A 57,671-nucleotide genomic window follows, 5' to 3' on the forward strand; every position below is an offset into this window, starting at 1 on the left:
CCTCATTCACCATCGACTTGCAGGCGGGCATACCCCTTACGAGCGATGGCCGTTGGAGTCTCGAGCTGCTGGGCACGGTGGATATCGTGGACCGTAGCCTTCCGGGAAATTCGCAGGACAGCATCCTTGTCAGCCGTGATTTTTCCATCGACGACCGCGGCCTTTACCAGTCGTTCCTGATGTTCCCTGTCGGGCTCTCGGTCTTGTTCGACAATCTCGATTTTCCCTTCGCGCCTTCGCGGGGGAGCCGCATGCAGCTGCTGGCCCGTTACTTTTTTGTTGGAAAATACAGCGGGATATCCTTCGATAATGCGGAGGAGCCGGGAAATCGGCCGACAAGGTTTGATTTCGATGATAACGGCATGAACCACGACTTCGTGCGGACGGAATTCGTGTTCCAGCATTATTTCTATTTTGGCAAAGCGCAAAAGTTCCACCTGACAAAAAAAGAGGCGCGACAGAATCGGCGCTTTTACATGGACTTCAACTGGAATGACGCCCTTCGCATGTGGCGGCCCGACAATGTCCGTGAAACCCTGTTCGAAAGGAGGGTGATAGCGCTTCAGTTCAGGATGATAGACAGTTGGGAAATAGAGGAGGGGGGAGCCCCGTTCAAGCTGTATTCTCTCGTCGGGCCGAGGTTTCCGCTGCGAGGGTTCCAGGATTACTATGCGGCCCAGCATGTCATGAGCCTGAGCATGGAATACCGCTGGCCTATCGATTATTATGTGGACGGCGTCCTGTTCAACGAGTATGCGATGTTTTCGCCGACATTCAAGGACTGGTCGGTTCACCGTCTCAACAATTCCTGGGGGTTCGGCGTCCGCGTCCGCAAGCCGGACATGTACTGGTTCCGCGTGCAGCTTGGTTTTCACGGGCTCCATGGCGTGAACCTGGTGCTGACCATCGCGCCCGAATTCAAGTAGGGGCATGGCCCCCGCGTCGCCTAGAAAAGTTCAATCTGGTCGCTTGGTACTTGTTTCTGCGGAATATCGCGGTGGAGCATGGCGTAGGCGTTGCGCGTGGCGATTCTCCCTCGCTGGGTTCGGGAAAGGAGACCTTTCTGGATGAGGTACGGCTCGTAGACTTCTTCTAGCGTGTCGGGCTCTTCGCCCATCGCGGCCCCGATGGTTGTTATGCCGACTGGCCCGCCGTCGAACTTGTCGATAATGAGTCCGAGGATCTTCCGGTCGGTAGGGTCGAGCCCCTCGGTGTCGATTCCGAGCATCTGCAGTGTGCGCTGGGCGGCTTCGAGGTCGATCGTCCCGTTCCCGCGTACCTGGGCCACGTCGCGGCAACGGCGCAGCACCCTGTTCGCGATGCGGGGCGTCCCGCGGCAACGTCCGCCGAGCAGCCTTGCGGCGTCCTCCTCGAGCCCGACACCCAGGATCCGCGCGCTCCGGATAAGGATTTTGACGATGTCGTCCTCGTTGTAGAGTTCCAGCCGGTACTGGAGGCCGAATCGGTCGCGGAGAGGACCCGTGAGCATGCCGCTGCGAGTGGTTGCTCCGACGAGGGTGAAGTGCTTGAGCGGGAGGTTGACGCTACGCGCCGTCGGTCCCGAATCGAGCATGATGTCGAGCCTGTAGTCTTCCATGGCGGGGTAGAGGTATTCCTCGACCACGCGGTTCAGCCGGTGGATCTCGTCGATAAAGAGGACGTCGTTCTCCTGCAGGCTTGTCAGGAGGCCGGCCAGGTCGCTAGCCTTGTCGAGGACGGGGCCGCTCGTGATGTGGATGTTGACGCCCATTTCCTTCGCGATGATTCCTGCGAGGGTCGTTTTGCCGAGACCCGGAGGGCCGGCGAAAAGGCAGTGGTCGAGCGAATCGCCGCGGTGTTTCGCCGCTTCGATGGCGATGGAAAGACTTTCCTTGATGTCTCCTTGTCCCGTGAATTCCGCGAGGCTGGGTGGCCTGAGCGTACGATCCACGTCGTCGCCTTCACCGATTCTTTTTTCGGGCGAAATAATCCGCTGGTCGTCCATGAAAAAACATTCCTCGTTTGTGGTTTGCGATCAAAGATACTTCAAAGCTTCGGGTATGAGGGTCGCCGCATCGGCGGAATCCCCGAGAATTTCGGCCGCCTTGACAACGGCTCTCTCTGCCGCAGGGTCTTTTACGCCGAGAGTGTGAAGGGCGAGGACCGCCTCCATCTTCGCTCCGGTAAGGACGCCCATGCCGGTAATGCCCGAGCCTTCGACATCGCCGAGCGCCTGTAGCATCGCCCCCGCCTTGTCCTTGAGGGTGAGGACCATCTGCTCGCAGGTCTTTTTGCCGAGACCCTTGATTTTGCCGAGGGCGCTTTTGTTGTCGCTTGCCACCATGTTCAGGAGGTCGGCTGGCGAGACTCCGCTCAGGATGCGCTGTGCAAGCTTTGGCCCCACGCCGTTCACGTCGATGAGCATCAGGAACGTGTCCTTTTCGATTCTGTCCGCAAAGCCGAAGAGCGTCATGGAGTCTTCGCGGACCACGAGATTCGTGTGGAGAGTCACCTCGGAGCCTTCTTCGGGCAACTTGCCGGCCGTGTAGGCTGAAATGTTTACTCCGTAACCGACACCGTTCACGTCAACGACGACGAAGGTGGGGGATTTTTCGATAAGGATTCCGCGAATGCGCTCAATCATAAAAACTCCGAATATGCACTTTTGTGCTACTGCACAAATATATACTAATTCGTTGGCTCTGTCAAGTCAAATCGTATTTTTTTTTACAAAATTGCACGGTCACTGCATTCCGACTGCGGTTCTGCTGCGGTTTCAGTGATGGTCACATTTGTGCTGAAACAATGCGCTTTATTGATGTTTTTTACAGAAAATACTTTGCGCACTATTGAAATGGAGGTGCCTGTGGAAATCCAGAGAAAAGTGGTGTATTTAGAGCAATCTAGCCTTCGGAGGTTCTACCTCCGCTCATAAAGAGCCCTTATAAGACATCATCAGCCACTCTTACTGGTTCTGAAACTCGTAAAGTGACTATAAGCCCTTATGGTATTACATTCTATAAAATCAACAGCAATCAAGATGGATGGGAACAATTAAATAGCATTGTTCCAAATGGTTAAAAAATCGCCTTTCATTTTGTCTCATGAAAGGCGATTTTTTGTCTCACAGCAACCGCGCCGTTATATTCGCGCTTTAAACTGCTCCGGCTAAACCGGGGCTTTATTTTTTACGGAATACCGCTCGCAATATGCTTGCAAAAAGCCCGTTACGGGCTTTTTCCCAATAAACAGTTATTGCAATAATTTAACCACTTGAACCGCAAGATGAATTACATCATAATAAAAGGAGCGCAGGTACAAAAAAGCAAATATAATAAAGACTATTGGCATCCACTGACTTTTAGTATATATAATATTTCCCGTCTTATCCGTATAATTTCCTCTACTGATTTTATAAGTATCAATCAAATTACATATTATCTGAATAAACATCAGAGAATACGCAATAAAATAAAACCACACTGGGCCCGACTTATTCATCAACCCATTAAGACATGCAAAGGGCGTTCCACCCATAAGAAAATACACACACGCCCTGCGGTATCGACGGGCAATAACACAATGCAGGCCAAGCCATCCGCCAACTATCGATGCAAAGAAAATCACATACCCCGAAATCTTTATTTTTGACACCTCTTCCATCTCATTTTTTTTGATCCTTCATATTTTCACTATTCCAATTCGTTAAAAAAATACATTTTTACAATATAACAAAAACACAAATATCAATTAAACACAAAGGTTATTTAAACGGACTAGACGGAAACAAATTCGAATTCGTCGGTGAAGATATGTTCGTCATGTTTTAGCTCGGCTCATAAAGAGCCCCTATAAGATAGGAAATACATGTTTCCCGCCTTGCTAGCCTTAATATACGGAAAAAGGCCGCCGATGAGCGGCCTTAAAGAAGGTTTTCTTTTTTAGACTAAACTACAAAATAGTTATCGAATAAAAGCACCATATAAAAGCAGCCCTACTATAATAAGAATAAAAAAGACAAATTGTTTTCGGCCACCCATCATGTAGTAAGCAATCTCAACAACAAACATCACTATTCCGAAAATTATGTCTTTTGTTTCCATTGTATTCCCTTAATGCTGGCTGAACTTTTTGTTTTATCTCCGCTCATAAAGAGTCCCTATAAGATGAACATCTTTTAAGCGACAAAATTCTGAAGAGGTCTAGCATATCTCACAGAATCTGCAAAAATGCACACAATCGCATAAACGACAGATACAGGAATATTAATCGCCAAAATCATGCACGGACCATAGTAAATAGCCCCTGTATCGCCAAGAAAAAACGCACCAATTACAGAAACAACCGTCGTAACAACTATTCCTGCAACCCACATTCTCGAAGCATAAAGGCCGCGTTTAGTCCCAAACAAAGAGCCTCCATCAACAAACACGCTTTCGACAATGTACGTATATACATAAAACGGAAGCAGGCTAAAGACATAAACAACAAAGCTGTCCGTCCAAACAGGCGAAAGAACTCCGAACACAAAAAGAACAAGCGGCAAAACAGCGCAAACAAAATTTATTTTGCACTTAGACGGCATTTTGCTCGTTTTAATTATGTTCATCGTCATTTTCATGGTAAACCCCGTCTCACACCATTAATATATATAAAAAAGTGTCAAAATTCAACAAAATACGCAAAAATCGGCTTTTCCTTATTCCAATCAGGGATAAAAAAAGCGACCCAATACAGGTCACTTTTTCGGTTTTATCAATTCGGCATATTTTTTCGCCATTTCGAGGCTATACTTAAGTTTTACCTCGGCTCATAAAGAGTCCCTATAAGATAATAAATCTCATTTCTTCTTGGAAATTAGTGTATCAAAGTCTTCCTCCTCTTTAGGCTCCTCTTTGCCAGAAAGAATTTCATCAAATGTTAGTTCCCGTTTCTTTTTCTCTATTAAATTCATGGGAATTATCGTGATTTCAGGAGATATTGCAATAGCAGAACAAAACATCCAAAATAAAAAAGCCATTCCCCAACGACAATGCGTAAATCTTTCTCCGTAAACGTAAGGAACCAACAACGCAAAAATAATCGCACACAACAAAGCTATCAAAAGTCTTATTATGATTTTTTTCTTCTTCATTTATTTTCATTCCTCTATATCTTTCAAAATTTCATTTGCAAAAGCTTCGGCCACCTCACGAGAATCGGACGAGTTGTAAGTTTCACCTCGGCTCATAAAGAGCCCCTATAAGACTATCGCCAACTTTTAATGCTGAGGGATAATACAATCTTCCAATAGTCTAGTAAATCCGGCGAATCCATCTTTCTGTTGACTTAAAACCCCATTGCACGTGCCATTGTCTTCCATCAACTTTGTTCAAAAGTATAAACTGATACATGTTTTGAGTTGGATAAAGTTCAAATGAACCACATCCATAGTCATTCCATTCATTAACCAAACTTTTTTCATTTAAAGTATAAGTTCCCTCTTTACCATCTTCAAGACCCCACTGAACCATGTGCATGATTCCCGTTCTTGTATCCAGCTTTATAAAATTGTACATGTTTGTTGTTGAATATAATTTGTAACGGTCATAACAACGATTATTCTGAACTTGATTGTCTATTGTTTCCTTTAGTTCTTGTAAAGATTGTGCTACTGTTTTTTTGGGGGGAACATAATCTTCTGTCCCATTGTTAGTTTCGTTATCTGGTGCACCCAAAGCTACAACAGATAAAAGCATTAAAAATGACACTATTTTCTTCATGATTTCGCCCTTGTCAAAAAAGCTAAGTTTTCCCTCGGCTCATAAAGAGCCCCTAAAAGATTTTTTTTGAATATACCTTATTTTATGCGGGTTCGCAAGCGGTTGGACTCTGAAAAAAAGTAAAACAGGGTGATTACCTAGATGCAAAGGCGCTTTCCATAAAGGACTGCTCGTTTCGGGAAATCCCGTTCTTTGTTGCGATTTTACGCCAGTTTGCGCTGACGATTTTTTGCATTTCAGTAATGGCTGCTTTTGCCTTTGCCGCAGGTAATCCGTAAAGTTCGCAAACATCCTGGGCGAGTTCCAATGATAGTGTGGAATCGTTGTCAGAAATATTCAGCGAAAGGAATTCTCCGTACGGATTCGGGTTTACATCGAACAGGGGCGAAAGCATCCACCCTTTTTCGGACAAGAGAAAACCATGGTTGCGCAAGTGGTCGTCGGTATTGGACACGAGGATGTTGAACACAATCCGTTTCCAGAGTTCAAGAAGGTCCTTTTTGGGCGCTGCTCCGGCAGACTTGATGAAGGAGGCGATTTCGGTGTATCCGCAGTCATCGTCCCCGTCTGTGTGGCCGAGCAGGGCCATAGCCGACGTGAAGTGGATTCTCCGACCGGACTCTCGGTCAAATCTTTTTACGAGAAAAGTGGAACCGTATCGCGAAAATTTTTCAAGGCGGCTTTCTGAAACGTTCAATCCGCACATTTCCGCAAGTTCATAGACCGTTTTTTCCCAAGCGCCGCAGTTTATCTTGTCGTTCTTGGAAGGAAACTTTGCTATCCAAAGGCTGCCATCCGGTGCAATGACGTTTGCTTTTGGGCGTGCGCCCCCTAACGAGGAACCCGGCGCAATTAGCATCTGTAGCCATTTGTCCGAGTGCGTGGTGTCGCTTTCGAATGCGGCTACGGCGTCGTTTAGTTTGCGGAGGGCGACCCACGGAGGGGCTGCCATGTCGGAATCGTCCGAAAGGAAGGGGCCGTCCTCGTTCGCTTTGAACCGCAAAGCTCCCATGCGTGACATGTCGTGGACGCCGAGCAGGTAGTCGCTTTCCATGAGTTTTCGGGGCTTTCTCGATTCGGAACGGGCGATTATGGATTCCCGCCGGTCCATGAGCGTGCGTCCCCACCGGTCGGGGCACGAGTCTTCGAATATGCCGAAAAGTTCCTTGCCGACAGGAGCGAACTGCCGACCCTTGAAAAGGGACAGGTCCGGGTCCAGCATAAAGCTACCGGAGTGCTTTAGCCATTCGTTGTCGTACTCGAATGAACAGACTTCTTTGCCTCTTGCGCCTTCCACAAAGAGCGTGCCGATGCGCGTGGGGGCTGCGCGCAGCCAGTTCTCGTAAACCAAAATCTGCTTCACTTGCCCTCCGGGTGATATTTCTTCAGGAGTTCGATGTCGTGGAGTTTTTGTCCGAGTTCGTCGTCTGCGGCGACCTTGAGAAGGTCGGTGTCCATGCCGCTTATGGCGTGGAGTACTGCTGCGTAAATGCCGATGGCCACTGCCGCGGAACCTTTTTCCACCGCCCATACCGATGCTCGGCTGACGCCCGCCCTTTCGGCAGCAAGTGCGACAGAAATTTTACGACGCATGCGAGCCAGACGGATCTGTTCTCCCATCTGTTCAAGGATTTTACCGGTTTTCGGCAGTAGAGTTACGCTTTTTTTGCCCATGATGTCAATAAATATATATTGTTTTGATTAAATTGTCAATAAATATTGACAAAATGGAACGGTTTTGAAGAATGGAGGGGATGAAATTTGAACTTTGAATGAGTTTTACCTCGGCTCATAAAGAGCCCCTATAAGATCTACTTTCTAAATGTGCCTTATTTTATGAGGGTTCGCAAGCGGTTGGACGCTGAAAAACGCTGTTTCTTGTTGCGAAAAAATCAATGGTATTGGATTGTTGGGTGGTTGACGAATGTCTTAAGGGAGTATAAATTTAGAGTGTAATGTGTGGAAAGCGAGGACCTATGAAAAAATTCATAACAATTCTTGCCTGTGCCTTGTGCCTCACCGCCTGCGGTGACGACGACAGCAGTTTTGCCCCGCGCCCGGACGATGATTCTTCGATTGAGTCGTCTTCGTCCAGCGTCACACCGAAGTCGAACGATAGTGAGACAAGTGTGTCCAGTAGCAGTACTAAGTCCAGCAGTAGTGTAAATTCGAGTAGCAGTTCAGCCGAATTATCATCTAGTTCGGTGACTTTGGCGACACCGTGCAAGACAAAAACCGAAGACAACTGCGAGTATGGCGAGCTGGTTGATGACCGTGATGGTCAAGTTTATAAGACGGTGAAAATCGGTGATCAATGGTGGATGGCGCAGAACCTGAACTACGAGACAGATAACAGTTTCTGCTATAATGATAGTGCTAGTTATTGCGAAAAAATAGGAAGGCTTTATCTGTGGAGCGCAGCCATGGACAGCGTGGGCGAGTGGAGTGCAAATGGCAAGGATTGCGGTGCTGATAAGACTTGTTCGTCGTTCTACCCTGTTCGCGGCGTTTGCCCTGAAGATTGGCATCTGCCGACTCAAACGGAATGGAGAGCCCTGTTCATGGCGGTGGGCGGAGAAACGACTGCTGGCAAGGTTCTCAAATCCACGTCTGGGTGGAATCGTAATGGCAACGGCACGGATGCGTTCTCGTTCTCGGCGTTGCCTGCTGGCAACAGGTCCGACTATGGGAGTTTCATCAAAGGGGGCGGCAGCGGCGCAGAATTCTGGAGTTCTACAGAGTACAATAGCTACGGCGCGTACGACATACACATGAACTACAACGACGGCATTGCGTACGGGGGCAACAGCAAGGGCTATGGGTACTCCGTTCGTTGCCTCAAGGACTAGAAGCTTCAAAACAAACGGAAAAACAATTCAAGTCCTTGCAGAGGCAAATAAAATTTGTTCGGGTACAGATGAAATTTGCAGCGACCCATAAAATACCGAAAGCAATCAACGAATTGGACATTATCGACCTAGAATATTCAGGATAAGGCTGACCGTTAACATTTTTTAGTGTATTTTTAAAGCTGGATGTGTGGAAAGCGAGGCGTTATGAAAAGAAACGACGTGGTTTTTGCACTTTCTGCACTGCTGGCGGGGCAGGCCCTTGCGGCCGACTGGTACGCGAAGGAGACGCGCTGGGCGGGGCATGACCCGGACATCATCCGTTACGAGGACGGCTACGCGCTTGCGACAACGGATAACCACATGCTCATGCAGTTCTCCGAGGACGCGCTGAACTGGAAGAACGGCGAGCCCGCCATGCCGGAATTTTCGAAGTGGCTTTACGACTACGCCCCGAACATGATCGACATCTGGGCGCCGGACATTCATTACATTGGCGGGGAATACCGCATGTACTATTGCGGTTCCGAGATGGGCATCCGCTCGTCGGGCATGGGGTTCATGTCGAGCAAGGAAATCGACCCGACAAAGCCCGGCTACGGCTGGACGGACCAGGGCGAAGTGATTCACACGGTCAAGAGCGACGCCTACAACGCGATTGACGCGGCAGTGCTGAAGGACAACGATGGCAAGGTCTGGATGGCGTTCGGTTCGTGGGGCACGGGCATCCACATTTTGGAACTGAACGAAGAAACAGGCAAGGTGAAAGACGGTGCGAAGATGATCAACATCGCGAACCGTGGCGGCTCGGGAATCGAGGGCGCAAGCCTCATCGAGCACGACGGCTACTACTACCTGTTTACGGCGTGGGATAACTGCTGCAAGAAGGGCGCGGACCTCGAGAACAATTCCTACAAGACGACGGTGGGGCGCTCCAACCGCATTGACGGTGGGTACGTGGACCGCAGCGGCAAGAAGTTGCTGGATGGCGGCGGCACGATTCTGTTGAGCCGTTACGGACGCTACTACGGGCCTGCGGGCGGCGAGGCGTTCCAGGACGTGAACCGTCAGCGCTTCGTGAACCATTACTACGACAAGAACGACGGCGGTAACTCTTACATACAAGTTCGCGACATCGTCTATACCGACGACGGTTGGCCGGAACTGGGACAGCCGTTCCTCGGGCGTTACCTGAGCGCAGAGGCGGAACATGGCGCCTTGACGCACGTGGATATTTCGAGCAGCTCCGATGCTTCGAACGGAGAATTTTGCGCCTACATCAACTACGAAGACAGCAAGATTCGCCTGCCGATGATTATCCCGCAGGCGGGCGATTACCTGATTCGTTACCGCTACGACAACAACTGGACCGAAGACGGTGCAAACGGTAGCTCGCATTTTGTGAGCGTCAACGGCAAAAATCAGGAAGTGGAGCTGCCGTTGACAGGCGCATGGAGCGCTTTCCCCGAGAAGTCGGTGGTGTACATCCCCGCGAAACTCAAGCGCGGCTCGAACTTTATCGAGATTACGAAGGGCAAGCACTATGCGGAACTTGACCGCCTCGACTTCTTGCGCATTATCCGCGACACGATTCCGGCGAACGGCTTTGACAACGGCATCCGCGTGCGTCTGACTGCGGACGACGAGTTCGCCATCAAGGACGGCGGCTACGCGATTTTCGAGAACGTGATTACGGATTCCATCGTGGGCCCGGGCGTGCTTGTGCAGGTGAAGAACGGAGCCGGCGGTACGCTGAACATCCGCAAGGATAGCAAGAAGGGCGACGTGATTTCGAAGTGCGAGTTGCCTTCGGCGGGTAACGCGAGCAAGTGGATTGACGTGCGCTGCACCAACCTGCCGGAACTCAAGGGCGTGCAGGACTTCTACCTGACAGCGGAAGGCCTCGGCGGCGAAACGCTCGTAGGCAACATCAAGTTCGACGAGGGCGTGAAGGATTCGACGGATGCAATCCGCCGGATCGATACCCGCGATAATCGTGTTCTCCGTGCTGGAGAAATGCGCCCCCGCAATGGCTACCGCGACCTCAAGGGCCGCCATTTCGACAGACGAATCCGCTATCGCGTGATGTTCTAGGAACGGGGCTTAGCAGTAGTACGAAATCGTCCCAAAGAATTCTTTCCATTTGTTGATGACATCTTCGTTCCTTGCTTCAATAATCCGAAGAATGTTTTGAAGAACTTTCGGATTGATGTGAGAATTGTTGTGTGCAAGAAGGCATTTGCCTGCTTTTGTAATCCAGATTTTGGTGGCGTTAGCAGTGGGAGAGCCTTAGGATACGTGAACGTGAACTGGTTCCAACGGATCGTTTTCGTTGGACCAAAAGTAAACCCAGAAAGAGCCTATTTTAAAGATTTGCGGCATTGCTAAACCCACCTTTCTGAGAGAATTCCATTATCAGATGAGCCGTTGACTCGATCACCTTCTTGTAGCGGTCGAGTTCCTCATCTGAAAAACCGAATATATCTTCCCATGTGTAGGAGGGTAAATAGCATGTCGCCCGATGAAAACCGTCTTTTGCATCGGGTTTTTCGATGTAAACCTTGACTCGGCCGTCGTTGCCCATTTCGGAATGGACAATTTCTGCGTTGTCGTCTAATGTCATGAAGGGGTACATCTATTGCTAAATGGCAATATAACTTTTTCTTGCCTGGTTTGGCTAGTATTCATCTTTTGCTCCTTCCGCCTGCATGCAAGAAAAGGCGGGGGTTCGTCTGGTTGTTTAGTAAGTACTCCTACTCACTCGTGCACTAAGTATAGATTTGAGAAATTAAATTGTCAAGAGATAAAAAGGTCTTTTTGTAATTTCCATATTGGAATAATTCTCGCGTATTTCTTTTTTGTGGCATAATATATATTTTAATGAATAGACTATTTTGAGGCTTTTATGCGCTACTCTTTGTTTGGTTTTATTGGAATTGCGGCATTGCTTGTTGCTTGCTCGCAAACGGTCTCTGCGCCTAAAAATGACGATGATTCGTCTGAAATCAGCAGTTCCAGCAAAAAGGGTACAAGTTCCGAGAGTAAAAACGGTGACAAGAAATCTTCTAGTAGTACAGAGGACCTAGATGAAGATTGTGTCGGGGAGGCAGGGGAGCCTTGGGACGGAACCACTGCGAAGGATTTTGCTTGCGGCGCGGGAACCAAGTTGAGCCCGTACATTATTTTGACTGCGGAACAGCTGGCTCATCTCTCATTTGTTGTGAATTCGAGCGACAAGGCGTACCAGGGCAAGTTCTTTAAGCTCGGAGCTGATATCAAGCTGAACAAAGGCGATGTCATCGACGAAAAGGGCGCCTTGGTTGGTGATTCAACCAAGCTCCACAAGTGGACTCCTATTGGCAATTCGAGCGTTGTCTTTGATGGCGTTTTCGATGGCGATGGACACTCCGTTAGCGGCATGTTCATCAATACCACAAGTACACACAATGGATTGTTTGGAAATTCTAGTGGAACGATACAGAATTTGACTGTTGAGAATTCTTGGGTGTATGGAGGAGAATATTCTGCGGGTATTGTTGGACGTAGTACAGGTTCCGTATTAAGTACGAAAAATTTGGCCAGCGTGTCTGGAAAAGAAGAGTGTATTGGAGGTGTAATTGGTAGTTCTTATCAAAAAGATTATAAGACAAATTCAGTGATAAAAAAAGCTGTAAATATGGGCTTTATTGCTGGTGAAAAAAATGTTGGCGGAGTTGCTGGGTGTGCTACTTATGTTACGGTAGAAGACGCGGAAAATATAGGTGCTATTGAGGGGTTTGGTTATGTTGGAGGAGTATTTGGTGGTGTTGGTAGTTCTTCTAAAAATGAAACGAAAAATTTAAGGAATAGCGGGAATGTTGTTGGAAAACATTTTGTTGGCGGAATCATCGGACATTGCGGAGGCTCTGTTACCTTAAATGATTTGGCCTTAAACAAAACATCAAGTTATTCGTGTTATGATTTTTATCCCTGTGGGGTGATTCAAAAGGCGTATAATGATGGTGATGTGACTGGCTTGCGCTATGTTGGAGGCATTGCTGGTGAAGTGTGCTATGGAACTATTGATAATTTAGTGAATAAGGGTAATATTACTGGAGAAGGGGGTACAGGAGGGATTGTTAGTTCGATGTCCTACACAAAATCAAAATTGCTCTATAATGTTGGGAATATTTCTGGTTTAACCTATGTTGGGGGAATTGTTGGATATAATCAAGAAGGCGTCACCAGTTCCGCTTATTCCACTGGCAAAGTCGATGGTGATTCGCTTATCGGCTTGATGATTGGCTACAACTACAACACTACAATGGCGGACTACTATTATCTGGAGCAAGGCGACCAAGAACCTTTCGGTCTCAATAATGGTGGCGGCGTTGCAAAGCCCAAAACCGCTGATGAAATGAAATCTAACGACTTTGCCGAACTCCTCGGTGACGAATTCGCTTATGATTCCGAACTCAATGATGGGTACCCCGTATTGAAATGGGAGATGGAATAGTTCTTATGAATCGCAAACAGCATTTCAGACCCCATGTGCAAGGTGAATCTCTAGAGAATAAAATCAATCAATTGGGTGATGAATCGTTTGAAACGTTGCTGCTACCGATGGTGACGTTTGTTGCGTCTATATTTATTTGGATGATTTACCTAGGTTTTTTGCCAGTAAGTCTTCTTTCTGCTGTGTTTATGACAATCCTTTTGGTCGTCTTTTCTGTAAGGGCGTTTGTCAAAGTAAGAAAAATTAATAGGCAAATAAGAAATCATCGCAAAGGTCTTGATGGCGAACGTTATGTAGGCACAAAGTTGGAAAGGCTTTCTTCTAACAGTACATTTTTTTTCATGATGTTGTATGCGGAAAATTTAACATAGACCATGTTATAATTAGTACGAAAGGAATATTTACCATTGATACAAAGAATTGGGCATTGCCGGATAGGGATTATAACCAAGCGGACTTTATATTTAAAGATGGTGAACTCATTGATAGCACAGGTGTCTTGCAAAGTGACCTGATGCATAAAATAGAGTCGCAGGGGAGATGGCTAGAAGGGAAGATTAATGAGTGGACGAAAAACCGTTATCCTGTGTATAGAGTTGGTATTATGATAGGGGCGTATGTGGATAATATCAATAAGGATTTCTCCAAATATTGGATAATTAATGATGGCGCCTTTGCCGGGTTGTTTGATAAGGAACGGGAAAAATTTCCTTTAAATGATGTATTAAGAATCGCCGATTCTTTGCAACGTTTTATAGAAAAGCCGATAGCCTGAAAACTTTTCCTATATTTGTTCACATGCTTACGATTAATGGACAGAGTGTCGATGCGGCTGGCAAGACCGTTGCCGAATACCTTGCGGAAGCGGGGTACAATACCGTGCGCATCGCTGTGGAACGGAACGAGGAAATTGTTCCGAAGGCAAAGTATGCCGAGACGGTGCTTGCCGATGGCGATGTCGTCGAGGTTGTGAACTTTGTGGGCGGCGGGTGATGCAATCCGAAATTTCGCAGATGTGCGATTTCCGCGTGCCGACTCGCGAAGAGATGCTTGCCGCGCTAGAAAAGCGGCAAGGTGCAGATGCCGTACGCAAGTTGCAGGCTGCCACGGTTGCCGTTTGCGGCTTGGGCGGGCTTGGTTCAAATATCGCGATTTCCCTGGCGCGTGCCGGAATAGGCAAGCTGGTCCTGATTGATTTCGATTGCGTCGATGTGACGAATTTGCATCGCCAGCAGTACAGGGCGAGCCAGGTTGGCATGCCGAAGCCGGATGCTCTGCTTTCGAACTTGAAAGAGATCGCGCCGTATACGGAATATGAAACTCACTTTGAAAAGGTGACTGCCGAAAATGCGGTCCCGCTCCTGGCCAAGGCCGACGTGGTTTGCGAGGCTTTTGATAATGCCGAGGCGAAGGCGATGCTTGTGAATACGGTGCTCGAAAATATGCCTGAAAAGTACCTAGTCGCGGCTTCTGGAATGGCGGGCTACGATAGCGGAAATTCAATTACGACCCGCAAGGTGACCAAACGCTTTTATGTTTGTGGTGACGGCAAAAGCGATGTGAACGACGGAATCGGGCTCGTTGCTCCCCGTGTGATGCTTTGCGCTGCCCACCAGGCCCTGACGGTGGTGCGGATTATTCTTGACCTAGCGTAAAAAAGGTGCCGCCCAATATCCCGTTGACAATCCATCCATAGAAAAATGATAAAAAAGTGAAAATATCCCCTAAAAAGGGGTATTTTTTTATTGGTGAATTATGGAGATGTTTATGAAAAAGATAAACAGCTTTGTTGCTATTTTGTCCATGGCCGCCTTTTCGGACGCGGCCGTCAATCTGAACGTGAGCCTGGGGGACAGCATCAAGCCGGTGACCCACGTGGCCACGGGCTCGCTTTACGGGCTTACCGAGACGCTTCCCGCCAATATCGAGAAAGATGTCGCCCCGCTCAAGCCGAACGTGTTCCTTTCGCCTGCGCGTAGCGGTAGCGGCCGCCAGCAGGGTATAGGCGGAGCCTTCCTCGTGGCACCGCGTGTGGAAAGCATCGGTGCCAAGATCCAGATCCGCTTGGCCGACGTCTTGCCCGGTTGGCCTTACAAGTTCCAGAACATGGACCACTGGAAAAACGAGGTGAAATCCGTCATCAACGACAAGCTTGCTTCCAAAAACAAGAACTTTGACGGCTACGAAATCTGGAACGAGCCCAATGACACCTGGAAGGTCTCTGGCATCGACTTCAATTCCGGTCTTTGGAAACAGACCTATGATTTGATTCGCCAGATGGACCCGGGGGCAAAAATTATCGGTCCGTCGTATTCTTTTTACCATGCTTCCAAGATGGAAGAATTCGTGAAGTACTGCTCGCAGAACAACTGCATGCCCGACGTTGTAAGCTGGCACCAGTGGGGAAGTGGCGGCTTTGTGGGCGCTGTCGAGACCTACCGCGCTCTCGAAAAGAAGTATAATGTCAAGCCGCGTCCTCTCAGCATCAACGAGTATTCCTCCGAGGAACATTCCGAGGAAGGATGCCCTGGCCTGTCCGTACCGTTTATCGCCAAGTTCGAACGTCACGGTGTCGAAAGCGCCATGATTTCTTGGTGGTTCGTACCGCTTCCGGGCCGTCTGGGGAGTCTCCTTACCTCCAATAACGAACGCGGTGGTGGCTGGTGGCTCTATAAGTGGTATGGCGACATGAGCGGCTACATGGCCAAGGTTACGCCTCCCAACGACAAAAGCGACGGCGTGGACGGCTTTGCCGCCCTCGATAAAAAGAAGGGCTTTGCGAGCATCGTGCTTGGCGGAAACACCAAGGGCGATATCAATGTGAACATCTCGGGCATTCCCTCTGCATTTGGCAACAAGGTGAATGTGACGGTGGAATACGTGGTCTGGGAAAACAAGGACAAGGCCGTTCCTTCGACGAACCTGGTGTCCGACAAGGAATACGACGTGAATGACGGCAAGATTACGGTGCCGGTGAACATCTCGAATACCAAGTACGGCTACCGCGTCTACATCACCCCGATTATCCCGCAGGCTCCTTATAAAGATGTCGCCGCTGCAATCCCGGGCAAGGTCGAAGTCGAAAATTACGATGTCGGCGGTTCGGGCAAGGCTTACCTCGACAAGGACGACGACAACAAGGGCGGCGAGTATCGTGAAGACGCTGTCGATATCGTGAAGGGCGGCTCGGGTTACGCCATCGGCTACACGCAGGAAGGCGAATGGCTCGAATACACCGTGAAGGTGGCCGAGGCGGGCGAGTATGGCCTGTCCGCGAGCTATGCGACTTCTTCGGAAAATGCGGGCTTCAAGCTTTATCTCGACGACAAGGCCGTTACGGACGACGTGATATTCCCGCAGGGTAGCGACTGGGAGACTTATTCCACGTTAGATGCGGGAAAGGTGAACCTCACGGCGGGCGAGCATGTGCTCAGGCTCGAAATCGTTGGCAATTACGTAAACATTGACTGGCTTGATTTTTGTGCGGCGGCTCAGTGCGGAACAGCCGATACCTCGTCGACAGTTGATACTACGACTTCGGTCGCAGCACGCATCATGCGGTTCGGTTCGTCGGGTGTTTCCTGCTACAGCGTGTTCGACATGCAGGGAAAATTTATTGCGCGCTTCATGGGCGAGGGCTCCGAAAATCTGCAGGCGAAGACTGCCTCTCTGGTCAAGCGTCCCGGATCCTACCTGGTCAAGTCGCAAGAGGGCGGACGTATCTTCCGCGTTATAGTCAAGTAGCCTTTACATCGTAAAATTTCTAAATTTCCCGCCATGAAAACGATAGAAGTCGTGGCGGGTATTATTTGTGATGGCGATCCGCGGTTGGCGGGGACTAGGATGCTCGCTACCCAGCGCGGTTATGGCGACTATAAGGATTACTGGGAATTCCCCGGCGGAAAGATGGAACCCGGCGAGACTCCCGAGCAGGCGCTTGTTCGCGAACTTAGGGAAGAACTGGCCGTCGATGTCCTTGTCGGTGATTTTGTATGCACCGTGGAATACGATTATCCCGCTTTTCACTTGACCATGCACTGCTATCTTTGCACGGTTGCGGGCGGAAAGTCTCCCGAACTGCTGGAACACGAAGCTGCAAGGTGGCTCTCTCCTGCGGAGTTGCATTCTGTGGATTGGCTCCCCGCCGATTTGCTGGTGGTGGAGGCGTTAGAAAAACGTTAAGAAATTCTATATTTTACTCCGAAAAAGCGGAAAAAGGTAAAGTAAAATGGAAGAAAAAAAAGATACTCTCGTTATTGGAAATCATGAATTTACATCGCGGTTTATCTTGGGGTCTGGCAAGTATTCGCTGAAGCTGATTGAGGCTGCGGTGCGCGATGCGGGTGCACAGATTGTGACACTCGCGGTGCGCCGGGCGAACACGAAGGACCATGAAAATATTCTGGACTATATCCCGAAAGGAGTGACCTTGCTCCCCAATACCTCCGGCGCCCGCACCGCCGACGAGGCGGTCCGCATCGCGCGCCTTTCCCGCGAGCTCGGCTGCGGCGATTTCGTGAAGATTGAAATCATGCGTGATACGAAGTATCTCTTGCCGGACAACTACGAGACGGTGAAGGCGACCGAGACGCTTGCGAAGGAGGGCTTCGTGGTGATGCCCTACATGTATCCGGATTTGAACGTGGCGCGCGACCTCGTGAACGCGGGGGCCGCCGCCGTGATGCCGCTTGCTGCCCCGATCGGGAGCAACAAGGGCCTTTCCACTCGTGAGTTTATTCAAATTCTGATTGACGAAATTGAACTTCCGGTTATCGTGGATGCAGGAATCGGGAAACCCTCCGAGGCCTGTGCCGCAATGGAGATGGGGGCCGCCGCGATCATGGCGAATACGGCGCTTGCCACGGCTGGCGATTTGCCTATGATGGCGCAGAGCTTCAAGCTTGCAATCGAGGCGGGTCGCAAGGCCTACCTTGCAGGCCTTGGGCGCGTCCTTACGCGCGGCGCTTCCGCGTCCGACCCGCTCACGGGATTCCTGCGGGACTAGTCCGCTCTGTCGCAGAAAAATTTTTTGCTAAATTAAAGGCGTTAAATTCAAATACAGGAACCGTTATGGAAAACATTACCCAGATTTGGAAAAAGATTCAGTCCCCCGAATTCAACCCGGCAACCGACATGGGCCTGGTCGAACAGGTAAAGCAGGTAGCGCTGACCTCCCAGGAGCCCGCCAAGGTGAGCTTCGGTACGTCCGGCTGGCGCGGTGAAATCGGTTCCGAATTTACGCTCCGCAACCTCCAGGTGGTGGGTGCCGCCATCGTTCGCCTCTACAAGGAAGCGACTCCTGAACTTTTCGAAGCTCTCGGCGTGAAGGATTTTGCCGAACTCCAGAAGCGCGGCGTGGTCGTTGGCCACGACAACCGCCTCCTCGGTCACGAATTCTGCGAGGCCGTTGCCGACCAGTTCGCGAAGGCCGGCGTGAAGGTCTACTACGGTGGCGAAATGCCGACTCCGGAATTCAGCGCCGCAATCGAGATGCTCGGTGCCGCCTGCTCCATCAACATGACCCCGAGCCACAACCCGAGCCACTACAACGGCATCAAGTTCAACCCGGCCGACGGCGGTCCTGCCGGTCCGGAAATCACGAACGTCATCACCAAGCTCAGCAACGAAATGATGGCCACCTGGAAGTTTGAACCGGTGGGCAAGGTTGACTGGGAACTCATCGACTCTCTCAAGATTTACAAGGAATTCCTCGTGAAGCAGGGAACCATCAAGTTCGACCGCATCAAGGAATTCATCAAGAAGGGCCGTCTGACCCTCGTGTGCGACCACGTGCACGGCTCTACCCGCCGCCGCCCGGCTGCGCTGCTCGACAATCCGGAATGCCTCATCACGCTCCGCAACGAGGATGACTCCCTGTTCGGCGGCATCGCCCCGGAACCGTCCAGCAAGAACCTCGAGAAGGTCCGCAAGGTGCTCGACGAAAGCAAGAGCGAATTCCGCCTCGGTGCAATTTTTGACCCGGATGGCGACCGCATCCGCTTCTACGACGGCACGCGCGAAATCGACATGAACCAGTTCGGTGCCATCGCGTTCCACTACATGGCAACCTGGCGCAAGGAACAGGGCTGCGTCGCGAAGTCCGTCGCGACCTCCAACTTCGTGAACATCATTGCCGAAAAGCTTGGCGTGCCCGTGATGGAAACTCCGGTGGGCTTCAAGAACTTCCGCCCGTGGCTCAGCCGCAATGCGAAGCAGAAGGCTCTCGTCGCATTCGAAGAATCCGACGGTATCTCGGGCCTCAACAACACGCTCGAGAAGGATGCCCAGTTCGGCCTCCTCATCGCTCTTGAAATCATGGCGGTGACCGGCAAGAACCTCGGTGAATACCTCGACGCCCTTTACGAAGAATATGGCCGCTTCTACCCGACCCGTTCGGGCTTCGAAGTCGACAAGTCCCTCGTGGGTGCTCCCTTGAAGGCCAAGGTCGACGCCATCGCCGAAATCGCGAAGCCGGGGGCAAAGGTCTTGGTCGGCAAGAATGAAAAGACCGTGAAGCAGCTCCTCACGCTCGACGGCGTGAAGGTCATCTTCGAAGACGACTCCTGGATGCTCGTGCGTCCGTCGGGTACCGAACCGAAGGTGCGCATCTACACCGAATGCCGTGAACCGGACGAAAAGGACCCGATGTTCGAGGCGGCGAAGGCGCTGTTCTTCAAGAATTAAGTGTTTTATTTGGGGAAAAGGAAAGCATATATGAAAAAAATACTGATATTACTTGTGCTGGCGCTTTCCATGGTGGGCTATGCACAGGAAGGTTCTATAAGGCCTAAGTTCCAGGCCTTCTCCGGTGCGTTGCTCAAGCTCAAGGATTCGGAGAAGGGTTTTTTGAAGTTCTCGCTGAAGGTGGATGTCGCCCCCTGGGCGTTCCAGGCCATCGGTGAGGTTCGAGCTCCCAACGGCGATCCCGAGCTTCTGCGCGAAGCCCTTTTCGAAGGCGAAGTCTATGCGGTTCTTGCCTATATTGACAATTCCCCCGTGGAAGTCAATGGCGAACAGTATAACGTGGGCCTCTTCGACATCATGCTCTACTATGATGAAGAACCGACCACGATCCGTAACCTGAAGTTCAGGCTGTTGCCTCCGGCTGATGACGATTGGTCGAAGGGAATCCTCAACGACGCTCTTGCTTCGGGCTCGCTTCTTGGCCAGATCTGGAAGGGCAAGTACGAAAGGGCTATCACGAAGGCTTCCGCCGATCCGATTGACAAGCGCAAGCTTCAGTCCATGAAGAAGAAAAAGATGGAAGCGGAGGATTCCGAAATGTCTGTTGCCGAGAAGAGGAAACAGCGCATGAAGGATATGGCTGACGACGATCAGCCGAAGAAGAAAAAGAAAAAAATGTCCAACAGGGATGAATGCGACGACCCGAACCTTTCTCCGAGAGAAAAGAAGCGTTGCCGCATGAAGAAAAAGTAAAAGTTTCACTAAATCGAAAACCTGAATTATTCGAGGTAATCTATGTCCGGTCACTCCAAATGGGCCACCACCAAACGCAAGAAAGCCAAGACTGACGTCGCTCGTGCGAAGGCTTGGAACAAGCTTATCAAGGAAATCTCCATTGCTGCTAAGCTCGGCGGCGGAAACCCTGACGCAAACCCGCGCCTGCGTGCGGCAATTCTCAAGTCCAAGAGCCAGAGCTTGCCGACCAAGAACATCGAAAGCGCCATCGCCAAGGGTACGGGTGCAAACTCCGGTACCGAAATGACGGAACCGCTCTACGAAGGACGCGGCCCGGCCGGCATTGCCATCATGGTGCAGTGCCTGACCGACAACAAGGTTCGTACGGTTGCCGAAATCCGCAACATCTTCAACAAGAACAACGGTTCCATGGGTGAATCGGGCTCCGTTTCCTGGGCCTTCACCTACAAGGGCGTGATCATTGTCGACGCAGAAAAGTATCCTGAAGACCAGGTGATGGACCTCGTGCTCGAAGCAGGTGCCGAAGACATGTCCACCGAAGACGGCGTGCATGAAATCTCCACCTCTCCGGAAGCTTTCGACGCCGTTTCCAAGGCTCTCGAAGCCGCCGGAATCGAGATGATGAGCGCTGAAATCACCTACGTCGCGAATGACCCGGTCAAGCTCGGTCACGACGATGCCGTGAAGCTCCTCAAGCTCATCGACAAGTTCGAAGACCACGACGACGTCCAGGATGTTTACCACAACGCCGAAATCGACGAAGCCGATATGGACGCTGCTGAGTAAGCTCTATTCGTTCCAAAAATTGAAAAACCGATTGCCTGGAGCAGTCGGTTTTTTTGTGCTTGAGGAGTGATGCGGCTTATCGCCCGAGAGTCTCGCGGTAGCTGTGCACTGCCGCCTTGTAGGTGCTCACGGCCTTCGCTATTCGGTCGGCGATATCTTCCTGGCCGGCCTTGCTCATCATGTAGGCCTCGTCGTCGAGGTTGCTGATGAATCCGATTTCGAATAGCACTGCGGGCATGAGCGCACCCACGAGCACCATGAACCCGGCACCTCCGACGCCTCCCGCCTGCCTGCGGATTTTTCCGCCGTCCATCGCCTTGAGCATTTCCTCGGTGAACATGTAGCTGTTCTGTTTATACTTTTCGAGACGGGCTTCCAGCTTGAACCATTCGATGGGGGAGAGTTCCTCTTTCGCGTTCTTTTCGCCGTAGAGGGTCGCCACCTTGTTTTCGCGGCGGGCTATCGCCTTGTCTTCTTCGCTTTCGGGGGCACGGAGCACGTACACATGGTAACCCCTGATTTGCTTCTTGCGTTCGGGAGTCGCATCGACGGCGTTGCAGTGGAGGCTGATGAACAGGTCTCCATCCCACTGGTTCGCGAGGTTGGCGCGCTGCCCGAGTTCGATAAACACGTCCTTGTCGCGGGTCATTTTTATGTTGAACCCTTCTTTCGCGAGCGCCTTTTTCAGGAGCTTGCCGATGGCGAGAACGAGGTCCTTCTCCTGCGAATTCTTGCCGAGAGCGCCAGAATCCTTGCCGCCGTGGCCGGGGTCAATTACGATGGTCTTGACTTCTCGGGTGCCCGCGGTCTCGTTCTTCGGCTTGGTTGCAGAAACCGCCTTCTGGTCTGCCTTTGCGGGCGCTGCCGCGGGTTCGGCCTTCGCGGAACTTGCCGAACCGGTCGAAGAGCTCGAATCCTTTGCTGCGGCTGAACTGCTGCTGGCAGGAACTTTCTTGAAAATCTGCTTCGCGTCCTCTTCTGCAATCCACAGGTGCCCGTCTTCGAGGACGGGGCTTGCGGATAAATCGATGGTTCCGCCGTTCACCGAAGCGAAGGGAATGCCGACTGCAAACTTGGCTGTGTCTTCCTCGGTGACGAGGATGAACGATTTCTGGATGGGGAACCAGTGGAAAGAGGCGCCGTTCTGTTTGGCGAAAGCTTCAGCATCGACGGCACTGACGTCGGCGAAGGACATTGCCCAGCCGATTATCAGCAACAGGGCGAAAACTAGCGGTGTGCCTTTGCGGCGCGGTCCATTTCCAGCTTCGCTTCGCGGTTGATTATATCCTGTCGCTTGTCGCGTTGATCCTTGCCTCTGCATATTCCAATTTCGAGTTTTGCCCGTCGGTTCTTAAAGTATAGTTTCAGCGGGACGATGGTGCAACCCTTAAGTTCCTTCGCCTTGCGCATTTTCTGGATTTCGTGCGCGTGGGCGAGGAGCTTGCGCTTGCGGGCGGGGAAGTGGTTGAACCTGTTCGCGAAAAGGTATTCGTCGATGCGGGCGCCAATGAGCCAGAGTTCGTCTTTCTTGTCGTCGACGTCGACCCAGGCTTCACCGATGGTGCACTTGCCGTCGCGGATGGACTTGACCTCGGAGCCGATGAGCATGATGCCCACCTCGAACGTCTCGTCGACGAAATAGAGGTGGCTTGCCTTGCGGTTCATGATGACCGGCGTGCTCTGTTGCTCCTTCTTTGCCATGCGCTAAGCCTTCTTGCCCCAGCCGCTCTTCTTGCCGCTGGCCTTGCTGCTTTCGAGGGCCTTCGATTCCCAGCCGACCTTCTTCTTCTGTACGTGCGGGATGGCCTCGTCGAGAGCCTGTACGAGTTCCTTGCAGCCGTCGCCCGTCATGGCGGACGTCACGATGACCTTCTGGCGGTGTTTCTTGAATTCCTTGATGGCGTTCTCGATTCCGAGATCGTCCTTGTTGAGTGCAATCACGAAGGGCTTTTCGGCGAGCTTCGGGTGGAATGCCTTGAGTTCGCTCTTGAGCACGGTAAACTGCTCGTAGGCGTTCTCGGCAAAACCGTCGATGACGAACAGGAGCGTGTGCGTGCGTTCGATGTGCTTGAGGAACTGGTGCCCGAGGCCCTTGCCCTCGCTGGCGCCTTCCAGCAGGCCGGGAATGTCGGCGACCACGAAACTGTGGCCGTTCGTCTGCACGATGCCGAGCACCGGTTCGAGGGTGGTAAACGGATAGTCGCCGACTTTCGGGCGTCCGCTCGAAATCTTGTTCACGAGGCTCGACTTGCCCGCGTTCGGGAACCCGACCAGGCCCACGTCGGCCATGAGCTTGAGTTCCAGGAAAAGTTCGCGCTTTTCGCCCTTTTCGCCGGGTGTGCACTTGCGGGGTGCCTGCACCTTCGGGGTCGCGAAATGCTGGTTGCCCATCCCGCCCTTGCCGCCGCGCGCCGCAATCCATTTCTGGCCCGGCTGCGTGAGGTCTGCGAGGATGCGACCTTCGGAATCCTTCACGATGGTACCACGCGGGACATCGACGATGAGGTCTTCGGCGCTACGCCCGGTGCAGCGCTTCGCTCCACCCGGCTGGCCGCCCAGCGCCTTGTACACGCGTGCGTTGCCCATGTCGAGGAGCGTGGAATACTGCTCGTTCACCTGCAGAATCACGTGACCGCCGCGACCGCCGTCGCCGCCGTCAGGGCCTCCGAGGGGAACAAACTTTTCGCGGTGGAAGCTCACGATGCCGTCACCGCCCTTGCCGGAGCGCACTTCAATGGTTTTTTCGTCTAGGAACATAGGCCAAATGTAGAAATTTTAGAGGCTTTCGTGCTTGCTCATGCAGTGCAGGCTTCCACCTTCCTCGATGACGGTGCGGCAGTCGAGTCCGATGACGAACCGGTCAGGATAAACGCTCTCGAAATATTTCTGGGCGACGGAATCGTTCTTGCATTTGTATTTGGGGTAAATTAGTCCGCCGTTCACAAAAATAAAGTTCATGTAGCTTGCCGGGAGAATCTGTCCGTCGCTTAGCTTTCGCTGCGGCGGGAGCGCAAGCGTGTCCACCTTCGATTTTTTTCCGTAATAGGCGCCGAGCCAGGTTTCTAGGAGGTATTTAGCCTCAGCAAGGATGGGGGCGTTCGGTCCCTTGCGGCTTGTATCCCATGACATGACGATGCGGTCCTTGGCGACGAATCTGGCTACGTTGTCGATATGTCCGTCCGTGTGGTCGCCGTTGAGACCGCGGGGAAGGATGAGCAGACTCTTGAGGCCGAGCATCTGGCATATCGCCTTGATGATCTTTGTCAGGTCTTCCGGCTTGTTGCGGTTCTTGCCTACAAGGCAGTCCAGTGTCGTGATTCCGAGACCATCCCCGTTTACTTCAATGGCACCCCCTTCGAAAATATAGGGAATGCTTTTGCCCTTGGCATATTTGAATGCTTTTGCAATTCTGGCGGGAATCTGGTTGTCGTTTTTCCAGGGCGGGAATTTTGCGCCCCACGCATTGAATACGGATTCAGAGACGGCTGTCTTGTTTCCCTTTTTTACGAAGAACGGACCATAGTCACGAATCCAGATATCATCGGTCTTGAGCGGAATGAACGTGGCCGGAAAAGGACGGTCGGCTACAGCGAATTTTTCTTCGGCTGTAAGGAAATCCAGTTTCGGGAGCAGCACGTTGACAGGCTGGAACTCGCTAATGGTACGGATGAGGTCGATGTAGAACTTGCGAATCTTGATTCCGCGTTCTCCGTGCCAGTTCTGCTTGTTGTGCGGGAAGGCTAGCCATGTAGCCTTTTGGTTTTCCCATTCGGCGGGATAGCGAATTTTCGTTGTCATTATTCACCCCAGATTTTGAGGATGTCCTTGTAAAGGTCGATGCGGCGGTCGCGGAAATGCGGCCACCAGCGGCGATTCTCTTCGGTTTCGGCGAGGTCGATTTCTACGGTAGAGACACCGAGAAAATCGGGCGCGCATTTTTCCAAAATGTAGCCGTCGGGTGCGGCGGCAAAGCTCGTGCCCCAGAAGGTAAGGTGTCCTTCGGTACCGATGCGGTTAGCCGCCACCACGAACGTGCGGTTTGCGATGGCGTGCCCGCGCATGACGGTTGTCCAGCTGTCTTGCTGGCGCGGGTAGATTTCCTTGGGCTCAGAATCCATCCAGCCAATGGCCGTGGGGTAGATGAGCACGTCTGCGCCCTTGAGACTCATGATGCGGGCGGCTTCCGGGAACCACTGGTCCCAGCAAATGAGCACGCCGAGGGTGCCTGCGGATGTCTTGATAGGCTCGAAACCCGTGTCACCCGGGATGAAGTAGTATTTTTCGTAGAAGGCGGGATCGTCGGGAATGTGGCTCTTGCGGTAGAGGCCTGCAATGCTGCCGTCGCGCTCGAACACGAAGGCGGAATTGTGGTAGATGCCGCGGGCGCGTTTCTCGAAGAAGGGGAACACCACCACGGCGTTCAGTTCTTTGGCGATGCCCTGCCACTGCGCTACCAGCGGGTGGTCCTTTTCAATCGCAAGGTCAAAGAAGTCCGCGTTTTCCTCGAAGGGGAAATAGGGCGTATGGAAAAGTTCCGGCAGAACCACCAGGTCGTAGCCCTTGCCCTTGAGGGCGCGGGCCTGTTCCACGTACCAGGCGTTGTTGCTGTCGAAATCGCCTGTCCACTTGCCTTGCAAAGTTGCGACTTTAATCTTGCTCATAAGTCATCCCCGCGATTCTTGTTGTCATTCCGCGTTTTTGTCATCCTCGCGCAGGCGAGGATCTAATTACTTTTCGAAATATTCCTTCGCCTTCTTCACGACGTCTTCGACCTTGACCATGGAGAATTCCTTCTCGTTGCGGAACTTCCATTCGACTTCACCGTTGGCAAGTCCCTTCTTGCCGATGGCGATGCGCACCGGAGAGCCCCACAGGTCGGCGTCCTTGAATTTGACGCCCGGACGTTCGTCGCGGTCGTCCACGAGCACGTCGATGCCGGCGGCTTCGAGTTCCTTTTCGAACTTTTCGGCGAGTTCCACGAGTTCGGCTTCCTTGCCGATGGGGACGATTTCCACCTGGAACGGAGCGATGGACTTGGGCCAAATCGGTCCGAAGTCATCGTGGCTGTTTTCCACGACGGATGCCATCAGGCGGCCCACGCCAATGCCGTAGCAGCCCATGATGGCCGGAGCGGTCGTCTTTTCGGCCGTGAGGAACTTCGCACCCATGGATTCGGAGAACTTGGTGCCGAGCTTGAAGATGTTGCCCATTTCGATACCGCGAGTTTCGGTGAGGAGTTCGCCGCAGCAGGGGCACTTGCAGACTTCGCTCGCTTCGGCAATGTCCGCCACTTCGAACTTCGGGAAGTCGCGCTTCGGGTTGCAATGCTTGAAGTGGAAGCCTTCTTCGTTGGCGCCGGTCACGAGGTCGAAGGAATCTGCAATCGCTTCGTCCACGATGATGCGGGTGTCGTGAGAATTGATCGGGGAAGCAAAGCCCGGAACCATGCCGCAGGCCTTGATGAGGCTGTCTTCGGCAGGGTAAAGTTCCTTCGCCTTCAGTAGGTTGTGGAGCTTGATTTCGGAAACGTCGAGGTTGCCCGGGACAACGACCGTGATGAGCTTGCCTTCGAAGTCGAAGAACACGCACTTGGCAGTTGATTCGGCAGGCACGTTCAGGAACTTGGTGAGATCTTCGATGCTTGCGCAGTGCGGAGTTTCGACCTTTTCGAGAGCTGCATTTTCGTCGCCCTTGAACGGCACACGCTGGAACTTGGCGATTTCGCGGTTGGCCTGGTAGCCGCACTTCTTACAAAGAATCAAGTAATCTTCGCCGTTCGGAGTATCCAGCATGAATTCGTGAGCGACCTTACCGCCCATGATGCCGGTATCGCTCTGCACCACCACCGGTTCAATGCCCACGCGACGGTAGATGCGCAGGTAGGCGTCGTATTCTTCCTGGTAGTGACGGTCCAGGTCTTCCTGACTGGTGTGGAAGCTGTATGCATCCTTCATCAGGAATTCGCGGACGCGGATAAGGCCGCCGCGGGCGCGGGCTTCGTCGCGGTACTTGGTCTTGAACTGGTAGAGCATCACCGGCAGCTGCTTGTAGCTGTTGAGCACGTAGCGTACGAGGTCGGTCATGGCCTCTTCGTGAGTCATGGCAAGCACCATGTTGTGGTTGTTGCGATCCTTGAAGCGCAGCAGTTCTTCGCCGATGGCCTGGTAACGGCCAGATTCGCTCCAGAGTTCAGCGGTCTGCACCACCGGCAGGTCCACTTCGATACCGCCAATCTTGTTCATTTCTTCGCGGATGATGTTCACGATCTTCTGGATTACGCGGAAACCCATCGGCATCATGGAGTAGATACCGGTAGAGACGGGCTTGATGTAACCGCCGCGCATGAGGAAGATGTGGGAGGGCATGGTGGCATCGCTGGGCGTTTCGCGGAGCGTCACATAGAAGTACTTCGAGAGTTTCATTTTTTGTCCTTTTTGGCGGGCCTGCCGCCGTATAATTTCGGAGGGGAAAGATAGAAAAATGAAACGTGGTCGTCCGATTTCTTCCAATGTCAAGAAAAGATGATTGAAAAGGAGGGCGGAATGGGTGCAAGAATGTTTGTAAACTGAATTTTACATCAAAAAGCGCTTTTTATCGCCAAAAAGCACCATTTCGTCTTTTTTTTCAAAAAATTTGCAGAATTTGGTATTTTTTTGCGAAAATAGCATATATATTACTATCGAAATTTTCTGGATTAGGGCTAGCAGGGCCGTTTTTTGTCGTGTAATCCCAATCCGGAGCGTAATTTGGAGATATATATGGCAGAAGACTTGCAATACCTTATGGAACGCATCCAGAAAGATGCTGTCGATAAAGCAGAAAACGAGGCGGCGGCTATCATTGCCAAGGCCAAGGAAAAGGCGGCCGATATCGTGAAGGCTGCCGAGGCCGAAGCGTCCGCCCGTCTGGAAAAGGCCGACAAGGACGCCGAAGCGTTCACGGAACGTAGCGAACGCACCCTTGAACAGTCCGCCCGCGACCTCCTGCTTTCGGTAGGCAAGAACCTTGAAAAGATGATTATGGACCTGTTGAACCTCGAGGTGGAGAAGTCCCTGGACGAATCCACCGTCAAGAGCATGCTCCTCACGGTAGCCAAGTCCTATACCTCCGACATCGAGGTGGATTTCTCCGACGCCGATGCCCGCAAGCTCAGCTCCTTTGTGATGGGCGAGTTCAAGAAGCAGCTTTCCGCCGGCGTGAAGGTCGAAAGCGACAAGGGCGTCAAGTTCGGCTTCCGCATCAAGCTCGATGGCGGCAAGGTCACCCACGAATTTACAGAAGCTGCAATGGCCGACGCTCTTTCGGCCCTGCTCCGTCCGCAACTTGCCAGAGTGGTAAACGCTGCCGCACAGGCGAAGTAACGCGGGTACTTGATGAGCAGTCCTTCTTACTTGATGGCATCTCTTCCGATGATTGAGTTCGGCGATCCGGCCCCGCTCAGTATGGAAGAATTTCGCCACCGCTGCATCGGCGTGCTGTCCGAGCCGGAACTTGCGGCTCTGGACGCGCTTCTGGATGACGGTGAATGCGAAGAGTGCGACGACGAGTTCGTGCGCGCCTACAAGGCCCACGAAATCCAGATGAAGAACGTTTCGGGCAGGCTCCGTGCAAGTGCATGGGGGCCCGATATCCGTTTTACGGAAAAGTCCTTCCCGGGTTACGATGTCGCCTTTGCCAAGATGATTCAAGATGCGTTTGCCAAGTCGAATCCTATGGAAAAAGAGCAGGATATCGACAAGGCCCGTTTCTGGCTTGTGGACTCGCTTGCAGGTGTGGGCGAGGGTACCGTCAAGCATGTTTACGCTTATGCGATCAAACTGAAGATTTGTGAACGTTGGGCGCGCCTCTCCGAACAAGCGGGCGACGCTGCCGTGTTGAATGTTATTAATGCAAACGATCCTGCATACGCCTCTGCGGCGGCACAGGAATGACCGGAGGTCCATTTTCAATGGCTAGTATCGGAAAAATCATCGGCGTCAACGGTAACCTGATTCGCGTCAAGTTCGAAAGCGCCGTGTCCCAGAACGAAGTGGCGTATGCCAAGCTTACTCAGAAAAACAAGGACGGCAAGTCCGAAGTCATCCCCCTCAAGAGCGAAGTCATCCGTATCCGCGGTGACTACGCCGAACTCCAGGTGTTCGAAGACACCACGGGTTTAAAGACGGGTGACGAGGTGGAATTCACCGGCGAACTTTTGTCCGTAGAACTTGGCCCCGGCCTCTTGACCCAGGTCTTTGACGGTCTGCAGAACCCGCTCCCGAAGCTTGCCGAAGAATGCGGCTTCTTCCTGCAGCGCGGTAAGTATTTGAAGGCGCTCCCGCGCGACAAGAAGTGGGCGTTTACCCCGGTCGCGAAGGCGGGCGATGTGGTGGTCGCGGGCGATACGCTCGGCACCGTGCCCGAAGGCGTGTTCACGCACCGCATCATGGTGCCGTTCCGCCTGCTGGGCAAGTGGACCGTGGAATCGGTCTCTGCCGCTGGTGAATTCACTGTAGAAACTGTTGTTGCAAAGCTCAAGAACGCTCACGGCGAAACCCAGGACGTGACGATGGTGCAGACCTGGCCGGTGAAGATGCCAATCAAGGCCTACGAAGAACGCCTGCGCCCGAGCAAGCCTTTGACCATGCAGCAGCGCATTATCGATACGTTCTTCCCCGTGATGCAGGGCGGTACGTTCTGTACGCCGGGCCCGTTCGGTGCCGGCAAGACGGTGCTCCAGCAGCTCATGAGCCGTTACGCCGACGTGGATATCGTGATCTTGGCCGCTTGCGGTGAACGTGCAGGTGAAGTGGTGGAAACCCTCCGCGAATTCCCTGAACTGATTGACCCGCGTACCGGCAAGTCCCTCATGGAACGTACGCTGATTATTTGTAACACGTCTTCGATGCCGGTGGCTGCCCGTGAAGCTTCCGTCTATACGGGCGTGACTCTCGCCGAATACTACCGCCAGATGGGCCTGAACGTGCTCCTCTTGGCTGACTCGACTTCTCGTTGGGCACAGGCTCTGCGTGAAATGAGCGGCCGCTTGGAAGAAATTCCGGGCGAAGAAGCCTTCCCGGCTTACCTTGAATCCGTGATTGCCGCCTTCTATGAACGCGGTGGCGTAGTTCGCCTGAAGGACGGCTCTACCGGTTCCGTGACGATTTGCGGTTCCGTGTCGCCTGCAGGTGGTAACTTCGAAGAACCGGTGACCCAGGCAACCCTGAAGGTGGTGGGCGCATTCCTCGGCCTTAGCCGTGAACGTTCCGACCAGCGCCGCTTCCCGGCAATCCACCCGCTGGATTCCTGGTCCAAGTACGAAGGCATCATCGACAGCAAAAAGGTTGCCGAAGCCCGTCACATCCTCGCAAACGGCGTGGACGTGAACAACATGATGAAGGTGGTGGGCGAAGAAGGTACCTCTATCGACGACTTCGTGATTTACCTGAAGTCCGAATACCTCGATGCCGTTTACCTGCAGCAGGACGCCTATAACGAAATCGACGCCGCTTGCTCCGCCGAACGCCAGAAGTACGTGTTCGACAAGGTTTACACCATTCTCAAGACCCCGATGAAGTTCAGCGAGAAGGACGTCGCCCGTACGTTCTTCCTCAAGCTCACTCAGTCGACGAAGGACTGGAACCGCGTCAAGTTCGATTCCCAGGAATTCAAGGACCTTGAACAAAGTATTTTCGCTTCCGTGAAGGAGGTTTCCGCTAATGCATAATGTGGCATACCATCGTATTGAACGCATCGCCGGTTCCGTGATTACGCTCCGCGCCGAAGGTGTAGCAAACCAGGAACTTGCCCAGGTGACAAGCTCGTTCGGAACATCCCTTGCCCGCGTGATCCGCATTGACGGCGACATGGTGGACTTGCAGGTGTTTGCAGGTGCCCGTGGTATTTCGACCGACTCCGAAGTGCGCTTCCTTGGCGAACCGATGAAGGTCCCGTACAGCGAAGCCTTGCTTGGCCGCGTGTTTAACGGTGCCGGCAAGCCCCGTGATAACGGCCCCGAAGTGGACGGCGAACGCATTACTATCGGCGGTCCTTCCGTGAACCCCGCAAAGCGTATCATCCCGAAGACGATGGTGCGTACGGGTATCCCGATGATCGACGTGTTCAACACGCTCGTGGTTTCGCAGAAGCTCCCGATTTTCTCTATCGCCGGTGAACCTTACAACGAACTCTTGGCCCGCATCGCCTTGCAGGCCGAAGTGGACGTGATTGTTCTCGGCGGCATGGGCCTGAAGCACGATGACTACCTGTACCTGAAGGACTTCCTCGAAAAGAACGGTGCTTTGAACCGTACGGTGATGTTCATGCACACCGCTTCCGACCCGATTGTGGAATGCTTGCTCGTGCCGGATGCTTCCCTTGCCGTGGCTGAAAAGTTCGCCACCGAAGGCAAGAACGTGCTGGTGCTCCTCACCGACATGACGAACTTTGCCGACGCCATGAAGGAAATCGCCATTACCATGGAACAGATTCCATCGAACCGTGGTTATCCTGGCGACCTTTACTCCCAGCTGGCCAGCCGTTACGAAAAGGCCGTGGACTTCGAAGGTTCGGGCTCCATCACTATCCTTGCCGTGACGACCATGCCTGGTGACGACGTGACCCACCCGGTTCCGGATAACACCGGTTACATTACCGAAGGTCAGTTCTACCTGCGTAAGGGCCGTATCGAACCGTTCGGTTCTCTGTCTCGTTTGAAACAGCAGGTGAACGGCAAGACCCGTAGCGACCACCGTACCATCATGAACACCATGATCCAGCTGTACGCAAGCTACAAGGAAACTTTGGAAAAGCAGTCCATGGGCTTCAACATGAGTAACTGGGACCAGAAGCTGTTGAAGTATGGCCAGCGCTTCGAAAAGGAAATGATGGATCTTTCCGTCAACATCCCGCTCGAAAAGGCTTTGGACCTTGGCTGGGAAATCCTTGCTGACTGTTTCGCACCCGAAGAAACGGGTATTCCGACCAAGATGATCAACGAATATTGGCCCAAGAAGGGGTAATATGGCGAAGGTCAAGTTAACAAAGAACGCCCTCAAGGCGGAACGCGACGCATTGAAGCGCTTCCAGCGCTATCTGCCGACGTTGCTGTTGAAAAAGCAGCAGTTGCAGATGGAAATGCGCACGCTCCAGGAGAGGGTGATGGCAAAGCGAGAAGAGGAGGACAAGCTCCGCAAGAGCATGGCTTCCTGGATTTCGCTGTTTGCCGAACCCATCGAATGGTCAAAGTACCTGTCGGTGAAGGAAGTGCGCCAGGGCGAAGGTAACATCGCCGGCGTGAAGATTCCGACATACGACGGGGTAGATTTTAATATCTCGATTCCGGATTTCTTTACCACGCCCGTGTGGCTGGACGACGGTATCAGAAGCCTGCAGGGCCTGATTTCGCTGCGTCTCGAACGCCGCGTGCTCGAAAAGCAATACGAGCTCCTCTCGAAGGAACTGCGTACCACGAGCCAGCGCGTGAACCTGTTCGAAAAGGTGAAGATTCCGGAAGCCAAGGAAAATATCCGCGTCATCAACATCTTCCTGGGCGACCAGCAGACCAGTGGCGTTGCCCGCAGCAAGCTTGCGAAGGGTAAGGCTACCGCCCGTACCGCTGCCCAGGATGCACTCGCGAAGGAGGCCGCCGCATGATTACTCCTATGAAGAAAGTGACGGTGCTGACGGTTGCAGGTGCGGTTGAAGAGACGCTCCAGGCGCTCCGTACGCTTGAAATTTTGCACCTCACGCCCTTGCAGGCGGCAGCAGGCGCCAAGCTGAACCATGCCCGCGGCGAAGTAAACCGCGTGCAGAAGGCTTTGGAAGTGGTGCCCGAAAAAGCCCCGAAGGGTGTGACTCCCGTGAAGGATGCCGCTCCTGCCGCAAGCCTTATCGATGAAATCCAGAACCTGGTTGCCGAAAGCAAGCAGGCGGAAATCGACAAGGAACAGGCTGAAGAGGAACTCACCAAACTTTCCATGTTCAAGAACCTGGACCCCGCAACGGCAGCTTCCCTGCAGGCGAAGGGTATCTATGTCAAACTGTACCAGCTCCATGACGGTAAAGTCCCGTTCGAACTCGATGGCGAAGGTTCTATCGAGGAATTCGGTCAGGATGAAAACGGCAAATATGTAGCTGTCGTGAGCAGGGGAGAAGCCCCTGTGGCCGTGAAGGGTAACTTCACCGAACTCTCGATGCCGCCCAAATCCCTTGCCGAATACCGCGAAATGGAAGCGAAAGCAAAGGAAACGCTTGCCCGCGTGGAGCGTCGCCTGGGTGAACTTTCGGGTGCCCGCGAATCTATCGAGGACAAGCTCCTCGAAGTGGGTGACGACTACCGCATGGTCGAAGCCGAAGCCTCGATGGTGGGCGACAAGAACGTCGCCGCCGTGCAGGGCTTCTGCCCTGCACCGCGCGTGGGCGAACTCGAGAAGGCCGCCCGCGAGCACGGCTGGGGCCTCCTGGTGGACGACCCAGCCGACGGCGACGACATCCCGACGCTGTTGACCTATAGCAAGCTCAGCCGCCCCATGCAGTTCCTGTACGACATCATCGGCATTTCGCCGGGGTACAAGGAAGTGGACGTGTCGGCCGTGTTCCTTTGCTTCTTCAGCATCTTCTTTGCGATGATTGTGGGGGATACCGCTTACGGGTTGCTCTTCCTCGGTCTGGCGCTTTTTGCACGCAAAAAGATGCCGAAGGCGAACCCTGCTGGTTTCCACTTTATCTACCTCATGAGCATCGCCACCATCGTGTGGGGTGTCATCAACGCAAGTTTCTTGGGACTTAGCCCCTCGCTTGCGGGGTGGACGTATTACCTGGACATCACCAACTACGGCTGGTTGCCTGAACCGCTGAAGAACGCGATGCTCTGGATCCGCACTAGCGCCCCGACTGACCCGGCGAAGTTCGAAGCCTACAAGGCCTTCGCCCAGTCGATCACTATCTTGCCCGATAGCTTCGTGCCGAAGGCGGCGGGTGCCTCCCAGATGCAGCATATCCAGCTGTTCTGCTTCTGCATCGCCGTAGTCCACTTGAGTATCGCTCACGTGTGGAACGTCTGCGTGCGCATCAAGCGCAAGGACTCCACGTTCATGGCGCAGGTGGGCTGGCTTATCGGCTGCTGGGTGATGTTCTTCCTGGCCTGCCAGATGGTGCTCGGTATCGACATGCCGAAGTTCGTCATCCCGATGTTCATCGTGGAAGCGGTACTCCTGGTGCTCTTTACTGTGCCGCCCAAGAGGCTCAAGCAGGACTTCATCAGCATCCCGATGCTCGTGCTCGACGTGGTGAACAGCTTTACCGACGTGATCAGTTACATCCGTCTGTTTGCTGTGGGCATGTCCGGTGCGGCCATTGCCGAGGCGTTCAACGACATGCTCTCGCCGCTGTTCGGCTCTGCTGTCGGTATCGCCGGTGCTGCCTTCCTGCTGCTGTTTGTGCATGGCCTGAACATCGCGCTTGCGGTCATGGGCGTCGCCGTCCACGCCGTACGTCTTAACACACTCGAATTTTCAAATGGACTTGGCCAGGAATGGAGCGGATTCGCGTTCGCGCCCTTCGCCAAGCAGAAAAATTAAACCAAGGGATGATTCCCGCTACTTAATGAGGAAAAAACAATGGAACCGAATACAATGGTTACTCTCGCTAAAATGGGTGCTGCAGCCGCTCTCGGCATTGCGGCAATGGGCTCCGCCCTTGGTTGCGGAACGGCTGGTATGTCCGCCATCACCATGTGGAAGAAGGCTTATGCCCAGGGCAAGTCGGCCCTCTTCACCTTGCTGGTGTTCGTGGGTGCCCCGATTTCCCAGACGATTTACGGCATGTTGCTCATGAACTTCATCTTGAGCAAGGCTGCTGAATCCGGCTTTACCAACTGGGGCGGCTGCCTCGGCGCCGGTATCTTCGGCGGTCTCGGCATGATGGCTTCTGCCTGGTACCAGGGCAAGTCCGCGGCCGTGGCTTGCGACGCCCTCGGTGAAACCGGCAAGGGCATGGTGAACTACCTCATGGTGCTCGGTATCGTGGAAACCGTGGCCCTGTTCGTTCTCGTGTTCTCCATGATGGTGCTTTAATCCAGCGAGGTAACACGTATGGATCAAGCTCAACTTTTAACGCTCGCGAAACTCGGCGCGGTGGCGGCCCTGGGCCTTGCCGCGGTGGGTTCTGCGCTGGGCTGCGGGACTGCCGGCATGGCGGCCATCGGGGCCTGGAAGAAGGCGTATCTCAAGGGTAAGAACGCGCTGTTTACGCTGCTCATCTTCGTGGGCGCGCCGATCGCGCAGACAATCTACGGCATGTTGCTGATGATGTACATCCTGAACAAGTCCCAGGCGGCCCCTGCCAACTGGGCGGCGTACCTGGGTGTCGGCATCTTCGGTGGCATCGGCATGATGGCCTCTGCCTGGTACGTGGGCAAGTCCGCTGCGGACGCCTGCAACGCGCTGGGCGAAACCGGCAAGGGCCTGGTGAACTACCTGATGGTGCTCGGCGTCGGCGAAACCGTCGCGCTGTTTGTCATGGTGTTCTCCATGATGCTGGTGAGTTAGACGAAAGAACGCTTCGCTACAGACGAAAGACGAAAGAATTTGTCATTGCGACGTAGCGAAGCAATCTACTTGAGAAGTCTTTTTCGAATAGCGGGGCAATGCCCCGCACCCTTTTTTTATAATTGGACTGCGAAATTAATCTATGGACCGTAAAGACGAAATAATCTTGATTCAGGTGCGGCTTCTGCGGCTTGCCACCAAGACCTGGCATAAGGATATGTCGGAGGTTGCGAAGTTGTTTCGTCAGTACAAGGTCTATGACTTTATGCAGGACATGTACGAAGAGTTCCATGTGCAAGGTGATTTGGCAAGCCTCAATGAGGTTGAAGCCTACCTAAAAAATCAAGGGGTGTCAGTATGAACGACAAAATAATCCTTTATCATGGAAGCTATTGCGTCGTCCAAACCCCGGACTTGTCGAAATGTGCGGCAGGAAAGGATTTCGGTAGGGGCTTTTACTTGACAACGAGCAAGAATCAGGCACAAAAGTTCGTAGCGACATCCATCAAAAAGGCCCTTACGCAGAAAGAACAGTATGTTCAGCTATCAAGAGGTTTTGTCAATGCATTTGAGTTTACACCGTCCGAAGGGCTTTCTCTGTATGAATTCAAGAATGCGGATATTGGTTGGCTGCATTGCGTAGTATCGCATAGAAGGCATGACTGCATTCCTGGTGAATTTGAAAAGTGGATCGACTACGACCTGATTTGCGGCAAGATTGCTAACGATCAGACTAATACTGTCATCACGGCGTTCTTGGATGGGGTCTATGGACCGATAAATTCCGACAGGGCAGCCGAACTCGCTATTAGTTTTCTTGAACCAGAAAAACTCACCAACCAATGGTGCTTTCGCTCGTCCAAGGCTCTCGGTTGCTTGAAGTTTCTTACGGCAGAAGAGGTCTGTTTTCATGGAAGATAAAATTGAATTTGCCATGTGCCTGCTTGCGCAGATGTCCATACGCGATTTGATGGACAGGAATAATTGCGGCATGACAGACGCCGTTGCGGACTTTATGGAATCGACGACCGCCGTTTGCCTGTTTGACAAGGAAACGGGCCTTTGGGAAAATGGCCCCGATTACATTGTAGGCGAATACGAACAGGAAAAACGTCGGGCACTGGCCTAGATTTCCCTATGGATAAGGACAAAATTCAACATAAGGAACTTGCCGCGGGCAGGTGGGCTGAAATGCCGCTTGCGGGCGAACTGATCCAGCGGGATTTTGATATGTTCATGCCTGGAGCTAAGAAGGGTTGATACTCGTTTTTTGATTATGAATCAGGAATCTTTTGAATTTGTCGTGTATATGATTCACGCTTGCGCAAACAAGTGGAACCGCTTGCCATCTTTTGTGTATCGAAAGCTGACTGAATCAGGCTGTATTCAGAAATTCATTGTTCCCAATTATGAAATTTTACAATCGTTAACATCTGATGTCATCGTTGGCGATATAGAAGACTACCTGAAAGAGCGAAATGTGACCTTTTAACACAATTTTTGCCTGAAAACCACCCACAATTGTGTAAAGTCGCTTCCGCATTTGCGGGAGCGGCTTTTACATTGTGGGGGTGCTGCTTGAACTTTTGCTTTTGTTACAATGTCACTTGTGTAAAGCAGCGGGGGCAAATGTCCGGGCGGTTTTGTCACTTGTGCAAAACGGCCCGGTCTTTTGCCGGAAAGTCTTTTACAAGGTGAAGGTGGTGCCTGAACATTTGGCCGAGCACCTTCACCGCTTGGGTGATGGTGCTGGGGCATTTGCTGGAGCAGCGTTTACAAAGTGAGGTTCATGCTGGGGCGTTTGCCGGAGCGGCATTACCACGGTGATGAAGTTGCTTGGGCTTTTGCGCGAGTGGTTTCACCACTTGTGCAAAGGTCCTCGGACAATTGCATAAGCGCTATCTCCACTTGTGCAAAGGCGCTTGAACTTTTGCGGGAGTAGTTTTTACAAGGTGAAGTAGGTGCCTGGACTTTTGCCGGGGCGTGTTGCATTCTTGTGTAAAGGGGCCCGGGCAAATGTCCGAGGGGCAACACCACTTGTGTAAAGGCACTTGAGCATTTGCAGGAGCACCTTCATCACTTATGCAAAGACACTTGAACTTTTGCGGAAGCAGCATTTACAAGGTGACATTGATGCCTGGACATTTGCAGGACCACCAACCACACTTTTGGGCTGCTTTTCGGGGCTTTTGCCCCCTTACCACCAGAGTTTCAGGCGCAAGTAGTCGATGGCCTGGTGCGAGAGAATCCACCAGAGCGTGCGCTTGCCCGCGAAAATCTTCGCTATCCCTGTCATGCCGGGGCGGAACCACGGGGGAGTCGCCCTCACGAACTCGCCGCGCACGGCGAAGGTGTTTTCCTGGTCCTTGACACTTGCCGTCGGGTTCATGAGCGTGGTGCGGAACCTGTACACGTAATCGGGACGGCTCTTGATGGCCATGAAGCCCTCGCCGCCAAGCCGCACGTTGTTCACTTCGAGTTCGCTTACGTCGGCCTCCATGTAGATTTCTTCGATGGATGCCAGCTGGAACAGTTCGCCGCCCTGGTTCACATGCGACCCCACGCGCTTTTGCAGGTCGCCCTCGATGACCACCGCGCTGTCCGATTCGCAGCGCACCACCGAGCGAGAGAGCTTGTAGCGCACCGTCTTTAGCTTCGCGAGAGTCTGCGAGAGCTTGGCCTGCTGTATGCGCAGGTCGGCCAGCTGTCTGTTTGCTTGGGCCTTCTGTATTTCGCGGCGGTTGTCCTGCTCCTGGGCCATTAGGTCGGCCTCTTCTAGCTTGAGTTCCTTCTGGTCGAGTCTCAAGAGTTCGTCGCCCTTGTACACGATGTCGCCCGGCTTCACCTTCACGCTCTGGATGAACCCGTCGAAGGGGGCGCTCAGGTAGGTGATGTGGTCGGTCTTGAGCATGGCCGGGGCGCTTACCCTGTAGGGGATGGGCACCAGTGCCGCGAAAAGCACGAACGCCGTAAGCAGAATGCCCAACAGTTTTGCCCAGGTGTGTTCGTGGCCCAGCAGCTTGGCTAACCCCTCCCGCGCGGCCCGGGCGAACCTCTTGCCGAACCAGCCGCTCTTGCGGTAGAGTTCGTCTATCCTTGCGCTAGTGAGCGTTGCTACCAGGTGGATCTGGGCGGACTCCTCGTCGTCGAAGGGGTGCGCCCCGCGTTCGCAGGTGATTACCGCGATGGTCTCTTCGCCCCGCCTTACCGGGACCGAGAGCATGTGCCCCACGCCGTAAGTCTTGCTGTAGTACTCGTGGATTCGGGTGGCGAGCGGGGTGCCGCCGTCCGGGGGCGGGTAGGCGATGCTTGCGTCCTGTTCGTAGGCCTCTTCCATGGCGCATTCCAGGTCGCGCACCACCTGCATCTTGCCCTCGAAATGGTCGGTGTGGCTTATGGCCGCGAGCACCACGTAGTCGTGCTTGACCATGCCGATGCTCACCCTTTCGGCGTGATGGCGGTCGGCGATTTCGCCCGCGAGTGCGAGGGCCGCCGTCTTGAAAGTCTTCGCCTCGCCGACAACCCGCACGATGTCCAGGACCTCGTTCATCTGCCCTATCTTGGAACTGGTGGTGCGCAGGGCGTTCTGCAGCGCCTTGATGATGGCGCCCTGGTCGAACTGCGGCTTTTCCTGGTTCTGTGCGGTCATTGGACTGTCGGTTAGGGTGTGGTTTGGGTGGAAATAATAGTAAAAATACGCCGACTCGCAGAAACCGTTTAGAAATGCTACAGCCTAAAGGCGTGTAATAATTTCTGAAGCATTTTGAAACATCCTCGGTCGCCCGGATGGCCCCAAAAGCCTGTTTTTGCGGTTGGCACGGTATTTGCAATGGAAATAGCATTTAACAACGAGAGGGGCCTTATGTCCGATCAAAAACCGTCCACGCCAAAGCTTCTATCTCTTTCGGGAGGTGGATTTCGAGGGTTCTTTCAAGCCAATATCCTTTCCTATATGGAAGCCGAACTTGGCATGCCTTTAGCTCGTCTTTTCGCCTTAATTGCAGGGACTTCTATTGGGGGAATTAACGCTTTAAGCCTTGCCGCAGAAATCCCTACAGAAAAAATGGTCAACTTCTATAAGGATTGGGGACCTAAAATTTTTCCAAAGATAAGGTGGCCGTTGGGCCTTATAAGGCAGAAATTTTCTGACAAGCAGTTGAGGGCTGCTTTGGAGCAACTCTTAGAGGATCGGACTATTGAAGACTTGAAGCATAAGGTGTTGATACCGGCTGTTAATCTTTCTACGGGTATGCCGCAGGTTTTCAAGACGCCTCATCATGATAGTTTGAAAATGGATAAGGAATATCGTTTGGTCGATGTAGCCTTGGCAACTAGTGCCGCTCCGACCTATTTCCCTATACATAAGATGGATGGACTTTATGGATGGTACATGGTTGATGGGGGCTTGGTTGCGAACCATCCGGGATTGTATGCGTGCATAGAGGCCGAACGGTTCTTGAATATGGATTCTCAATCCTACAAGCTGTTGCATATAGGAACGATGAGTTCCGGCATCACGGATGTATGTAAGACAGTTAATTCTGGATTTCTGACTCGTTGGCGAGGCAAACTGTTTGATTTGTCTATTTCCGCACAAGAGGCCGCAACGGAGAATATCCTGAAATTTAAACTTGGGCCGGACCGTTATATGAAAATAGATGTAACCCCACCAAAGGAACAGGTGAAGTTCATTGCACTAGATAAGGCGAACCCAAAGGCTCAACAAATACTATCACAACAAGCGCGTTCCGCCTACCAAAATGCGCGCACTGCATTGCAGAAATATATGGCGGAAGGAGAATAGAGTTATGGAATGCAAAAGTTTGAATGATTGCTTCCGAGGGTACCTCAAGGAGATAGAAGTCTCGCAGGAGGTCAAGGAAACATTGGAAGACGCCCGATTGAAGATAAAGCGAGCGTTAACTGAAGGGATTGGAGAACGGACGGCACAAGAAGGAAACCGAATTGTGCCACGTTTTATGAGACAAGGGTCCGCCGGATATAAAACGCAGAATATGCCCTGCTTTCCGCCTGCACAGCAGGTTGATTTCGATTATGGATGCTATCTTCCGTTGTCGTATCATGAAGATGAATCGGAACCCAGAGAAGCCGCAAACGATTTCTTTGATATGGTCGATTCCATACTTAAGCCTTTGGCTAAAGCAAATGGGTGGACCGCTGAGAAGGGGAAAAAGTCGTATTGTCTAACTCTTTCTGATGAGATTCATTTTGATGTTCCCTTGTATTCGGTGCCTGATAAGGAATTTCAAAAAATTCGGGATATGCGCCCTGTCAATGAAAGTGCGCAAGGGAGCACTTTTGCTGCTTGTGATGAACAAGAAGAAAGGGATTTGGATTGGGATGATTTGCCCACAAAGTCCATAATGCTTGCGTATCGCGAAGACAATGGCCTGTATTCTTGGAAAAAATCGGACCCACGCATGCTGAACCTGTATTTCATGAATAAGGACGATGACGACCGCGCGATTTATAGGATTCTGAAAGGGTGGCGCGATTTCAATTTCCAAGATGGAAAGGGGCCTTCATCCATATTCCTGATGAGCCTTGCGGAAAAGGCCAATGCAGGAAAATCATTTACCGATGATATTTCGGCAGAACTTTTGAAGGTCTTGAAATTTATCAAGTCAATGTCCTTGCCCGATGATGATGAGGTCTCTGTAGAGAATCCGGCTGATCCAAGGGAAGGTATCAAGTGCCCGACGGAAAAGTTCAAAGAGCTACAGAGTCGGGCGGTCGGCTTTGCTTCTGCCATTGCTGGCAATATGGACCCCTCTGATGCGGCGCGGTCGCAGGCTGTGCAACGTCACCTTGGAAAGAGATTCCCCGTGATAAAGGATTCGGTACAGATAAACCGTAGAGGAGCACTGCCGTCTGTGAGAGCCGGTTGATATGAAAGACAGTCCCTGGGAAAATCTTAAGGATGCTCTCGCTGCATGGAACTTTATTCCTTGCAGTGGGAGCCTTTCTGCCGAATTTGAAGGGCCGATAGAATCGAGTACCTTTGGAACAGTAATTGTAAAGTTGTTGTTTGACAATCAGTGCTGTACTGAATTTCCCAGGGCTTGCTTGGCTCGGCAATATGATGGACTTTGTTTTAGAAAGGTTCCCCATGTAGAGAAGGATGGCGGTTTATGCTATCTTCAAAAGGGAGAATTGGTCTTTGACGCATGTAGGCCATACGATATGGTTGGGGTCATCGTTGACCAAATAACAGAACGCATTCTTGATTTAGCCAAGGAAAAATACGGGGAAGAATTTTCAAACGAGATGCCATCTTATTGGCCGTGTGACTACAGTGCTGAAATAAAGGATGTTAACAAAAACTCCTTGAAGATAATTGAAGGTAATTCGTCTTCGCCTAGTTATTCATGTCCTGTTTATCCTTTATCTGGTCATGTTGATATATCAGCTTTGAGATTCCCTTTTGGTTCAATGAAAGACCTACTCCTGTTTGGCAAGGCTTCAATGGGAAAACGGGCCTTCAAACGCTACCGGAAGACAGTTTTATGGGGATGCTATTCCTCCAAGAATTTTGCTATCGCCTTTAGAAAGAATGCAACTATCTTGGGATTGATTGTGTCGCCGTCTCGCAGCGGAAATCTTAATTGTCGGTATTTTGCGGAAGAAACCGAAAATAAAATATTTTCAAGGAATGCCTCTATGGAAAATAGTGCTCCTTTAATGGATAAGAGAATTCTGGTTGTCGGATGTGGTACATTAGGGAGTAATTTGCTTCCGATGTTGGTAAAGTCCGGTGCCGGATTTAAAAATCCATTGACAATTGTTGACCCTGATAAGTATAAGGAAGAGAATTTTTCCAGACATTATCTAGGTCTAGAATCCCAAGGAGTAAATAAGGCTCGTGCAATGAAGACTGTTTTGGAAAATCAGGTAAAAGGTGATTCAAGGGCTTTGTGTAGGAATTTTAGAATAGATGCAATAGAGGATTCCTTTGAAAAAAGCTTTAAGCCGAAACAGGATTTCCCTTTTGACATTGTACTAGATACAACAGGTGACGAGTCGTTCTCGGAATACTTGAACCGATTCCTTGCGCAATTACCAAAGATGCCTCTATATATTTGTGGATATATATACGGGCGTAGTAAGGCTGTGTGTGCATCTGTTATCGGTAGTTCTAAAAAAGCGTGTTTACGCTGTGAGAAGAAATATGTGGAAGAAAATGGAGTTTTGCCTGTGCTTGGTAAAGAAGATCAGACAAGAGGAACCTGTAATGCCGTTTTTATTCCGTTCCCTATAATGGCTTCTATTGCAGCGGCAAACTTGATGATGACAGCTTTGTTTAGGTCTCTAAAAGCAACGGAAGAAGAATCTTTGTTTTGGTTCCAAACTTGTGCGAATAATGTCTGGAATGCGATGGAGTGTGTTACTATACCCAAGGATGATTCATGCCCAGCTTGTTGCAGAAAATAGAACCAATAATGTATTTGCCATTAAAAAGAGGCAAAACGTTCAAAGTCGTTTTCTCGAATTGGATGATGAAGAGAATTGCTCGAATACAGAAATCTGTGTTGACCAATTATGAAAGTGGAGGGATGCTGTTCGGCGTGATTCGACCGGGTGAGTTGACGATTTCTTTTGCGACTCCTGCTTACCCAGATGATAAACGGTCAAAAACAGAATTTGTTCGCCGAGACAAAAGACACCTGAAAGTCTTAGACTCTGTGTGGCATCGTTTTGGGGGAACAATCGGGTATTTGGGTGAGTGGCATTCTCACCCAGAATGTGATCCACATCCGTCCGGTGTAGATAAAAAAGGGTGGAATGCAGTTGAAAAGAAATCTGGAAAACCGATTGTATTCTTGATTATAGGAAGCGAGCAAGTATATTTAGAGGGAAGAATTTGAGAAAAATAAGCAGATTTTAAAAGAAACATACTATAAGACTGTGTATTTTTTATTATCTTGAAAAGAGAATATGCTTACTATAGTTTCATATAATATAAGACGTCAAAGTTCTCTATATAAAAAGATGGTAGAACTTGTAAAAAATAATTCGAATGTGATTGTTGCTATACAGGAAAGACCTAGTATTCAGGAAATGAAAAAAATATCCCAAAGAATGCCTAAATGCGTCAAACATCAATATTTTACTAATCGTAATGAACTTGCTGTGATTCATTCTTCAAGTTTAAGTGTTTTGCTTAGAAATATTGAGAGAGGATCTTTTGACAAAAGGCTATTTGATGAAAGAGCTTTAGTGGTAAGTATTCCTTTAAAGAATGGAAATTTTGATATTGTGAATGTTCATGGATATTCTAAAATGCATAAAGATTCTGTTACGTTGAATAATAAGTTGTTTGAAATGATTAAGGACCTGCAAAAGTCATCTAAACACATTATAATTGGGGACTTTAATATAAATCCATATGAAGAACATTGGATGCACAATCAAGGAATTTTTTTATCTTATAGAAATATTAGTTCAGTGAAAAATTTAAACCACAATGATGTTATATATTATAATCCCTGTTGGAAATATATGTGTGAACGCTCTTTTCCAGAAGGAACAATCTTTTATGATAAGTGTATGTTGCAATGGGCTATGTTTGACCAAGTTTTGATTGCGAAATCTCTTGTTGATGAGAATTCTTTTCGAAATTTTGAAATCCCTCAAAAATTAGGAACCTTTTTAATTTTGGAAAAGAAATGCTCAAAAAAGAAATATTGTAGTGATCATTTGCCAATAAAGTTAACCCTGGAGGTGTAATATGTCGAATATTTTTGCGAATAGAAATGTCAAGAAAAAGGATTTGCCGGATGCCTTTTGTTCTGTCTGGAAAGATTTTGTTGAATATTATTCTGCAAAATACCCTTCGTTAAAATTTGAAAAAATAATGGGTAACGAAGTTGGAAAATTTTATATATGTGTACGCCCTTTAAGGGATGCTGCTGGAACGACGACATTAGCCTCGGTTAAGGTGCTTGATGATAAAAGACTGAAATTTCAATTAACAGAGGCTATTGACGAATCTGTTTTGTCAACAAAGGGGAAATTTGCAGATGCCCTTAGTGTTTTGATGGCCTCCCCGTATACGCAGACGAATATGAAAATCATGTCGGAACTTAACGAAAACGGTCCATTTGAAGGGTATGTTCTTAATAGCGCACCTTATGAAATAACCCCTGATGCTGTAAAATTTGTTCTTACCGCCAAAGAAACAGATAAATTCCTAAAAATAGCTAATAGCGATTTGGATGAGGAAGAAAAAATTGGATTGGAGTCGATATGTTCGATTGATCGAATTGTAAAGAGTGTATCCCCTATAACATCAAAGTGCTTTAAACACGGAATAAAATATAGATATATTATTTTTCAAGGTTTTTTATTTGAATACAAAAATCGTGTGTTGCAAAATCAAAAAATAATCCTTAGTGGAACGTATTTAAGAAACTTGCGAATGTGATAAATGCTAAAACCCTGCTGGTAGATTGCCGGCAGGGTTTATGCTATCAGCTGATACCTGTATTTCGTAAAAAAAATTTAGTCAGGATCATCAGGACTTCGGATGATGAGAGGTTCATTTATTATGCCGCCACAAATTCGACGCGGAGCTAGACCGGCTACTTTGAGTTTTTGCCAGATTTTTTCAATTATTGGCTCTTCCGCATCAAGCGAAGGAATCTTGCCTATATAAGTTGATCTTGGTAGAGGAGTCCCTTTGTAATCTCGCGAGAAATTGTACATCTCAAAGATTTCATCTCTTTCGGGTGTTGTCGATTCTCCTGAATCAGAATCGATGGTGACGATCATCCATTGAGAGTCGTTTTCGTCATTGATTTTTTGGCAAAGTTCTGCTGCTTTCTCCATGTAATCATCATTCCACATAGAATCTCCTTGTGCTTTGATTTGTTTATAGACTAAAGATGTCTTTTTCTTGATGAAAATCCAATAACTTTATTCAAAAAAACTTTGCAGTGTGACGTGTGTCACACTAATTGAAAAATGAATACGGTTATAATACGCCCACGTTCCAGTGGTATACAAAAAAAGTCGGACTGCGGGGCGGGGTGTGGGGTGAAAATGGGGGCGTTTTGCCCCCATTTGGGGTGTTTGTGGCTGGTCAAATAGCTTTCTTTATTATCTTTTTTCTTAAAAATAAGAACAGATTTTGTTCCTATGAATGAATCGGATGTAAAAGTAAAAGGGCCTGGTCCCTATTCGATTGAGCGGTTGAAACCGCGATTTATGGTGGATGCCTTATCCATCGAAATACTGCTTTCAAAAAAGTTTAATAACAGGAGTACCAAAAGATGAACAAGTTCAAGACACTACTTTTCTTAGCCGTGTTTGGCGGAATAGGCCTTTGGGGCTGTGACGATTCGTCGTCGGCAAGTGAAGACAACAACGAAACATCCGCTGTTGAATCGTCTTCAAGTGTAAAGGACTCTGATTCCACTGAAGAATTGTCCTCTTCGATTGATAAGAAGTCGTCGGGAAACGAAACCAAAGACAAGTCTTCGAGTAGTGAGAATATGTCCAGCAGTTCCGCAAAAGAAACAAAGAATTCATCTGATTCCAAGAGCTCCAGTTCCGTAAAGTCAGGAGATTCTTCTAGCAGCAAGAAGGATACGTCCAGTTCGTCGGTGAATTCGTCTTCGAGCGAAAAACAAATTAGTAGTTCTTCCGTGAAGCAGTCTTCTTCATCGGTTGCTTCTAGTAGCAGCGAGTATAAGCCTTATAATCATATGAAAGCTTTTAATTCGGATAGCGTACTTACAGGGGCTTATAAACAGTTTACTTATGAAGGAAGGTCTTACTATTATCTAACAATCAATGGTACAAATCAAAATGATGAAGCTGCGTCTGTCACAGTTATGGCAGAAAACCTGAATGTTGGCGAAATGGTTGATGGCGATAAGGACCAAAATAACGATTCCAAGATAGAACGGTATTGTTATGACAATGATACGACGAATTGCCAGAAATATGGCGGACTCTACCAGTGGGCAGAAGCGATGAAGTTGCCGAGCGAATGCAACACCAAGAGTTGTGCTGACTCTATTAAGCCAAACCATCAGGGGATTTGCCCTAATGGCTGGCGACTTTTGACATATGATGATTTGTATGTAATTGTGCATGCTGATGGTAACAAAAATGGTGCTGCTGATATTAGAAGTACGAATTTTGGCGGCATGAATTTTAGTGGATATTCTTTGATGGGGGCTGGAGAGAATTGGAATAAAAAATTCAAAAGTTTGAAAGAACATACGTATTGGTTTTATCCAGAAGAATCAGATGAATACAAAAATGAAGGTGCTTGGGCGGGTTCTCAAAGTCGAACTTCTACGACGGATGTCGGAAGATCTCAACAATATAAAACACAGGGCTTTTCTGCTCGTTGTGTAAAGGTTGAATAATACTATCAAAAAAGCAATAATAAAGAATTGAACAATAAGCCAATTGGAGTCGATATGTCTAAAAAAATCAATAAGAAAAAAATTGCATCTAATAATTATAAAATAGAATCGCTTGAGCCCCGTCTGATGATGGATGCTGCGATTGATTATGCGCAGTTTGTTGATAATTATGATCAAGTCGACTCGATTGTTGAAACTCAATTGGACAACCTGCAATCACCCGACTTGAGTGACCTTGGTATTGAAGGTGGAATTCAATCTATTAAGGATACTCTCGCTGATTTGGGTGGTGATGCTGAAACAGCGCTGAGTTCTCTGTATACTCAACTCACATCGAAACTCCAATTGTTGACTGAGGCTCAAGGTGTTCTAAAAGATGACCAAAATAATATAGTTAGTGTTGATGCACAAACGCTGAAAAATACGCTGAATCAGCTTTTTGTTGAGGATTTTGAGCAGTTATCTGCATTGAATATTGCTTATGAGGCTACTCAGAATGGCTTTAAGTTGACATATTCTCCCGAAGCAGAATTGATTGCTTTGCCTCAGGTGGGGTTGTCTATAGGCGGTTATATTTCTGGTGTGGGTTCCAATAATAATTTAGGAGCGAGCGCTAAACTTGACATTGTATTCGATTTATCTGACGCAGATGGTAATGGCCTGGTGGATTCTGTCGAACCCGCTTCTGTTGTTGTTCGCGATGTTAAAGCCATAATAGAGAATGTTGGTGGGACGGCAAAGTTTATGAACTTGTCTGTTTCGGAAATTGATGATTCCGATACTGACTTGTTGCTGAAATATAGTAGTAGTTCTACCGAAATTTCTTCGGCAGTTCATCTAGAATTCAATGTAGATACATCGAGTAATGATAATTTCCCTTTCGCATTTTTGGGCAATATAGGGGTAGATAAGGAACAAACGGGAGCCATTTCTGTTAGTGTGCCAGAAATGCAACTCAAAAATGATCCACAGTTTGAAATATTTTCTCTTGAAAAGGCTTTAAACACAATATCTTCTTCTTTCTCGACAATTCCTTTTATCCGAGATTTTGAATTTGGTTCAGAGGAAAACAAGAAAAAGATCGTTGAGTATGTGGAAAATCTGCAAGAATACTGGGCCGATGTAGCACTTGCAATCAATGGCGCAATAAAAAACGTAGAAAACACTTCGAATTATTCGCTAGATTTGAATAATGTTAAATCGTTCTTTGATATTATCCTTCCGAATGCCCAAACTGTTTTGTCTTCTGTACTTGGTAATCTGAAATTGGAAGATGCAAATGGGCAAGAAATAAATTTCCTCGATAGTGTAACGGCTTCGTTGAATGCCGTGAATCTTTCCACAACAACTCCAACCAGTTTGTATCTCACTTTAAGTCCCAAAATTGAAAATATTGCAGAATCACTCAATTTTGGTTTATTGGAGTTGAGCGGCTTGGATGTTGATTGCGCTCTGAGTGTGAAACTTGATGTTCGTGTGGATGCGAATGATAATACGCTAATATTTGATGGCTTTAGTTTGGACAAGTTTAACCTGACTGTCTCGAAAGAAGGTATCGGAGACCCACTTTCCTTGGGGTTATTTAGTGCTACCGTAGTAAATGGTAATTTTAAACTGGAAGTAAAGTACGATTCCAATAATGGGAGGGGTCTTGAAGCAGATCCGACTTTCACTGTTGAGTCTTTAATCTTGAAGAGCGGTGCCGTAGAAGTTGCAAAACTTCCGCAGAAAGAGAATGATGTTTATAGGTTTGGTTACGATTCCTTAACTGAAAACTGGATTGTCCCAGATGAAATCAAGGCTTTTGCCTCACTTTCGGGTGAGACCCTCTCGCATCAAGTAGTTGCATATCTTCAATCTATGCAAACCGCCCTCCGCAAACAGCTGGAAGATAATGTCAAGATGGATTTCTTGGGCGGTTCTGTCGGAGAGGTTGTGAATGTCATTGATAGGATAGATAAGGTTGTTTTTGGCTCCGATGAAAATGCAGAAGACGGCTTGCTAAAAGTCGTTGAAGGCAGTAAGTATATAGCAAATTTCTCTAGTGTCGAGGAATTCGTTCTTGTCTTCAATGAGGCTTGGGAAAGAGTGTTTGGCGAATCGAATGCCTGTAGCTTGTTCCTGTTAGGGGATAATTCTCCAAATCCCATAAGTATGTTGGTGTCGAGAAATCTTGCTACTAAGGAACTTGAAACTAGTTTGCCTGATGGAAAGCCTGAAAATTTTGAATTTGAAAACTTCAGATTGGTATTCAATTTACTCTTCACAGAAAGCAAAGATTTTGACTTGAACCTTGCAAAATCGTTTGGTGAAGGATTTGCTAATGTTGTTACATACGGCAACGTGTCTGCGGGGTGTACTGCCGGAATTTCTTTTAGTCTAGATGTGAATTTTGAATATCAGACGATAAATGACGGCTCTGATGGGAATATGGCTACCACATTAGGGGATATCTTAGGTTCAAGTTATACGGCGCTAAACGAATCTTATTGGTCGAATTCGTTTGATAAATTGAGCTTTAATGAAACAAGAACGGATGTAAAGCTAGACAATGCAACTACAAATTTTGCATTCACATTTAATATAGATGACCAAATTGTAATGGTCCATAGTGGTGCAATTGATACATCTATTTTTAAGTGTGTCGAAAAGGCTCAAGATAAGGAAAACGAGTTTGTTTCTTCGACAGCAACAAGTTTGCCGAAGATTGAGTACAATGAAAATATTAAGAAGCTCATCATCACATCAGATAATAAGTTTGACATTGAGAGTTCCGGCAATGCAGACGCTTTTAGTGAACTTAAATTGGTCAATACCGTGCAGCAAACATGTTTTGCAGCATCTTTTGGTGCAGATAGCACGCTTACTTTAACTTTGTGCGGTGTGGGGAATGTGACCAATGTCGAGATAAATCTCAATAAGAATAAGATATTGGATTTCGCTTCGGATCTTAAAAACAAGGGTATGTCCGATACGGATGATTGGGAAAAATGCTTGGATAAGTATTTGTCCCTGCAAAAATCGGAAGAAGACCAGTTTGGTCTGAACGATGTGTTGTCAATAGGATCTTTGGAAAACGGTCGTTCCATTAAGAACACCTATGGATTGTATGTTGTTGACATTAATGAAAGTACGGGCGAAATTTTATTCGGATGTGATCCTTCTCTAATAAAAGGATATAAAACAAAAAGAGATGGAAATGAAATTAAAATAGATTGCCCTTATTATACGCTTGAATCAAATTTCGGGTTCAAGTACATGCGTATGTCTGGCGTACTTAATGCATCTGGGGCAATAGGAAGCCAAAAAGGTGTTTTGATAGAAAAATACTCTGAGAGTTTGGGTTATGTAAGTGAATATATAGACTTGAGCTCTGTTTCGTCAATTACGGGTCTTCAATCTTTACTGGATTCTTTTGCCGGAGGCGTATTTGTTGCAAAGGAAATTGAAGTTGGTGAAGGCATTTATGAGATTGGTGTTGGATTAACGGATTCTCGTCATGTTGATTATTGGCAGGATCTTAGTAAGTTGGAAAATGATGCCTATGTTTCTGAAATTTATAGGGTTACTGTTTCGGATGATTTTTTAACGGTCAATGTCGGTAATGATAGCGTTCATATTGATACAAAAAATTGTTCAGACTTAAATGATCTTTCCCGTACAATTAAGGATTCGCTGGATATCAATACAATTCAAGGTGTAAAGTCAGTTGTTGCTCAAAATAATCGGATAGTTTTCACGGCTGATGAAAATACTTCTTTAAGTTGGTCTGACTATTCACATCAATTATCATCTTTGGGCTCAGGTGATTTTAAAATAAGCGGTTCTTCCGCTCAGATAGATTTTGAAAGCTTGAATTTTGATGCGAATACAACCGTTCAGACCTTTGTTAGTTCAATTAACGCTCAATTGAGTGGGACGGGTGTATATCTGTGTTATTCAGAAACAGATCCAGGATCGCATGCTACTACATACTGGGACCATTTTGAATTCCGGTCAAATAGTCCCTTCTCCCTTGAAAACGTCGGCGCAAGTAAAATCCTCGAAAAGCTTGGCTTCTCGGCACTAAATGCAAGTAAGTGTGGAGATAGTGATTATCGTATCGTAGGTAGGACTTTGCTTGGTGTCGACTGGTCTAAATTGTTCAATTTTACAGAAAATACCCAGGTGGTCTTATCAGCAGATTTGACTTTCTCTATAGAAAAAGATGTAAAGGTGGGCAATACGGCACCGAGCCTGGATCAGCAAAATAATACCCGAACGATTACGCTAGAAACACCTGTGCAAAAGAATGTTTTTGCTGTGGGCGGTTTTATAAAAAATGGAGATGAATATTTCAAAATTCTTGAATTAAAAGCATACAGCGATGACGAAAACTTAATAGATAGAGTTGTGGTATCTAATGTAGCCGTAGTAGTATCCGAGAACATAGCCTCTTCTGCTACATGGATTGCTAATTCTACATTGAAATATGTGGCGGCTATTGATGCCACATTCGGTTTTGTAGATGTTAATCTTGTTGCCTCTGGTAGCGTTTCTGCAAATGTGAAATTTGTTGGTCAAAAAAATGCCGACTCCGAGACATTGAAGGAAAACGACTCGTTCCTGAGCAATTGGAACTTCTCTTTAGATTGCGATGATGATGATGTAGGAGGACTGTTTGGTGTTAAGGGCGTAATTAGCGGTCTTGGATCCACTCCGATTTATCTTGGCGATAACTCGGTCTCTTTGAAACTTGAAGATAATCTGCCTAAAATTGACTGTAATTTTAACAATCTAGAAAATGCGATTACGAATAACTTTGCCAATTTGTCAAATTTCTCGGTGCAAGATGTCTATGCCTTGCTTGAAGGTCTTGTTCAAAGGTTGACTGCAGTTGCGCTAAATAGCGACGTGAAAATCCCTGTGATAAACAAGTCTGTGGGGGATTTGGTGAATGTTGCTAACGACATTCGTGATATCGTTAGCAAACTTCGTAAAGATAATATTGTGAGCCTTCAGGGGTTAAGCAATCGATTGACAAAATATCTGGAAGATGCTGGATTGGTTGCTGCCCAAAATATTGATGCCGATGCGTCTATTTTCGGAATAGATGTCGTTGACGGTTCCGTTGTATTTGACTTTAATATCAGCAAGGGTTTCAGTGCGGTCCATAAGTTTAACTTCGGCGGCTCAGGTGGGGGAATTAGTGGTAATGCTGATTTAAAGGTTGAGGGTGATTTTTGGTTCAGTTTGTCTGCTGAAATGTCTGTAGGCAGTTCCTTTGATTTTATCTTGAAAGATGCTATTCAGTTTGGTGCGAATATCAATATCGTAGGTCAAAAGCTTTCGTTCAATTTGGGTATCGATGGCGATGGTCAAACAAAAGGCTTTGATGCCTTGCTCAAGAATTTGATTACAGTTGGTTCGGATAAGGGCGATTCGTTTGTTGTCGGTAAGGCCGCTTTCGTTGGAACTTTTGGACAAGAAGATTTATCACTGCTTGATTGGGAACTTCTTGATGAAAATGATGATTCTTTGCCGATACCCTTTGAATTTGCTGTTCCAATGTCAATTTTCGGCAATCTGCCTATCAGTGTATGTGGCTATGAATTAGGTAGCATCAAGTTCGGTAAATGGAATGGAAATGGGGTTGTTTGCGGAAATGATGTAGATTATGTTGTTGGACAAGCACTTTCTGATATATCGGCTTGGTTAGATACACGAGTGATTTCTGCTGATTCTTCTGTAAATATTGTTGCGGAAAAAACAGCTAGTGGTACCGCGGCGTCTTCTATGAATATAAAACTGATTTTGGAAGACGCGTCTGCGGTAGATGCTGGCGATTTAGTGGTTGATTTTAGTGAGGTCTATAAGAGAATAGAAGACCTTGCCGAAGGAAATCTTGATTGGTTTGACAAGATAAAACTGGCTGTGACCGGCCTAAATAATTTACTAGATTCGCTGGAATCCAGTATCAATAGCGGCATGATGAGCAACATCAAGGATGTACCTGTCGTGGGCAATGCCATGAGCGGTGGCGTTGATTTCTTGAGCAAGCTAAAGCAACAGATTCTTGAACCTTTCTCGAATTTTGTGTATGAATCTACTGGCATGACTGCTGAGATGGTTGCGCAGAAATTCAATGATCTTTTCGGTTTCTATGCGCAATTGACTTCGGATTCTGCACTCTTGACAAAGCTGTCAAATGATAACGAATGGCATAAAGAGGGCAATGGAGTTTATTATAAGCAGGGCTCAGACTTTGCCGAATGGTTCTTTACGCTGGGTGGAACCTACGCCTTTGGTAGTGATATCGGACTCGATCTTGGGTTCCCCGGTCTTGGGTTGGAAACTGATGCCGGTATTGACTTAAGCCTAGAATGGAAACTAAATTTTGGTATGAAGGTCTCTAAGGACGGAGGTTTTGAATTCCTTTTCTCGGATAAGGACGATGTTCAGGTTAGCGTAATTGCTAATATGACTGGTGAAGTCATTGGTAAAATGGCAGGACTTGGACTCAAACTGAAACTAGACGATGTAAAAAATAGGGGTGGAAGTTCAAACAGTGCCGCAGAAGGACTAGATAAAGGTGTAGCTCTTTCTTTCGGAATAGATGTTGATAAAACTGAATCTGCGGCGTATGCAAGCGGTCCACAGTCCGTGAAATTGTCGGAAATAATGGGATCTCTCCCTAAGTTTGATTATACAGCCTCGGTCAATATGCTTGTAGGAATGACTGTCGGTATTGTTTCCGATGTCAAGGGGGCTGACGCCCCAAAATTCCCGAATGTTGAGGGGGATTTTGAATTTGTATGGACCAAAACGGGTATCAAGGTTCTTGGATTTAATAATTTCAAATTAGATATGGGGTCGTTTATTAGCGGGGTACTCGGACCAATTGTATCGAAAATACAAAAGGTTGTTGAACCGCTTAAACCATTAATTGATTTCTTGACAACGCCGTTCCCGGTGCTTGATGACCTTGGCATTGAAATTACTCCTCTTAGCCTTGCAAAGGAATTCAGCAAGGGTAAATTTGATGACAGCATGGTGTATGCTATTAAAGACCTTATTGCTTTAAGTGAAAAGGTTGCCGCCTTTGGCAATAAAGATTTGAAAATTAGTATAGGAAGCATGTCTTTAATAGGAGGCTTGGGGGAAGATTCTGAAGCTGTAAATGATTTTGTAAAAGGAAATGTTTCTGCATCTGATTTTGGAAAGTTGCTTGATGATGATAGTAATGGATATTTGCCAACATTAGATAATGTAAGGGGTGATGCGTCTTCGGCCCTTTCTGGTAACGGTTTGCAGGTCGGAGATGGTTCCTGGAAATTTATCTGGGATGAACCGACTAATATCTTTAAACTGTTGCTTGGTCAGGACATTGATTTGGTCCATTATGATATGCCCAAGCTCAGTTTTGACTTTGACTGGGATACTTTCATTCGTATTTGGGCACCGCTCGGCGTTCGTCTAGGAGTCAGTTTCAATGCTAGTATAGACCTTGCTTTTGGCTATGACACTCTTGGTATTCGCCAGTGGGTAGGCAGTGACTATAAGGACTATAGTCGATTGTTAAATGGTTTCTACGTAGATGACCTTGATGAAAAGGGTAATGATAAAAATGAGCTCTCTTTCTATGGTGGGTTAAAAGCCTCTGCCGAACTGAATGCTGGCGTTAGTGCCGGTGTTGGCGGCGGTGTAGGCATCAATGTCGGGTTTAATCTTTTTGATCCGAACAAGGATGGGAAACTTCGCCTGAACGAAATTGAACGCGTGTTCAAGGAAGAAGGCCTTTTTGGCATGTTCGATGTAAATGGAGCCATTACAGCCAAGTTGTATGCCTACCTTGATTTACTGTTCTATACCAAGAAATGGAACATTACGGATGACATAACGCTGTTTGAATTTAATTATGAACATCATTTAAGCCCGGTAATGATTTCCAAGTCGGGCGACGATGTCGTTGCGAATATTGGTTCTAATGCGTCGAGTCGTGTAGCGACCAATGATTTGAATAAAACTTTGGATGATGGCGATGAAATACTAGAATTAGATGTTAATGGTAGCGAAGTCTTTGATAAATATAGGCATTCAGAAAAGGTTGATGGAAAGCTTATCATCAATGCTGAAAAGGGAAATGATAAGATATATATTAAGTTAGCCAAAGAAGATGGTGTTGAAGCAGCAGATTTTGATATCGAAATCAATGGCGGTGATGGTGACGACTACATAGACCTTTCTGGATTGCAAATGGCAAGTAATCGCACCGTATTTATATGGGGTGGTGCCGGCAACGACACTATCATCGGTGCTGATGGCTTGAACATAATTTTTGGCGATATTGGGACAGTTCGCAAGGATGACGATAAATATATTATTGAAGCGAATGTTGACCCTGGTGTTGCCGGGAACGATATAATTTTAGGGGGCTCCAAGAAGGATATTATCTTCGGTGGCGCCGGAGATGACCAAATTGATGGCGGTGCTGGCGCTGATTTTATTTTCGGCGATGGTGGCCGTTACGATGAAACGGGCTCCATTCCCCAAATTGATAGGACCGATATCAGCCTCGATGGGGGCAAGGATACGCTCATTGGCGGAGATGACGATGATGTGATTTACGGTGGTGGGGGTGACGACCATGTTGATGGCGGTGCCGGGAATGATGAAATTTATGGCGAAAGAGGCCATGACCGCATTCTCGGTGGTTCGGGCAACGACACCATCCATGGTGGCGAGGGCATGGATATTGTCTTCGGTGACAGGATAAATAGTACCCCGATGGACCTTGCTGCGCCCTTTGCCGTTGACATGTCTGCTGATAAAAAGACTGCTGCATTCAGTCAGGAATTTATTGATGCTCAGTTCAAGAACGGAACGTCAGCTTCTGAGGATGAGTTTAAGATAAAGTTAGTTGACGAATTGAATAATCCAGTAAAATATGCCCAAGAAATTAAAGCGGCTATAAACGATGATAATAATGATGATTTTGCTGATTATTCTTCCGATTTAAAAACGAATGGTTCTGATACAATCTACGGCGATGACGGTAATGACCTGCTCTTCGGTGATGATGGTGCTGATAACACTGATGGCGGAGCCGATAAGATTTACGGTGGCATAGGCAATGACATTATCGACGGCGATGGCGGAAACGATACCATCAGCGGCGGCATTGACAACGACTTGATTTATGGCGGTGCCGATGACGATATCATTGACGGTGGTGCCGGCAACGATATGCTGTACGGCGATAACGGCGTAAGGGATTATGTAGTTAAGGCGGATAGCAAAACTGTTGATGCGGACAAGGTGGATAATGCGAATGGGACCGACAAAATCGTTTTCGGCGATAATCTTGGCTTGCATGGCGAATTATATGCCAATGCAAAGGTAAAACCCAATGCCAATGGGGGTAATGACAAAATAACTACTGGTCCGGGTATGGACTTTGTGGACGGTCAGGGCGGTAGCGACGTTGTTACTGTGAACCTGATGGGTGAAAGTTCTGTCGGTTATGCAAATGTGACTGACTCGGGAATAGACGGTTCCGATACGCTTGTTGTTGAAGGGACTGAGTCGGACGATAATTTGCTTGTGCGCAGAAACAAGAAAACACAAGGTGAACCGGGCGATTTAGGCTTTGTCGCCATGCTTCCCACGGAACCGGATCCTAATAATCTTTCGCTCAATACGAACATTGAACGAGTGAACTTTACCTCTGCAATAGAGACCCTCAACTTGAATGCCAATGGTGGTAATGATACTGTTGCTGTCGATGGTACTGCAAGTACGACCAATATCAATGGCGGTGCAGGCAACGATACTGTTTTGGTTGGACAACTCTACAATTCGGAACGCGATAACCAAACCCCAGCTTCAATCCAACCTGTTGATGTCTTCCGAACCCAACAAACCAACGAAGAGAAATACTTGAGCGATGGTGTTTCTAAGAATACCACATTGAATGTGGATGGTGACATTGGAGACGATACCTTCGCGGCCTTGAACAATGCCGGTTCGCTTAACATGTCCGGTGGCAAGGGTGATGACAAGTTCTCTGTTTATGGCTTCCAAGATAAAAACGACAAAACCATCGTGCGGGGAGCCATGTCAATTGATGGAGGGCTTGGAAACGACTCCATGTTTGTCCGTGGCACGAACGGCGATGATACGGTGATTGTAAGTAAAGATGGCATGCTTAGCGACATTGTGAGCGTAAAGGCAAGCGGTGTCGAATCGACAACATTCGATGCTGCCGCTGGAGACGACCTTTTCAATGTCATTGGCAACAATAAGGGTGAAATCACGAACCTGAATGGCGGCAAGGGCAACGATACCTTCAGCATGGGTGGCCTAGATGCAGACCATACGCTTCGTAGTTCCAATACCGATGGGCAAAGTTGCGATATCAAGTATGAATTGCTGGATAGTGAAAATAAGGTCCT

51 protein-coding genes and 1 pseudogene (2 of these 52 cut by a window edge) are annotated in these 57,671 nt (G+C 49.1%); 35 read left to right on the forward strand and 17 right to left on the reverse strand.

Going from position 1 to position 57,671, the window contains the following annotated elements; all coding sequences use genetic code 11:
- Positions 1-926 carry the 3' portion of a BamA/TamA family outer membrane protein gene (locus B2952_RS04500; protein WP_290728041.1) on the forward strand. Its footprint begins 568 nt before the window's first position, so only the last 926 of its 1,494 coding nucleotides appear in the window; its start codon lies off the left edge, out of view; it ends in the stop codon at positions 924-926.
- Positions 927-946: 20 nt separating this feature from the next.
- On the opposite strand, the gene ruvB is transcribed toward B2952_RS04500, so the two are convergent.
- The 7 genes from ruvB to B2952_RS04535 all read right to left on the reverse strand — a co-directional run bounded on the left by ruvB (position 947) and on the right by B2952_RS04535 (position 7,415).
- Positions 947-1,984, reverse strand: coding sequence for a Holliday junction branch migration DNA helicase RuvB (gene ruvB, locus B2952_RS04505; protein ID WP_173366224.1), 1,038 nt, complete (start codon positions 1,982-1,984; stop codon positions 947-949).
- Between the two features lie 30 nt (positions 1,985-2,014).
- Entirely contained in the window at positions 2,015-2,623 is a 609-nt protein-coding gene (gene ruvA, locus B2952_RS04510; protein WP_290728043.1) for a Holliday junction branch migration protein RuvA, read from the reverse strand.
- 1,533 nt (positions 2,624-4,156) lie between these two features.
- Complete coding sequence (locus B2952_RS04515; protein ID WP_290728045.1) at positions 4,157-4,600, reverse strand: hypothetical protein; 444 nt, start codon at positions 4,598-4,600, stop codon at positions 4,157-4,159.
- A gap of 219 nt (positions 4,601-4,819) precedes the next feature.
- Positions 4,820-5,113, reverse strand: coding sequence for a hypothetical protein (locus B2952_RS04520; protein ID WP_290728047.1), 294 nt, complete (start codon positions 5,111-5,113; stop codon positions 4,820-4,822).
- A gap of 160 nt (positions 5,114-5,273) precedes the next feature.
- Positions 5,274-5,741: a hypothetical protein gene (locus tag B2952_RS04525; RefSeq protein ID WP_290728048.1), complete on the reverse strand. Its 468-nt coding sequence runs from the start codon at positions 5,739-5,741 to the stop codon at positions 5,274-5,276.
- A gap of 133 nt (positions 5,742-5,874) precedes the next feature.
- On the reverse strand, positions 5,875-7,104 hold the full coding sequence (locus B2952_RS04530; RefSeq protein WP_290728050.1) for a type II toxin-antitoxin system HipA family toxin: 1,230 nt from the start codon (positions 7,102-7,104) through the stop codon (positions 5,875-5,877).
- Complete coding sequence (locus B2952_RS04535) at positions 7,101-7,415, reverse strand: helix-turn-helix domain-containing protein (protein WP_073054531.1); 315 nt, start codon at positions 7,413-7,415, stop codon at positions 7,101-7,103. The genes B2952_RS04530 and B2952_RS04535 overlap by 4 nt, the downstream gene beginning before the upstream one ends.
- A gap of 302 nt (positions 7,416-7,717) precedes the next feature.
- Here B2952_RS04535 and B2952_RS04540 point away from each other — a divergent pair, with 302 nt between their 5' ends.
- Both B2952_RS04540 and B2952_RS04545 read left to right on the forward strand, forming a co-directional pair.
- Positions 7,718-8,590 carry a fibrobacter succinogenes major paralogous domain-containing protein gene (locus B2952_RS04540; protein WP_290728054.1) on the forward strand — a complete coding sequence of 291 codons (873 nt, stop codon included), beginning with the start codon at positions 7,718-7,720 and terminating at the stop codon, positions 8,588-8,590.
- Between the two features lie 207 nt (positions 8,591-8,797).
- A complete protein-coding gene (locus B2952_RS04545; RefSeq protein WP_290728056.1) occupies positions 8,798-10,684 on the forward strand; it encodes a family 43 glycosylhydrolase in 1,887 nt (628 codons plus the stop codon).
- A 9-nt stretch (positions 10,685-10,693) separates the two neighbouring features.
- Here B2952_RS04545 and B2952_RS14155 read toward each other — a convergent pair.
- Both B2952_RS14155 and B2952_RS04550 read right to left on the reverse strand, forming a co-directional pair.
- Positions 10,694-10,972, reverse strand: a pseudogene (locus B2952_RS14155) (DUF4160 domain-containing protein).
- Entirely contained in the window at positions 10,956-11,213 is a 258-nt protein-coding gene (locus tag B2952_RS04550) for a hypothetical protein (RefSeq protein ID WP_290728058.1), read from the reverse strand. Before B2952_RS04550 ends, B2952_RS14155 begins: the two are co-directional and overlap by 17 nt.
- Before the next feature lie 282 nt (positions 11,214-11,495).
- Between B2952_RS04550 and B2952_RS04555 the strand changes: the two genes are divergently transcribed.
- From B2952_RS04555 to B2952_RS04605, 11 genes are all read left to right on the forward strand, one after another.
- Positions 11,496-13,085, forward strand: coding sequence for a hypothetical protein (locus tag B2952_RS04555; protein WP_290728060.1), 1,590 nt, complete (start codon positions 11,496-11,498; stop codon positions 13,083-13,085).
- 5 nt (positions 13,086-13,090) lie between these two features.
- Entirely contained in the window at positions 13,091-13,456 is a 366-nt protein-coding gene (locus B2952_RS04560) for a hypothetical protein (protein WP_290728062.1), read from the forward strand.
- Between the two features lie 11 nt (positions 13,457-13,467).
- Positions 13,468-13,860, forward strand: coding sequence for a hypothetical protein (locus B2952_RS04565; RefSeq protein WP_290728091.1), 393 nt, complete (start codon positions 13,468-13,470; stop codon positions 13,858-13,860).
- Between the two features lie 23 nt (positions 13,861-13,883).
- Positions 13,884-14,078 carry a sulfur carrier protein ThiS gene (gene thiS / locus B2952_RS04570; protein ID WP_072978161.1) on the forward strand — a complete coding sequence of 65 codons (195 nt, stop codon included), beginning with the start codon at positions 13,884-13,886 and terminating at the stop codon, positions 14,076-14,078.
- Positions 14,078-14,740 (forward strand): thiamine biosynthesis protein ThiF, encoded by a 663-nt coding sequence (gene thiF, locus B2952_RS04575; protein WP_290728064.1) that lies wholly within the window; start codon positions 14,078-14,080, stop codon positions 14,738-14,740. Before thiS ends, thiF begins: the two co-directional genes overlap by 1 nt.
- 112 nt (positions 14,741-14,852) lie before the next feature.
- Entirely contained in the window at positions 14,853-16,829 is a 1,977-nt protein-coding gene (locus tag B2952_RS04580; RefSeq protein ID WP_290728066.1) for a cellulase family glycosylhydrolase, read from the forward strand.
- A gap of 33 nt (positions 16,830-16,862) precedes the next feature.
- Positions 16,863-17,267, forward strand: a complete 405-nt coding sequence (locus B2952_RS04585) for a (deoxy)nucleoside triphosphate pyrophosphohydrolase (protein ID WP_290735698.1) — start codon at positions 16,863-16,865, stop codon at positions 17,265-17,267.
- A 46-nt stretch (positions 17,268-17,313) separates the two neighbouring features.
- Positions 17,314-18,090, forward strand: coding sequence for a thiazole synthase (locus B2952_RS04590; RefSeq protein WP_290725885.1), 777 nt, complete (start codon positions 17,314-17,316; stop codon positions 18,088-18,090).
- A gap of 65 nt (positions 18,091-18,155) precedes the next feature.
- Entirely contained in the window at positions 18,156-19,769 is a 1,614-nt protein-coding gene (locus tag B2952_RS04595) for a phosphomannomutase (protein ID WP_290735701.1), read from the forward strand.
- Positions 19,770-19,799: 30 nt separating this feature from the next.
- Positions 19,800-20,522: a hypothetical protein gene (locus B2952_RS04600; protein WP_173366346.1), complete on the forward strand. Its 723-nt coding sequence runs from the start codon at positions 19,800-19,802 to the stop codon at positions 20,520-20,522.
- A 42-nt stretch (positions 20,523-20,564) separates the two neighbouring features.
- Positions 20,565-21,311, forward strand: coding sequence for a YebC/PmpR family DNA-binding transcriptional regulator (locus tag B2952_RS04605; protein ID WP_173366345.1), 747 nt, complete (start codon positions 20,565-20,567; stop codon positions 21,309-21,311).
- 76 nt (positions 21,312-21,387) lie between these two features.
- Here the strand turns inward: B2952_RS04605 and B2952_RS04610 are convergent, their stop codons facing one another.
- The 6 genes from B2952_RS04610 to B2952_RS04635 all read right to left on the reverse strand — a co-directional run bounded on the left by B2952_RS04610 (position 21,388) and on the right by B2952_RS04635 (position 27,733).
- Positions 21,388-22,506, reverse strand: a complete 1,119-nt coding sequence (locus tag B2952_RS04610; RefSeq protein WP_290735704.1) for an N-acetylmuramoyl-L-alanine amidase family protein — start codon at positions 22,504-22,506, stop codon at positions 21,388-21,390.
- A 32-nt stretch (positions 22,507-22,538) separates the two neighbouring features.
- The gene (gene smpB, locus B2952_RS04615; protein WP_173366342.1) at positions 22,539-23,012 is read right to left on the reverse strand and encodes an SsrA-binding protein SmpB; all 474 of its coding nucleotides are present in this window, start codon (positions 23,010-23,012) and stop codon (positions 22,539-22,541) included.
- Between the two features lie 3 nt (positions 23,013-23,015).
- Entirely contained in the window at positions 23,016-24,068 is a 1,053-nt protein-coding gene (gene obgE / locus B2952_RS04620) for a GTPase ObgE (RefSeq protein WP_290728076.1), read from the reverse strand.
- A gap of 18 nt (positions 24,069-24,086) precedes the next feature.
- On the reverse strand, positions 24,087-25,109 hold the full coding sequence (locus tag B2952_RS04625; RefSeq protein WP_173381959.1) for an agmatine deiminase family protein: 1,023 nt from the start codon (positions 25,107-25,109) through the stop codon (positions 24,087-24,089).
- A complete protein-coding gene (locus B2952_RS04630; RefSeq protein WP_290728078.1) occupies positions 25,109-25,972 on the reverse strand; it encodes a carbon-nitrogen hydrolase in 864 nt (287 codons plus the stop codon). Before B2952_RS04630 ends, B2952_RS04625 begins: the two co-directional genes overlap by 1 nt.
- A 66-nt stretch (positions 25,973-26,038) precedes the next feature.
- Positions 26,039-27,733, reverse strand: coding sequence for a proline--tRNA ligase (locus tag B2952_RS04635; protein ID WP_290735707.1), 1,695 nt, complete (start codon positions 27,731-27,733; stop codon positions 26,039-26,041).
- A gap of 336 nt (positions 27,734-28,069) precedes the next feature.
- On the opposite strand from B2952_RS04635, the gene B2952_RS04640 reads away from it, so the two are divergent.
- From B2952_RS04640 to B2952_RS04700, 13 genes are all read left to right on the forward strand, one after another.
- Positions 28,070-28,672: an ATPase gene (locus B2952_RS04640; protein ID WP_088627877.1), complete on the forward strand. Its 603-nt coding sequence runs from the start codon at positions 28,070-28,072 to the stop codon at positions 28,670-28,672.
- 12 nt (positions 28,673-28,684) lie between these two features.
- Positions 28,685-29,242 carry a DUF2764 family protein gene (locus tag B2952_RS04645; protein WP_290735710.1) on the forward strand — a complete coding sequence of 186 codons (558 nt, stop codon included), beginning with the start codon at positions 28,685-28,687 and terminating at the stop codon, positions 29,240-29,242.
- 17 nt (positions 29,243-29,259) lie between these two features.
- Positions 29,260-31,017: a V-type ATP synthase subunit A gene (locus B2952_RS04650; RefSeq protein ID WP_290735713.1), complete on the forward strand. Its 1,758-nt coding sequence runs from the start codon at positions 29,260-29,262 to the stop codon at positions 31,015-31,017.
- Complete coding sequence (locus tag B2952_RS04655; RefSeq protein ID WP_290735716.1) at positions 31,010-32,311, forward strand: V-type ATP synthase subunit B; 1,302 nt, start codon at positions 31,010-31,012, stop codon at positions 32,309-32,311. Before B2952_RS04650 ends, B2952_RS04655 begins: the two co-directional genes overlap by 8 nt.
- Before the next feature lies 1 nt (position 32,312).
- Positions 32,313-32,945, forward strand: coding sequence for a V-type ATP synthase subunit D (locus tag B2952_RS04660; RefSeq protein WP_073054013.1), 633 nt, complete (start codon positions 32,313-32,315; stop codon positions 32,943-32,945).
- Positions 32,942-34,870 (forward strand): V-type ATP synthase subunit I, encoded by a 1,929-nt coding sequence (locus tag B2952_RS04665; RefSeq protein ID WP_290735720.1) that lies wholly within the window; start codon positions 32,942-32,944, stop codon positions 34,868-34,870. The genes B2952_RS04660 and B2952_RS04665 overlap by 4 nt, the downstream gene beginning before the upstream one ends.
- Before the next feature lie 39 nt (positions 34,871-34,909).
- A complete protein-coding gene (locus B2952_RS04670; RefSeq protein WP_083532182.1) occupies positions 34,910-35,365 on the forward strand; it encodes a V-type ATP synthase subunit K in 456 nt (151 codons plus the stop codon).
- Between the two features lie 18 nt (positions 35,366-35,383).
- Entirely contained in the window at positions 35,384-35,839 is a 456-nt protein-coding gene (locus B2952_RS04675) for a V-type ATP synthase subunit K (RefSeq protein WP_072799628.1), read from the forward strand.
- 142 nt (positions 35,840-35,981) lie between these two features.
- Positions 35,982-36,200, forward strand: coding sequence for a DUF3791 domain-containing protein (locus B2952_RS04680; RefSeq protein WP_290735727.1), 219 nt, complete (start codon positions 35,982-35,984; stop codon positions 36,198-36,200).
- Positions 36,197-36,760, forward strand: a complete 564-nt coding sequence (locus B2952_RS04685) for a DUF3990 domain-containing protein (RefSeq protein WP_290735730.1) — start codon at positions 36,197-36,199, stop codon at positions 36,758-36,760. Before B2952_RS04680 ends, B2952_RS04685 begins: the two co-directional genes overlap by 4 nt.
- Entirely contained in the window at positions 36,750-36,968 is a 219-nt protein-coding gene (locus B2952_RS04690; protein WP_290735733.1) for a hypothetical protein, read from the forward strand. The genes B2952_RS04685 and B2952_RS04690 overlap by 11 nt, the downstream gene beginning before the upstream one ends.
- A gap of 8 nt (positions 36,969-36,976) precedes the next feature.
- Complete coding sequence (locus tag B2952_RS04695) at positions 36,977-37,099, forward strand: hypothetical protein (protein ID WP_290735736.1); 123 nt, start codon at positions 36,977-36,979, stop codon at positions 37,097-37,099.
- A 16-nt stretch (positions 37,100-37,115) separates the two neighbouring features.
- On the forward strand, positions 37,116-37,331 hold the full coding sequence (locus B2952_RS04700) for a DUF3791 domain-containing protein (RefSeq protein ID WP_290735739.1): 216 nt from the start codon (positions 37,116-37,118) through the stop codon (positions 37,329-37,331).
- Between the two features lie 705 nt (positions 37,332-38,036).
- Here B2952_RS04700 and B2952_RS04705 read toward each other — a convergent pair.
- The gene (locus B2952_RS04705; RefSeq protein ID WP_072977154.1) at positions 38,037-39,488 is read right to left on the reverse strand and encodes an efflux RND transporter periplasmic adaptor subunit; all 1,452 of its coding nucleotides are present in this window, start codon (positions 39,486-39,488) and stop codon (positions 38,037-38,039) included.
- Between the two features lie 213 nt (positions 39,489-39,701).
- Here B2952_RS04705 and B2952_RS04710 point away from each other — a divergent pair, with 213 nt between their 5' ends.
- The 6 genes from B2952_RS04710 (at position 39,702) to B2952_RS04735 (ending at position 45,284) form a co-directional block, all read left to right on the forward strand.
- Positions 39,702-40,643 carry a CBASS cGAMP-activated phospholipase gene (locus B2952_RS04710; RefSeq protein ID WP_290735746.1) on the forward strand — a complete coding sequence of 314 codons (942 nt, stop codon included), beginning with the start codon at positions 39,702-39,704 and terminating at the stop codon, positions 40,641-40,643.
- A gap of 4 nt (positions 40,644-40,647) precedes the next feature.
- On the forward strand, positions 40,648-41,748 hold the full coding sequence (locus B2952_RS04715; protein WP_290735750.1) for a CBASS cGAMP synthase: 1,101 nt from the start codon (positions 40,648-40,650) through the stop codon (positions 41,746-41,748).
- Position 41,749: 1 nt separating this feature from the next.
- Entirely contained in the window at positions 41,750-43,291 is a 1,542-nt protein-coding gene (locus tag B2952_RS04720; RefSeq protein ID WP_290735753.1) for a ThiF family adenylyltransferase, read from the forward strand.
- Positions 43,267-43,725 (forward strand): Mov34/MPN/PAD-1 family protein, encoded by a 459-nt coding sequence (locus B2952_RS04725; protein WP_290735756.1) that lies wholly within the window; start codon positions 43,267-43,269, stop codon positions 43,723-43,725. Before B2952_RS04720 ends, B2952_RS04725 begins: the two co-directional genes overlap by 25 nt.
- Before the next feature lie 124 nt (positions 43,726-43,849).
- Complete coding sequence (locus B2952_RS04730; RefSeq protein ID WP_290735759.1) at positions 43,850-44,587, forward strand: hypothetical protein; 738 nt, start codon at positions 43,850-43,852, stop codon at positions 44,585-44,587.
- Position 44,588: 1 nt separating this feature from the next.
- Complete coding sequence (locus B2952_RS04735) at positions 44,589-45,284, forward strand: hypothetical protein (protein WP_290735762.1); 696 nt, start codon at positions 44,589-44,591, stop codon at positions 45,282-45,284.
- A gap of 77 nt (positions 45,285-45,361) precedes the next feature.
- Here B2952_RS04735 and B2952_RS04740 read toward each other — a convergent pair whose 3' ends face one another.
- The gene (locus tag B2952_RS04740) at positions 45,362-45,706 is read right to left on the reverse strand and encodes a hypothetical protein (RefSeq protein ID WP_290735765.1); all 345 of its coding nucleotides are present in this window, start codon (positions 45,704-45,706) and stop codon (positions 45,362-45,364) included.
- A 425-nt stretch (positions 45,707-46,131) separates the two neighbouring features.
- Here B2952_RS04740 and B2952_RS04745 point away from each other — a divergent pair, with 425 nt between their 5' ends.
- Positions 46,132-47,238 (forward strand): FISUMP domain-containing protein, encoded by a 1,107-nt coding sequence (locus B2952_RS04745; RefSeq protein WP_290735768.1) that lies wholly within the window; start codon positions 46,132-46,134, stop codon positions 47,236-47,238.
- A 54-nt stretch (positions 47,239-47,292) separates the two neighbouring features.
- Positions 47,293-57,671, forward strand: the 5' portion of a protein-coding gene (locus B2952_RS04750) for a calcium-binding protein (RefSeq protein WP_290735771.1). Its footprint extends 6,601 nt past the window's final position; only the first 10,379 of its 16,980 coding nucleotides appear in the window; it begins with the start codon at positions 47,293-47,295; its stop codon lies off the right edge, out of view.

Source organism: Fibrobacter sp. UBA7003 (assembly GCA_002449765.1).
In the GTDB taxonomy this organism is placed as follows: Bacteria; Fibrobacterota; Fibrobacteria; order Fibrobacterales; family Fibrobacteraceae; genus Fibrobacter.

Bases quoted from the DNA above. Each gene is read 5' to 3' on its own strand.
- ruvB (WP_173366224.1), bottom strand. From the start codon at position 1,984: ATGGACGACCAGCGGATTATTTCGCCCGAAAAAAGAATCGGTGAAGGC.
- ruvA (WP_290728043.1), bottom strand. From the start codon at position 2,623: ATGATTGAGCGCATTCGCGGAATCCTTATCGAAAAATCCCCCACCTTC.
- B2952_RS04515 (WP_290728045.1), bottom strand. From the start codon at position 4,600: ATGAAAATGACGATGAACATAATTAAAACGAGCAAAATGCCGTCTAAG.
- B2952_RS04520 (WP_290728047.1), bottom strand. From the start codon at position 5,113: ATGAAGAAGAAAAAAATCATAATAAGACTTTTGATAGCTTTGTTGTGT.
- B2952_RS04525 (WP_290728048.1), bottom strand. From the start codon at position 5,741: ATGAAGAAAATAGTGTCATTTTTAATGCTTTTATCTGTTGTAGCTTTG.
- B2952_RS04535 (WP_073054531.1), bottom strand. From the start codon at position 7,415: ATGGGCAAAAAAAGCGTAACTCTACTGCCGAAAACCGGTAAAATCCTT.
- B2952_RS04540 (WP_290728054.1), top strand. From the start codon at position 7,718: ATGAAAAAATTCATAACAATTCTTGCCTGTGCCTTGTGCCTCACCGCC.
- B2952_RS04545 (WP_290728056.1), top strand. From the start codon at position 8,798: ATGAAAAGAAACGACGTGGTTTTTGCACTTTCTGCACTGCTGGCGGGG.
- B2952_RS04550 (WP_290728058.1), bottom strand. From the start codon at position 11,213: ATGACATTAGACGACAACGCAGAAATTGTCCATTCCGAAATGGGCAAC.
- B2952_RS04555 (WP_290728060.1), top strand. From the start codon at position 11,496: ATGCGCTACTCTTTGTTTGGTTTTATTGGAATTGCGGCATTGCTTGTT.
- B2952_RS04560 (WP_290728062.1), top strand. From the start codon at position 13,091: ATGAATCGCAAACAGCATTTCAGACCCCATGTGCAAGGTGAATCTCTA.
- thiS (WP_072978161.1), top strand. From the start codon at position 13,884: ATGCTTACGATTAATGGACAGAGTGTCGATGCGGCTGGCAAGACCGTT.
- thiF (WP_290728064.1), top strand. From the start codon at position 14,078: ATGCAATCCGAAATTTCGCAGATGTGCGATTTCCGCGTGCCGACTCGC.
- B2952_RS04580 (WP_290728066.1), top strand. From the start codon at position 14,853: ATGAAAAAGATAAACAGCTTTGTTGCTATTTTGTCCATGGCCGCCTTT.
- B2952_RS04585 (WP_290735698.1), top strand. From the start codon at position 16,863: ATGAAAACGATAGAAGTCGTGGCGGGTATTATTTGTGATGGCGATCCG.
- B2952_RS04590 (WP_290725885.1), top strand. From the start codon at position 17,314: ATGGAAGAAAAAAAAGATACTCTCGTTATTGGAAATCATGAATTTACA.
- B2952_RS04595 (WP_290735701.1), top strand. From the start codon at position 18,156: ATGGAAAACATTACCCAGATTTGGAAAAAGATTCAGTCCCCCGAATTC.
- B2952_RS04600 (WP_173366346.1), top strand. From the start codon at position 19,800: ATGAAAAAAATACTGATATTACTTGTGCTGGCGCTTTCCATGGTGGGC.
- B2952_RS04605 (WP_173366345.1), top strand. From the start codon at position 20,565: ATGTCCGGTCACTCCAAATGGGCCACCACCAAACGCAAGAAAGCCAAG.
- B2952_RS04610 (WP_290735704.1), bottom strand. From the start codon at position 22,506: ATGTCCTTCGCCGACGTCAGTGCCGTCGATGCTGAAGCTTTCGCCAAA.
- smpB (WP_173366342.1), bottom strand. From the start codon at position 23,012: ATGGCAAAGAAGGAGCAACAGAGCACGCCGGTCATCATGAACCGCAAG.
- obgE (WP_290728076.1), bottom strand. From the start codon at position 24,068: ATGTTCCTAGACGAAAAAACCATTGAAGTGCGCTCCGGCAAGGGCGGT.
- B2952_RS04625 (WP_173381959.1), bottom strand. From the start codon at position 25,109: ATGACAACGAAAATTCGCTATCCCGCCGAATGGGAAAACCAAAAGGCT.
- B2952_RS04630 (WP_290728078.1), bottom strand. From the start codon at position 25,972: ATGAGCAAGATTAAAGTCGCAACTTTGCAAGGCAAGTGGACAGGCGAT.
- B2952_RS04635 (WP_290735707.1), bottom strand. From the start codon at position 27,733: ATGAAACTCTCGAAGTACTTCTATGTGACGCTCCGCGAAACGCCCAGC.
- B2952_RS04640 (WP_088627877.1), top strand. From the start codon at position 28,070: ATGGCAGAAGACTTGCAATACCTTATGGAACGCATCCAGAAAGATGCT.
- B2952_RS04645 (WP_290735710.1), top strand. From the start codon at position 28,685: ATGAGCAGTCCTTCTTACTTGATGGCATCTCTTCCGATGATTGAGTTC.
- B2952_RS04650 (WP_290735713.1), top strand. From the start codon at position 29,260: ATGGCTAGTATCGGAAAAATCATCGGCGTCAACGGTAACCTGATTCGC.
- B2952_RS04655 (WP_290735716.1), top strand. From the start codon at position 31,010: ATGCATAATGTGGCATACCATCGTATTGAACGCATCGCCGGTTCCGTG.
- B2952_RS04660 (WP_073054013.1), top strand. From the start codon at position 32,313: ATGGCGAAGGTCAAGTTAACAAAGAACGCCCTCAAGGCGGAACGCGAC.
- B2952_RS04665 (WP_290735720.1), top strand. From the start codon at position 32,942: ATGATTACTCCTATGAAGAAAGTGACGGTGCTGACGGTTGCAGGTGCG.
- B2952_RS04670 (WP_083532182.1), top strand. From the start codon at position 34,910: ATGGAACCGAATACAATGGTTACTCTCGCTAAAATGGGTGCTGCAGCC.
- B2952_RS04675 (WP_072799628.1), top strand. From the start codon at position 35,384: ATGGATCAAGCTCAACTTTTAACGCTCGCGAAACTCGGCGCGGTGGCG.
- B2952_RS04680 (WP_290735727.1), top strand. From the start codon at position 35,982: ATGGACCGTAAAGACGAAATAATCTTGATTCAGGTGCGGCTTCTGCGG.
- B2952_RS04685 (WP_290735730.1), top strand. From the start codon at position 36,197: ATGAACGACAAAATAATCCTTTATCATGGAAGCTATTGCGTCGTCCAA.
- B2952_RS04690 (WP_290735733.1), top strand. From the start codon at position 36,750: ATGGAAGATAAAATTGAATTTGCCATGTGCCTGCTTGCGCAGATGTCC.
- B2952_RS04695 (WP_290735736.1), top strand. From the start codon at position 36,977: ATGGATAAGGACAAAATTCAACATAAGGAACTTGCCGCGGGCAGGTGG.
- B2952_RS04700 (WP_290735739.1), top strand. From the start codon at position 37,116: ATGAATCAGGAATCTTTTGAATTTGTCGTGTATATGATTCACGCTTGC.
- B2952_RS04705 (WP_072977154.1), bottom strand. From the start codon at position 39,488: ATGACCGCACAGAACCAGGAAAAGCCGCAGTTCGACCAGGGCGCCATC.
- B2952_RS04710 (WP_290735746.1), top strand. From the start codon at position 39,702: ATGTCCGATCAAAAACCGTCCACGCCAAAGCTTCTATCTCTTTCGGGA.
- B2952_RS04715 (WP_290735750.1), top strand. From the start codon at position 40,648: ATGGAATGCAAAAGTTTGAATGATTGCTTCCGAGGGTACCTCAAGGAG.
- B2952_RS04720 (WP_290735753.1), top strand. From the start codon at position 41,750: ATGAAAGACAGTCCCTGGGAAAATCTTAAGGATGCTCTCGCTGCATGG.
- B2952_RS04725 (WP_290735756.1), top strand. From the start codon at position 43,267: ATGCCCAGCTTGTTGCAGAAAATAGAACCAATAATGTATTTGCCATTA.
- B2952_RS04730 (WP_290735759.1), top strand. From the start codon at position 43,850: ATGGTAGAACTTGTAAAAAATAATTCGAATGTGATTGTTGCTATACAG.
- B2952_RS04735 (WP_290735762.1), top strand. From the start codon at position 44,589: ATGTCGAATATTTTTGCGAATAGAAATGTCAAGAAAAAGGATTTGCCG.
- B2952_RS04740 (WP_290735765.1), bottom strand. From the start codon at position 45,706: ATGTGGAATGATGATTACATGGAGAAAGCAGCAGAACTTTGCCAAAAA.
- B2952_RS04745 (WP_290735768.1), top strand. From the start codon at position 46,132: ATGAACAAGTTCAAGACACTACTTTTCTTAGCCGTGTTTGGCGGAATA.